At 60.5% G+C, this 56832-nt stretch carries 52 protein-coding genes and 2 tRNA genes (1 of these 54 only partly in view); 23 read left to right on the top strand and 31 right to left on the bottom strand.

Annotated elements, in window-relative coordinates; translation table 11 throughout:
• Positions 1-106, bottom strand: partial view of an NCS2 family permease gene (locus tag PHAMO_RS03160; RefSeq protein ID WP_002726370.1) — the 5' end (the start) only. Its footprint begins 1187 nt before the window's first position; the window shows 106 of its 1293 coding nt (coding positions 1-106); the start codon lies at positions 104-106; its stop codon lies off the left edge, out of view.
• 153 nt (positions 107-259) lie between these two features.
• On the opposite strand from PHAMO_RS03160, the gene radA reads away from it, so the two are divergent.
• The 5 genes from radA to PHAMO_RS03135 all read left to right on the top strand — a co-directional run bounded on the left by radA (position 260) and on the right by PHAMO_RS03135 (position 6052).
• Positions 260-1633, top strand: coding sequence for a DNA repair protein RadA (gene radA, locus PHAMO_RS03155; RefSeq protein ID WP_002726368.1), 1374 nt, complete (start codon positions 260-262; stop codon positions 1631-1633).
• Positions 1605-2357, top strand: coding sequence for a CvpA family protein (locus PHAMO_RS03150; RefSeq protein WP_456085321.1), 753 nt, complete (start codon positions 1605-1607; stop codon positions 2355-2357). Before radA ends, PHAMO_RS03150 begins: the two co-directional genes overlap by 29 nt.
• A 12-nt stretch (positions 2358-2369) precedes the next feature.
• Positions 2370-3830 (top strand): amidophosphoribosyltransferase, encoded by a 1461-nt coding sequence (purF, locus tag PHAMO_RS03145; protein ID WP_002726365.1) that lies wholly within the window; start codon positions 2370-2372, stop codon positions 3828-3830.
• Positions 3830-4558, top strand: coding sequence for an SDR family NAD(P)-dependent oxidoreductase (locus PHAMO_RS03140; RefSeq protein WP_002726363.1), 729 nt, complete (start codon positions 3830-3832; stop codon positions 4556-4558). The genes purF and PHAMO_RS03140 overlap by 1 nt, the downstream gene beginning before the upstream one ends.
• Positions 4559-4750: 192 nt before the next feature.
• Positions 4751-6052, top strand: a complete 1302-nt coding sequence (locus tag PHAMO_RS03135; protein ID WP_002726361.1) for a hypothetical protein — start codon at positions 4751-4753, stop codon at positions 6050-6052.
• A 193-nt stretch (positions 6053-6245) separates the two neighbouring features.
• Here PHAMO_RS03135 and PHAMO_RS03130 read toward each other — a convergent pair whose 3' ends face one another.
• On the bottom strand, positions 6246-8273 hold the full coding sequence (locus tag PHAMO_RS03130) for an elongation factor G (protein WP_002726359.1): 2028 nt from the start codon (positions 8271-8273) through the stop codon (positions 6246-6248).
• A 341-nt stretch (positions 8274-8614) separates the two neighbouring features.
• Between PHAMO_RS03130 and PHAMO_RS03125 the strand changes: the two genes are divergently transcribed.
• From PHAMO_RS03125 to PHAMO_RS03110, 4 genes are all read left to right on the top strand, one after another.
• Positions 8615-8953, top strand: coding sequence for a P-II family nitrogen regulator (locus PHAMO_RS03125; protein ID WP_002726357.1), 339 nt, complete (start codon positions 8615-8617; stop codon positions 8951-8953).
• Positions 8954-9055: 102 nt separating this feature from the next.
• A complete protein-coding gene (glnA, locus tag PHAMO_RS03120) occupies positions 9056-10468 on the top strand; it encodes a type I glutamate--ammonia ligase (RefSeq protein WP_002726355.1) in 1413 nt (470 codons plus the stop codon).
• Between the two features lie 330 nt (positions 10469-10798).
• Positions 10799-11743, top strand: a complete 945-nt coding sequence (dapA, locus tag PHAMO_RS03115; protein ID WP_002726353.1) for a 4-hydroxy-tetrahydrodipicolinate synthase — start codon at positions 10799-10801, stop codon at positions 11741-11743.
• Between the two features lie 4 nt (positions 11744-11747).
• Positions 11748-12425 (top strand): PTS sugar transporter subunit IIA, encoded by a 678-nt coding sequence (locus PHAMO_RS03110; protein WP_002726351.1) that lies wholly within the window; start codon positions 11748-11750, stop codon positions 12423-12425.
• 22 nt (positions 12426-12447) lie between these two features.
• Here PHAMO_RS03110 and PHAMO_RS03105 read toward each other — a convergent pair whose 3' ends face one another.
• The 8 genes from PHAMO_RS03105 to PHAMO_RS03070 form a co-directional block, all read right to left on the bottom strand.
• On the bottom strand, positions 12448-13212 hold the full coding sequence (locus PHAMO_RS03105) for an enoyl-CoA hydratase (RefSeq protein ID WP_002726349.1): 765 nt from the start codon (positions 13210-13212) through the stop codon (positions 12448-12450).
• 252 nt (positions 13213-13464) lie between these two features.
• On the bottom strand, positions 13465-14160 hold the full coding sequence (locus tag PHAMO_RS03100; protein ID WP_002726347.1) for an amino acid ABC transporter permease: 696 nt from the start codon (positions 14158-14160) through the stop codon (positions 13465-13467).
• Positions 14150-14911, bottom strand: coding sequence for an amino acid ABC transporter permease (locus PHAMO_RS19915; protein ID WP_002726345.1), 762 nt, complete (start codon positions 14909-14911; stop codon positions 14150-14152). The genes PHAMO_RS03100 and PHAMO_RS19915 overlap by 11 nt, the downstream gene beginning before the upstream one ends.
• The gene (locus tag PHAMO_RS03090; protein ID WP_002726343.1) at positions 14911-15681 is read right to left on the bottom strand and encodes an amino acid ABC transporter ATP-binding protein; all 771 of its coding nucleotides are present in this window, start codon (positions 15679-15681) and stop codon (positions 14911-14913) included. Before PHAMO_RS03090 ends, PHAMO_RS19915 begins: the two co-directional genes overlap by 1 nt.
• Positions 15682-15793: 112 nt before the next feature.
• Positions 15794-16600 carry an ABC transporter substrate-binding protein gene (locus tag PHAMO_RS03085; RefSeq protein ID WP_002726341.1) on the bottom strand — a complete coding sequence of 269 codons (807 nt, stop codon included), beginning with the start codon at positions 16598-16600 and terminating at the stop codon, positions 15794-15796.
• Between the two features lie 62 nt (positions 16601-16662).
• A complete protein-coding gene (locus tag PHAMO_RS03080) occupies positions 16663-18081 on the bottom strand; it encodes a DcaP family trimeric outer membrane transporter (protein ID WP_002726339.1) in 1419 nt (472 codons plus the stop codon).
• Between the two features lie 336 nt (positions 18082-18417).
• Entirely contained in the window at positions 18418-19227 is an 810-nt protein-coding gene (locus PHAMO_RS03075; RefSeq protein ID WP_002726337.1) for a MetQ/NlpA family ABC transporter substrate-binding protein, read from the bottom strand.
• Between the two features lie 308 nt (positions 19228-19535).
• Positions 19536-21719, bottom strand: coding sequence for a methyl-accepting chemotaxis protein (locus tag PHAMO_RS03070; RefSeq protein WP_051002358.1), 2184 nt, complete (start codon positions 21717-21719; stop codon positions 19536-19538).
• A gap of 395 nt (positions 21720-22114) precedes the next feature.
• On the opposite strand from PHAMO_RS03070, the gene PHAMO_RS03065 reads away from it, so the two are divergent.
• The 4 genes from PHAMO_RS03065 to PHAMO_RS03050 all read left to right on the top strand — a co-directional run bounded on the left by PHAMO_RS03065 (position 22115) and on the right by PHAMO_RS03050 (position 29859).
• Positions 22115-24202 (top strand): PAS domain S-box protein, encoded by a 2088-nt coding sequence (locus PHAMO_RS03065; protein ID WP_002726333.1) that lies wholly within the window; start codon positions 22115-22117, stop codon positions 24200-24202.
• A 1-nt stretch (position 24203) separates the two neighbouring features.
• Positions 24204-24575, top strand: a complete 372-nt coding sequence (locus PHAMO_RS03060) for a response regulator (RefSeq protein WP_002726331.1) — start codon at positions 24204-24206, stop codon at positions 24573-24575.
• 298 nt (positions 24576-24873) lie between these two features.
• Positions 24874-27450, top strand: coding sequence for a chemotaxis protein CheB (locus PHAMO_RS03055; RefSeq protein ID WP_002726329.1), 2577 nt, complete (start codon positions 24874-24876; stop codon positions 27448-27450).
• Positions 27451-27537: 87 nt separating this feature from the next.
• Positions 27538-29859, top strand: a complete 2322-nt coding sequence (locus PHAMO_RS03050) for a response regulator (protein WP_155801518.1) — start codon at positions 27538-27540, stop codon at positions 29857-29859.
• 104 nt (positions 29860-29963) lie between these two features.
• Here the strand turns inward: PHAMO_RS03050 and folB are convergent, their stop codons facing one another.
• From folB to PHAMO_RS03035, 3 genes are read right to left on the bottom strand one after another with little or no spacing between them, the layout of a single operon-like run.
• Positions 29964-30428 (bottom strand): dihydroneopterin aldolase, encoded by a 465-nt coding sequence (gene folB, locus PHAMO_RS03045; protein WP_002726325.1) that lies wholly within the window; start codon positions 30426-30428, stop codon positions 29964-29966.
• Positions 30425-30946 (bottom strand): 2-amino-4-hydroxy-6-hydroxymethyldihydropteridine diphosphokinase, encoded by a 522-nt coding sequence (folK, locus tag PHAMO_RS03040; RefSeq protein WP_002726323.1) that lies wholly within the window; start codon positions 30944-30946, stop codon positions 30425-30427. The genes folB and folK overlap by 4 nt, the downstream gene beginning before the upstream one ends.
• Position 30947: 1 nt before the next feature.
• The gene (locus PHAMO_RS03035; RefSeq protein ID WP_002726321.1) at positions 30948-31154 is read right to left on the bottom strand and encodes a YdcH family protein; all 207 of its coding nucleotides are present in this window, start codon (positions 31152-31154) and stop codon (positions 30948-30950) included.
• Between the two features lie 92 nt (positions 31155-31246).
• Here PHAMO_RS03035 and PHAMO_RS03030 point away from each other — a divergent pair, with 92 nt between their 5' ends.
• Positions 31247-32338, top strand: coding sequence for an ATP-dependent 6-phosphofructokinase (locus PHAMO_RS03030; RefSeq protein ID WP_002726319.1), 1092 nt, complete (start codon positions 31247-31249; stop codon positions 32336-32338).
• A 59-nt stretch (positions 32339-32397) separates the two neighbouring features.
• Here the strand turns inward: PHAMO_RS03030 and PHAMO_RS19265 are convergent, their stop codons facing one another.
• From PHAMO_RS19265 to PHAMO_RS03005, 6 genes are all read right to left on the bottom strand, one after another.
• Positions 32398-33210, bottom strand: coding sequence for a hypothetical protein (locus PHAMO_RS19265; protein WP_155801517.1), 813 nt, complete (start codon positions 33208-33210; stop codon positions 32398-32400).
• A gap of 5 nt (positions 33211-33215) precedes the next feature.
• Positions 33216-33458, bottom strand: a complete 243-nt coding sequence (purS, locus tag PHAMO_RS03025) for a phosphoribosylformylglycinamidine synthase subunit PurS (RefSeq protein WP_002726313.1) — start codon at positions 33456-33458, stop codon at positions 33216-33218.
• A 76-nt stretch (positions 33459-33534) separates the two neighbouring features.
• The gene (gene purC / locus PHAMO_RS03020; protein ID WP_002726308.1) at positions 33535-34299 is read right to left on the bottom strand and encodes a phosphoribosylaminoimidazolesuccinocarboxamide synthase; all 765 of its coding nucleotides are present in this window, start codon (positions 34297-34299) and stop codon (positions 33535-33537) included.
• 233 nt (positions 34300-34532) lie between these two features.
• A complete protein-coding gene (locus tag PHAMO_RS03015) occupies positions 34533-35045 on the bottom strand; it encodes a histidine phosphatase family protein (protein WP_002726306.1) in 513 nt (170 codons plus the stop codon).
• Positions 35042-35842, bottom strand: coding sequence for an adenosylcobinamide-GDP ribazoletransferase (gene cobS / locus PHAMO_RS03010; RefSeq protein WP_202801548.1), 801 nt, complete (start codon positions 35840-35842; stop codon positions 35042-35044). Before cobS ends, PHAMO_RS03015 begins: the two co-directional genes overlap by 4 nt.
• Positions 35803-36321: a bifunctional adenosylcobinamide kinase/adenosylcobinamide-phosphate guanylyltransferase gene (locus tag PHAMO_RS03005; protein ID WP_002726302.1), complete on the bottom strand. Its 519-nt coding sequence runs from the start codon at positions 36319-36321 to the stop codon at positions 35803-35805. The genes cobS and PHAMO_RS03005 overlap by 40 nt, the downstream gene beginning before the upstream one ends.
• A gap of 229 nt (positions 36322-36550) precedes the next feature.
• Between PHAMO_RS03005 and bchE the strand changes: the two genes are divergently transcribed.
• Positions 36551-38269 carry a magnesium-protoporphyrin IX monomethyl ester anaerobic oxidative cyclase gene (gene bchE, locus PHAMO_RS03000; RefSeq protein WP_002726298.1) on the top strand — a complete coding sequence of 573 codons (1719 nt, stop codon included), beginning with the start codon at positions 36551-36553 and terminating at the stop codon, positions 38267-38269.
• A gap of 122 nt (positions 38270-38391) precedes the next feature.
• Positions 38392-39960 (top strand): cobyric acid synthase, encoded by a 1569-nt coding sequence (locus tag PHAMO_RS02995; RefSeq protein ID WP_002726296.1) that lies wholly within the window; start codon positions 38392-38394, stop codon positions 39958-39960.
• A 197-nt stretch (positions 39961-40157) separates the two neighbouring features.
• On the opposite strand, the gene rpsI is transcribed toward PHAMO_RS02995, so the two are convergent.
• Together rpsI and rplM are read right to left on the bottom strand one after the other, a co-directional pair.
• On the bottom strand, positions 40158-40622 hold the full coding sequence (gene rpsI, locus PHAMO_RS02990; RefSeq protein ID WP_002726294.1) for a 30S ribosomal protein S9: 465 nt from the start codon (positions 40620-40622) through the stop codon (positions 40158-40160).
• A gap of 4 nt (positions 40623-40626) precedes the next feature.
• Positions 40627-41085 (bottom strand): 50S ribosomal protein L13, encoded by a 459-nt coding sequence (gene rplM / locus PHAMO_RS02985; RefSeq protein WP_002726293.1) that lies wholly within the window; start codon positions 41083-41085, stop codon positions 40627-40629.
• A 259-nt stretch (positions 41086-41344) separates the two neighbouring features.
• On the opposite strand from rplM, the gene PHAMO_RS02980 reads away from it, so the two are divergent.
• Entirely contained in the window at positions 41345-41833 is a 489-nt protein-coding gene (locus tag PHAMO_RS02980) for a TspO/MBR family protein (RefSeq protein ID WP_002726291.1), read from the top strand.
• Positions 41834-42072: 239 nt separating this feature from the next.
• Positions 42073-42987 (top strand): phosphoserine phosphatase SerB, encoded by a 915-nt coding sequence (gene serB / locus PHAMO_RS02975; protein ID WP_002726289.1) that lies wholly within the window; start codon positions 42073-42075, stop codon positions 42985-42987.
• A gap of 226 nt (positions 42988-43213) precedes the next feature.
• Here the strand turns inward: serB and PHAMO_RS02970 are convergent, their stop codons facing one another.
• The 4 genes from PHAMO_RS02970 to PHAMO_RS02955 all read right to left on the bottom strand — a co-directional run bounded on the left by PHAMO_RS02970 (position 43214) and on the right by PHAMO_RS02955 (position 47162).
• Positions 43214-44599, bottom strand: a complete 1386-nt coding sequence (locus PHAMO_RS02970) for a class II 3-deoxy-7-phosphoheptulonate synthase (protein ID WP_002726283.1) — start codon at positions 44597-44599, stop codon at positions 43214-43216.
• 234 nt (positions 44600-44833) lie between these two features.
• Positions 44834-45232 carry a bacteriohemerythrin gene (locus PHAMO_RS02965; RefSeq protein ID WP_002726282.1) on the bottom strand — a complete coding sequence of 133 codons (399 nt, stop codon included), beginning with the start codon at positions 45230-45232 and terminating at the stop codon, positions 44834-44836.
• Between the two features lie 69 nt (positions 45233-45301).
• Complete coding sequence (locus PHAMO_RS18850; RefSeq protein ID WP_002726280.1) at positions 45302-45712, bottom strand: bacteriohemerythrin; 411 nt, start codon at positions 45710-45712, stop codon at positions 45302-45304.
• 151 nt (positions 45713-45863) lie between these two features.
• Entirely contained in the window at positions 45864-47162 is a 1299-nt protein-coding gene (locus tag PHAMO_RS02955; protein WP_002726278.1) for a DEAD/DEAH box helicase, read from the bottom strand.
• A gap of 389 nt (positions 47163-47551) precedes the next feature.
• Between PHAMO_RS02955 and PHAMO_RS02950 the strand changes: the two genes are divergently transcribed.
• A complete protein-coding gene (locus PHAMO_RS02950) occupies positions 47552-48796 on the top strand; it encodes an MFS transporter (protein ID WP_155801516.1) in 1245 nt (414 codons plus the stop codon).
• Between the two features lie 60 nt (positions 48797-48856).
• On the opposite strand, the gene PHAMO_RS02945 is transcribed toward PHAMO_RS02950, so the two are convergent.
• The gene (locus tag PHAMO_RS02945; protein WP_002726276.1) at positions 48857-49603 is read right to left on the bottom strand and encodes an NRDE family protein; all 747 of its coding nucleotides are present in this window, start codon (positions 49601-49603) and stop codon (positions 48857-48859) included.
• Positions 49604-49731: 128 nt separating this feature from the next.
• On the opposite strand from PHAMO_RS02945, the gene PHAMO_RS02940 reads away from it, so the two are divergent.
• A complete protein-coding gene (locus PHAMO_RS02940) occupies positions 49732-50058 on the top strand; it encodes a DUF1476 domain-containing protein (RefSeq protein ID WP_002726274.1) in 327 nt (108 codons plus the stop codon).
• A 58-nt stretch (positions 50059-50116) separates the two neighbouring features.
• Here PHAMO_RS02940 and PHAMO_RS02935 read toward each other — a convergent pair whose 3' ends face one another.
• Together PHAMO_RS02935 and PHAMO_RS02930 are read right to left on the bottom strand one after the other, a co-directional pair.
• Complete coding sequence (locus tag PHAMO_RS02935; RefSeq protein WP_328285631.1) at positions 50117-51430, bottom strand: diguanylate cyclase domain-containing protein; 1314 nt, start codon at positions 51428-51430, stop codon at positions 50117-50119.
• 109 nt (positions 51431-51539) lie between these two features.
• Positions 51540-51616 (bottom strand) — tRNA-Pro (locus tag PHAMO_RS02930).
• Between the two features lie 83 nt (positions 51617-51699).
• On the opposite strand from PHAMO_RS02930, the gene PHAMO_RS02925 reads away from it, so the two are divergent.
• Positions 51700-52122 (top strand): Hpt domain-containing protein, encoded by a 423-nt coding sequence (locus PHAMO_RS02925; RefSeq protein WP_002726268.1) that lies wholly within the window; start codon positions 51700-51702, stop codon positions 52120-52122.
• Positions 52123-52217: 95 nt separating this feature from the next.
• On the opposite strand, the gene PHAMO_RS02920 is transcribed toward PHAMO_RS02925, so the two are convergent.
• Positions 52218-52400, bottom strand: coding sequence for a DUF4169 family protein (locus tag PHAMO_RS02920; RefSeq protein WP_040566118.1), 183 nt, complete (start codon positions 52398-52400; stop codon positions 52218-52220).
• A gap of 110 nt (positions 52401-52510) precedes the next feature.
• Between PHAMO_RS02920 and PHAMO_RS02915 the strand changes: the two genes are divergently transcribed.
• Both PHAMO_RS02915 and PHAMO_RS02910 read left to right on the top strand, forming a co-directional pair.
• Positions 52511-52587: transfer RNA gene (locus tag PHAMO_RS02915), tRNA-Asp, on the top strand.
• Between the two features lie 294 nt (positions 52588-52881).
• Positions 52882-54156: an ammonium transporter gene (locus PHAMO_RS02910; RefSeq protein ID WP_002726264.1), complete on the top strand. Its 1275-nt coding sequence runs from the start codon at positions 52882-52884 to the stop codon at positions 54154-54156.
• A 60-nt stretch (positions 54157-54216) separates the two neighbouring features.
• Here PHAMO_RS02910 and bchO read toward each other — a convergent pair whose 3' ends face one another.
• Positions 54217-55098 (bottom strand): alpha/beta fold hydrolase BchO, encoded by an 882-nt coding sequence (gene bchO / locus PHAMO_RS02905; RefSeq protein ID WP_002726262.1) that lies wholly within the window; start codon positions 55096-55098, stop codon positions 54217-54219.
• A 2-nt stretch (positions 55099-55100) separates the two neighbouring features.
• The coding region (locus PHAMO_RS02900) for a magnesium chelatase subunit D (RefSeq protein ID WP_040566117.1) at positions 55101-56832 on the bottom strand (1732 nt) is incomplete at its 5' end.

Genomic DNA, 56832 nt, shown 5'->3' with positions numbered 1-56832 from the left:
TGACGATGATGATGTAGGCCATCGTCAGAAAGGTAGTCAGCCCGGCCAGTATCTCGGTCGAAACCGAGCTTCCCTGAGCCTTGATCGCGAACAGACGTTCCAGCACGGTCCCCCCCCATCCCTTGCAAACAGCCGTCGGTCAGGGATAGCGCACCAGGACGTTCCGGCCAAGGCCGATGCAGGACACTTTTCGCATTGTTGCCTCAATGTTCCCATGATACGGTTGCACGCTTCACCTTGACCGGAAAGCCGGATCGTCTTGGCCAAAGCCTCTCCCCGTTTCGTTTGTCAGGAATGCGGTTCCGTCACGACCAAGTGGGCGGGCAAGTGCGAGGCCTGCGGTGCCTGGAATTCGATTCAGGAGGAAGCGGCCCGCGACGAGATCCCCAAGGGACTGACCGCGGGCAAGGGGCGACGGATCGATTTCGTCGCACTTGAGGGCAGTTCTGCCCCATTGCCGCGTCTGATCACTGGTATCGGCGAACTTGACCGTGTTTGCGGTGGCGGGCTGGTTCCCGGTTCGTGTCTGCTGGTCGGCGGCGATCCCGGCATCGGTAAATCGACTTTGCTGCTTCAGGCAAGTGCGGCCCTGTCCGCCGGGGCTCGGGTTGCCTATATATCGGGAGAGGAAGCGGTCGATCAGGTACGGATGCGTGCTCATCGCCTGGGTCATGCTCGGGCGGGGGTGGCACTGGCCTCGGCGACCAGTCTGCGTGATATCATTGCGACGCTTGACGGTCCCGACGCCCCCAACGTGGTCGTGATCGATTCGATTCAGACGGTGTACGCCGATAGCATCGAAGCGGCCCCCGGCACGGTCAGTCAGGTGCGTGCCGCCGCCGCCGAACTGATCCGGCTCGCCAAGCGACGCGGCTTCGTGCTGTTCCTGGTGGGCCATGTCACCAAGGAAGGGACGATTGCCGGTCCTCGCGTGCTGGAACACATGGTCGATACCGTGCTCTATTTCGAAGGGGATCGCGGCCACCAGTTTCGTATCCTGCGCGCCACCAAAAACCGCTTTGGCGCGACCGACGAAATCGGGGTGTTCGAAATGACCGAACAGGGCTTGTCCGAGGTCGCCAATCCCTCGGCCTTGTTTCTGGCCGAACGGCGCGGCAACGTGTCGGGTTCGTGTGTCTATGCCGGGATTGAGGGCAGTCGCCCGATGCTGGTCGAGATTCAGGCGTTGGTGGCACCGTCGTCGCTGTCTTCGCCCCGTCGGGCAGTGGTCGGTTGGGACACGGGCCGTCTGGCGATGGTGATGGCGGTGCTGGACGCCCGTTGTGGGCTTGCTTTGTCGGGGAATGACGTTTATTTGAACGTCGCAGGCGGCTTGCGCATCACCGAGCCGGCGGCAGATTTGGCGGTGGCCGCGGCCTTGGTGTCGTCGTCGTCCGATGTGCCCGTTCCGGCCGATATGGTCGTGTTCGGCGAGGTCGGGCTGTCAGGCGAGATTCGTGCCGTGTCCCAGGCCGACCTTCGTTTGAAGGAGGCCGCCAAGCTGGGTTTTGCTCAGGCGCTGGTGCCATCCAGGCCGCGCCGGGACAAATCGGTCGGTGCGTCGGCCGGGACGTTGACGATACGCACCGTCGGGCATCTTCAGGATGTGTTGGGGCTGTTCCGCCCGGCATAGCCGTCGATTGGAAACAGGGCGAATGGGAAACCTCAATATCACCGTGGTTGACGTTGTCGTGATCGGGGTTCTGCTCGGCTCGGCAGGCTTCGCCTTTCTGCGTGGCTTCGTTCAGGAAGTTCTGTCGATCACCTCGTGGGTCGGAGCGGTGTTCGCCACCCTTTACGGTTTTTCCACATTCCAGCCGTTCTTTCGCTCGCAGATCGGCGTGCCGTGGGCTGCCGATGCCGCCACCGGCGCCTGCCTGTTCCTGGTGACCCTGCTGGTCTTGTCCCTGTTGACCAAACGAGTGTCCGACCGGGTGCGCCAAAGCGCGATGAATAGTGTCGATTCCTCGCTTGGTTTTGTGTTCGGTCTGGCGCGCGGCGCCGTGCTGGTGTCGTTGGCGTTTCTTGCCACCGCCTGGCTGTTCGACCGCCCCGAGCATTATCCGGCCTGGTTGGCCGATGCGCGCAGCCGCCCCTGGCTTGAGCGTGGCGGCAATATGTTGAAATCGATGGCTCCCGAAGGCTTTGGTCAGGCTGAGATCAAGGCCCGTACCGTCTCTTCAGAAACCCGCCAGATGATCGAGGCGGAGCAGACCTTTCAGAAATTTGTTTCCCCCCNGCCGGCCGCACCCTCTACCGTGACCCCAGGGGCCACGTCCGCTCCGACGCGCCCGGCTCCAGTCTACGACAGCGAAAGCCGTGCCCAGATGGAGCGGCTGATCCGCGGCAATCAGTAGGATCTCTTCCCGATGCTGACCACCCATCCTTTCGACGACGATCACCTGCACGAGGAATGCGGGGTGTTCGGCATCTTCGGCCACCCGGAGGCGGCGGCCCACACCGCGCTCGGGTTGCACGCGCTGCAACATCGCGGCCAGGAAGCGGCCGGTGTCGTCACGTTCGACGGACACCAGTTCCACAATCACCGTGGTCTCGGCCATGTCGAAGACAATTTCGGCAACGAATCGGTGATTCGGAAGCTGAAAGGGACGATGGCGGTTGGCCATGTCCGCTATTCCACGACGGGCGAGACCCTGTTGCGCAATGTCCAGCCGCTGTTCGCCGAGATGGAGTTCGGCGGGCTGGCGCTGGGGCATAACGGCAACCTGACCAATGCGATGGCGCTGCGCCGCCAGTTGGTGCGCCGCGGCTGTCTGTTCCAGTCAACCACCGACACCGAAGTTATCATTCACCTGATCGCGATCAGCCTTTATTCGACGGTCGAGGATCGGCTGATCGACGCGCTGCGTCAGGTCGAAGGGGCTTATTCCCTGGTCGCCCTGACGCCGGATTCGGTGATCGGTGTACGCGACCCGCTTGGCATCCGTCCGCTCTGTCTGGGTCGGATGGAAAAGAGCTGGGTGTTGGCCTCGGAATCCTGCGCGCTGGACATCATCGGCGCCGAGTTCGTCCGCGATGTCGAGCCGGGCGAGATCATCATTCTCTCGGCCGAGGGTGTCCGCTCTCTGAAGCCGTTCGCCAAGCAGCCCAGTCGCTTCTGCATCTTCGAATACATTTATTTCGCCCGTCCGGATTCGATGATCGAAGGCATCAGCGTCTATGAAGTGCGCAAGCGCATCGGCGCGGAGCTGGCCCGCGAGAGCGGGGTCGAGGCCGATCTGGTGGTTCCGGTGCCGGATTCCGGCGTTCCAGCGGCGATCGGTTATGCTGCCGAGGCCGGGGTTCCGTTTGAACTGGGCATTATTCGCAACCATTACGTCGGTCGCACCTTCATCCAGCCGACCGACAGCATCCGCCACACCGGCGTCAAGATGAAGCACAACGCCAACCGTGCCTCGCTGGCCGGAAAGCGGGTGGTTCTGGTTGACGATTCGATCGTGCGCGGCACCACCTCGCGTAAGATCGTCGAGATGGTCCGTCAGGCTGGCGCGACCGAAGTACACATGCGTATTTCCAGCCCGCCGACGACCTATTCCTGCTATTTCGGCATCGACACGCCGGAGCGGAGCAAGCTGCTGGCCGCCCGCCACGATGTCGAGGGGATGGCCCGCCTGATCGGTGTCGATTCGCTGGCCTTTATTTCCCTCGACGGTCTGTACCGCGCTGTCGGTGAGCCCAGTCGTAACGCTGCCCAGCCGCATTATTGCGACGCCTGTTTCACCGGCGATTATCCGGTTCGGCCGACCGATTTCATCGATAATGGCGGTGAGATCGAGCAATTGTCCTTGCTGACCGAGGATATTGCCTGATGTCGGGCCAGCTGGAGGGAAAGGTCGCGCTGGTTACCGGCGCATCGCGTGGGATCGGTGCCGCCGTGGTGCGCCGATTCGCTGCCGAGGGGGCAGAGATCATCGCGATTGCCCGGACTCAAGCTTCGCTGGAGGAACTGGACGACGAAATCCGCGCTGTCGGCGGCAAGCCGTTGGTGCTGGTGCCCGAGGATCTGCGGAAGCCTGAGGTCATCGATCGTGTCGCTGCCGCGATCTTCGACCGCTGGGGCCGTCTCGATATCCTGGTCGGGAATGCCGGAGTTGTCGGCGGCGGCCTGCGTCCGGTCGCCCATCTCGAACCTCGCGATTGGGACGAGATGATCGCCGTTAACCTGACCGTCAATTGGCGTCTGATCCGCGCCATGGACCCGCTGCTGCGGATGTCCGAGGCGGGGCGGGCCGTGTTCACCGCCGCCGCCGAGGCCACCCAGGCTCCCGCTTTTTGGGGCGGCTATGCAGCGGGCAAGGCCGGTCTGGAGGCGGTGGTGCGGTGCTGGGCGGCAGAGGTCGCCAATGTCACCCCGTTACGTGTCAATCTGCTCGATCCCGGTCCAGTCGCCACCCGGCTGCGCACGATCGCCTATCCCGGCGAGGATCAGACCCGACTGACCCAGCCCGAGGCGGTCGCCGGAGCGTTTCTGTCCCTCTGTCTGCCTACGTGCGAGAGACACGGTGAAGTTGTTCGGATCGCTGGTCCGGACGCCTGAGCCGACAGGAAACGTCTCGCTGCGCCCCGTCCAGGTTTTGCAGTGGAGGCGTCCACTCGGACGTGTCCGCCGATCTTGATCAGACTTGCGCCTTTGGCTGAGGATGAGTTATCCCCATGGATAGGTCATGTCGGTCGGTGTAAGGTCTTTGGAAAATAAAGGGGGCGGCCTTAGAGGGTCGGCAGCAGCGGAATGAGTCCTTCCGATCCGCACGATGCGATGAAAGCTTTTGAGGCGAAGGCCACCAGCCTGATCGCCGCAACTCGCTCTTTGGATATTCCCCGTATTCTGTTGCTGCGCCGCTTAACTCTGGCCGACGAGGAATCAAGAAAGTGGGCGAGCGAAAAGCAGCTTAACGTTGTTTTTTCTGTGGTGCTGGCCAAGGCGGCAGAGCGGTTAGGTCTGCCCGTCTTGAAGGCTCTGCGTGAGCAGGGGCTGACCGCACTGCTTCCCAACGATACGACCGGGCGGGCCGAGGATCTCCGCGTCCTCTCCGAGGTTGTTACTCAATTGCTGGGGCCGCCGGAAATGAGCGAGGCGGAAGCCGTTCGTTCTGCATTCCGCGCTCTGATCGCCCGCGACTTCGCTCCTTCGCCTGAACGGATTGCTCGGACCCAGACCCCGTTGCGTGAGCCGCCGCCGCTGTTCGCGGCCCAATTAGGCCCCGCCACTGAACGTCGGGTGGCTCGGGTGCTGGCCGTTCCCGTGACCGGCGAGCCTGATCCAGCCTCGGTTCCCGACTTTGATTTCGGTGCCCTGTTCGACGAAACCCTGTGCACCTATGCGCAGAAGACGTTGAGCATGTTCCGCATCGCCGGCCCATCGCATGGGGTCCGGTTGCCCTTTCTGCTCGCGCCCGAATTCGGTCAGGCTTATCGCGAGGTGCTGCAACGCTTCGTTCTGCCGCAGATGCGCGCGACCCGCCATATTCAGACCCTGGCCCAAAGCACCAACTGGGCCGAGGCCGGGCCCGGCCGTCTGACCGAGATTATCCAAGGTAGCGAGGTTAATAATCCGATTCTGCACAATTGGGATTCGCGGTGGGCTTCGTTCCGTGCGGGAAAATCGGCGAAGGGACGTAAGACGACACTGAAGCCCAATGACAATCCGTGGCCTCTGCTGCGCGAGGAAGCGACCCGCTGCAACTTCCTGCCGCCCGGCGAGGATGATCTCGTTCTGCTGAAGGACGTGATTCGCTTCGAAGCCGACGCGATGGCCAAATGCTGGCGCGAGTTGGGGCAGCTTTACACGCAGGAATTCGTTCCCTCTGGCCGCCCGGATCAGGGACGGGAAGGCTCCTTACGTGACGGTATCATTAAGTGGGTCGCCAAACTGCCCGATCATGTCGGCGAGCATCTGGCGATCAAGGCGATGTTCGAGTTCGAGAGGATCGATGCGGCTTGGCTGCGCAAGTTGTTGGTAAGCTTTGGTCGCACTGATTCCGAGCGCCGCCGCGTTGTCCCCTATCTGACCGATTTCCTCGCCCAGCTTTAGGCTATAGCCATCGGGGGATGAAGGGACCGCTCCCGAGAGGGGAAGAAGACGCGCAAAAAGACCTGCGGCTTCCACGTCGCGCCGGTCTTCGCGCCTCATCAACCGGATTGGGGGTCCGGACGGGAGCGGCCTTGCACACAGCCTTAACTCCCGCCGGTTCACCGGTCATTGAAAAAGCATAATCAACCCGCGTCTATTCAGCAGCGAGTGCCTCTCGACGCGCTTCGATCACTTTGTCGGCAACCCGTCCGGTCAGTTCCTGAAGATGATCGAACGTCCAGGCGAAGGTTCCGACCCCCATCGTCAGCGACCGTAATTCGACGATCAAATCGTCCATTTCGGCCTGCGGCAAATAGGCGTTGACGGTATCCCAGCCGGGCCAGCCTTCCCTGGCATCGAAACCAAGGATTTGGCCGCGCCGTCCCGAAACGATCCGCTGCGCCTTGGCGGTGTAATCGCTGGGGACCGAGAGTTCGACCAGCAAGACGGGTTCGAGCAGGATTGGCTCGCATTGCGGCATGCCCTCGGCCATTCCAATCCGGGCGGCAGTTTTAAACGCCATGTCCGAACTATCGACGGCGTGATAGCTGCCCTGGGTCAAGGTGACCGAAAGATCGACGACCGGGAAGCCCAGTGCTCCCTGCGACAGGGATTCCGTGACTCCCTGTTCCACCGCCGGAATGAAGTGGCGCGGAACGACGCCGCCCACCACCGTCTCGCGGAACTGGAACCCGGAGCCGCGGGGCAGGGGGGTGATGTCGAGATAGACGTCGCCGAACTGGCCGTGACCGCCTGACTGTTTCTTGTGCCGTCCATGCACCGAGGTGGCCTTGCGGATCGTCTCCTTATAAGGAACGGTCGGCTTGCGGGTGATCACCTGCATATTGAACCGGCTTTTCAGCCGGTCGATCGCGACGAGGAGGTGGATCTCGCCCTGTCCGCGCAGGACCAGTTCGCCGAATTCGCTGTGATCAAGCACCAGCGAGGGGTCTTCCTCACACAGTTTGGCCAGAACGCCGGTCAGCTTGACGTCATCGCCTTTCTTCTCGGCGGCGACGGCCAGCGCGAATAGCGGCGATAGCGGCTTTGTCCACGGCAAGGCGGCCGAGCTATCGACGCACAGCACCCCGCCGGTTGGAATCGAATCAAGACGGCCGAACGCAGCGACATCGCCGGTGCCGACGCGGGCGGCCTTGGCCGGTCCGGTCGCGGTGGGGAGGTAAAGGCCGGAAATACGGCTGTCGCCGACGGTTTGGTTATCGGCGAATTCGCCGCGCCAGACCCGGCCATAACTCAGCTTTCCGGTATGCTGGGCATGGACCGACTTGAAAATCTGGGCCATCGGCGGGCCATCGGCGGCAATGCCAAGGCGGCTGGCGGTGGTGGCGGGACCGGGAACGTCGTGACGCAAAGCCTTGAGCAGGCGACGGATGCCGCTGTTGTTTTCGGCCGAGCCGAAAAATACCGGGACGATCAGGTTATCGGCCAGATCGCGTGACAGATCCTGATATAACTCGTTGGGCGGGGGCTGGATGTCTTCCAGCAATTCTTCCATCAGGCGGTCATCGAAATCGGCCAGATGTTCCAGTAATTCCTGCCGCGCCTTGGATTCCTCGCTCTGGATTTCATCGGGGATGCGGATCAGGTCCGACGGTTGGCCGGGTCGATAGCGGTACGCCCGCTCGGACACCAGATCGATATAGCCGGTGACGGTCTCGCCCTCGCGGATCGGCACCTCGCGCAGCACCAGCGGACGGTCCGAGACCGCCTGAAGGGCTTCCAGGGTCTCGGTCAGCCGGGTTCCGGCGGTATCGACCTTGTTAATGAACAGTAGATGCGGAATCTTGTTTTCATTCAAGAACTTCAGCATCGGTGCCACCATCACCGCGCGGGCGGGATCAGGCTCGCAGACCACCACGGCGGCATCGATTACGGCCAGCGCGTTCAGAGAATCCTGCTTGAATTCAACCGAGCCGGGGCAATCGATGAAGGTCCAGGTTTCGTCCAGATATTGGGCGGTGGCGATGTTGGGTTCGACGCTCATCTGGCGCGAACGAGCCTCCGGACTGGAATCGCCGACAGTCGATCCATCGCGTGTCCGGCCCTTGCGGGCGATGGTGCCACAGGTAAACAACAGGGATTCAAGCAAACTGGTTTTGCCGCTGGCGTAAGGGCCGACCAAAGCGGCCGCCCGCGGCAAGGATGGGGTTCGTGAGGTCATGGTCCCTCCTGGGGAACTCAAGGTTCAGCGCGGCGCTCTTTGTCCCCTTCGCCGCGTGGCGGCGCCCCCCGCCGCTCAAGAATAACCATTTCAGCAGATGGGGCCGCAGGCAACCGGAAACACGCGAGCCAGCTTGATTGCCAGGTATGACGGGTTTGCCTGAAAAACAGGCTGTCCTGCCCAAGTATCGAGCAGGATTTGCAGCCTGGACCCGCAGATTCGCACGCTTTTCCGGGTGGCCGAAGTGGCACGAGCCGTGCTAAATGATTGGCTCATTCAACGTGGGCTCGTCACTCGTTCAACGCGGGCCCTACGCCATTTCTTCCATAGACGGCGGGTACATGAAGAAGATCGAAGCGATCATAAAGCCCTTCAAACTCGATGAAGTGAAGGAAGCCCTTCACGAAGTCGGGCTTCAGGGCCTTACCGTGACCGAGGCCAAGGGTTTCGGCCGGCAGAAAGGGCATACCGAGCTGTATCGCGGCGCCGAGTACGTGGTGGACTTCCTGCCCAAGGTCAAGATCGAGCTGGTGATCGACGAGTCCCTGGTGGAGCGCGCCGTCGAGGCGATCCAGCAGGCTGCTCATACCGGCCGGATCGGCGATGGCAAGATCTTCATCTCCACGGTCGAGGAAGCGATCCGCATCCGCACCGGCGAACGCGGTAGCGACGCAATCTAAAAAGGGGGGTGGCGGCTCCATTTCGTGATTAACGGCACGGGCCGCCGCACACGTTTTTTGAGCACATCCGTCTTTTTGAATCCAACTGTCAGGAAAGTGGCTATGTCCGACGACGTCCAGAAGGTCCTCGAACTGATCAAGGAAAATGACGTCAAGTACGTCGATTTCCGTTTTACCGATCCCCGCGGCAAGTGGCAGCACACCGCCCAGCACGTTTCCACCGTCGATGCCGACATGCTGAACGAAGGCATCATGTTCGACGGGTCGTCGATCGCTGGCTGGAAGAGCATCAACGAATCCGACATGATTCTGATGCCGGACCCCTCGTCGGCCGTGCTGGACCCGTTTGCCGCCCAGGCGCAGTTGATCATCAACTGTGATATTGTCGAGCCGGCGACCGGCCAGCTCTATGACCGCGATCCGCGCTCCATCGCGAAGCGTGCCGAAGCCTATGTCAAGTCGTCCGGCGTGGGCGATGCGACCTATTTCGGCCCCGAGGCCGAATTCTTCATCTTCGATGACGTCAAGTATTCCGTCGGGATGAACAAGGGCTATTACGAGCTGTTGTCGGAAGACGGCGTTGAATCGCAGGGCAAGGATTTCCCCGAAGGCAACCTGGGCCACCGTCCGGGCGTCAAGGGCGGTTATTTCCCGGTTCCGCCGGTGGATGGCCATGTTGACATCCGCGCCGAGATGCTGACCGTCATGGGCGAAATGGGCCTGCCGATCGAGAAGCATCACCACGAAGTGGCCTCGTCGCAGCACGAACTGGGCATCAAGTTCGGCGGTCTGGTGCAGGCTGCTGACTGGATCCAGATCTACAAGTACGTCGTCCACAACGTCGCCGCGTCCTATGGCAAGACCGCGACCTTCATGCCGAAGCCGATCTATGGCGATAACGGCTCGGGCATGCACGTTCACCAGTCGATCTGGAAGGCTGGCAAGCCGCTGTTCGCTGGCACCGGCTATGCCGACCTGTCGGAAACCGCCCTGTACTATATCGGCGGTATCATCAAGCATGCCAAGGCGATCAACGCCTTCACCAACCCGCTGACCAACAGCTACAAGCGCCTGATCCCCGGCTTCGAGGCTCCGGTTCTGCTGGCCTATTCGTCGCGTAACCGCTCGGCTTCGTGCCGCATTCCCTATTCGGCTTCGCCGAAGGGCAAGCGCGTCGAAATCCGCTTCCCCGATCCGGGTGCCAATCCGTACCTCGCCTTCGCGGCGATGCTGATGGCCGGTCTGGACGGTATCGCCAACAAGATCCACCCCGGCGATCCGATGGATAAGAACCTGTACGATCTGCCGCCGGCTGAATTGGCACAGGTTCCGACCGTGTGCGGTTCGCTGCGCGAAGCTCTGGAGAGCCTGCGGGCCGACCATGACTTCCTCGTCAAGGGTGACGTGTTCTCGAAGGACTTCATCGAGAGCTACATCGACCTGAAGTACGAAGAGGTCTATCGCTTCGAACACACCCCGCATCCGGTCGAGTTCCAGATGTATTACTCGGTTTAATCCGAGGACTGGTTCCCGAACGCTCCACCGGCCCAGATAAGGGCTGGTGGAGCTGTTCAGTGAACCAGTCAAAAAACCCCCGTCAGGAAACTGGCGGGGGTTTTTCTTTGTCCGAAGCCAGGAGACGAGGGTGTTTCGGAGCGGCGCGTTTACGCTATGGCAACGGCTTTCCATATCGAAATTTTGCGTGGTGATGGGGCATCATCCAGCAGCTTTGGGATGAATGTGTCTGTAAGGGTGGTTTTTATTTATTCAGAATTTTTATTTTAAAGGTAGATCCATCCATTTTTCGTTTTTGTCTTCCTATATCAATTCTCTGGGAGAATGATCGTGAAGAAATATGCTGTCGGCAAGTTCAAGGGGTCGATGGTCGCGCTGGTTACTCCGTTCAAGGATGGACGGATTGACGAAGCTGCGTTCATCTCATTGTGCGAGCGGCAGATCCGTTGTGGCAGCGCGGCTTTGGTTCCGTGTGGGACAACGGGGGAGGCTTCGACTCTGACCCATCAGGAACAAAGCCGTCTGATCGAGTTGTCCGTGTGGGCGGCGCGGGGGCGGGTGCCGGTCATTGCCGGAGCCGGGTCGAATTGCACCGTGACCACGATCGGTATGGTTGCCGAAGCAAAACGACTGGGGGCCGACGCGGTTCTGTGCATCGTTCCTTATTATAATCGTCCGTCGCAGGAAGGGCTGTACCAGCATTTTCTGTCGGTTCAGTCCGAGTCGAACCTTCCTGTTATTCTCTACGACGTTCCCAAGCGTACCGGGGTTGCCCTGGAACTGGAGACGATCGTTCGGCTATCGGAATTGCCCAATATTATCGGCATCAAGGATGCTTCTGGCGATTTGGCCCGTGCCGCCAGAATGCGTCATTACGTGGCGCCTGAATTCTTGAGATTGTGTGGCGACGATGCTCTGGTTCCGTCATTCTTGACCTTGGGGAGCCAGGGGGCGATCTCGGTCACTGCGAATGTCGTTCCGGCACTTTGTGCTGCCTTGCATCGTGCCTGGGTAACCTACGATACGGCGAAGTTGCAGCGGATTTCGAGCGATCTCGATCCGTTGAACAAGGCGCTGTTCCTCGAATCCAATCCCGTTCCGGTCAAATGGCTCCTGTCCCGTCTTGGATTGATCCAAGGAGAGCTTCGTCTGCCTTTGGTTTCGCTGAACGAGCGGTTTCATGCCCAGATTCTTGACTCGATCAAGCCGATTCTGCCCGCCGAGGCCGAGGCGATGATCTCTGTCGATCTAAGCCGCAGCATTGCGGCGGAATGATCCTATGCCCGTAATACATCATAGCCCATTGCGGATGGACGCGATCCAAGCGTGGTGTCCGCGCTGTTACCGCGAGACCGAGCAGACGGTGGAATGGGTCGAGGGGGGCGCAACGTCCACTCATTGGTGCAACCGCTGTCTGTCTCCTCGCGAGGTGTCGGTTCAGGTCGTGCGAAAGCCCGCCCCGTCTCCCGTTGCGCTCGCGCCCCGTGCCGTTTCCCCGCTGTGGAACGGGGTTGGGATCATCACGCCACACTGCATCATTTCCAATCTCGGCGCGGGATCGAAGACGGGGGCGCTGTCGCTTCTTGCCAAGCAGGCCGCCGCCCTTAGCGGGCACGATCAAAAGGAAATTTATCGTGTCCTGGAGGCACGGGAACGGCTGGGATCAACCGGCGTAGGAAACGGCGTTGCTATTCCGCATGCGCGCATTGCGGGGCTTCATCATCCCTATATCGTCTTTGCCCGCACGGTCCATCCCATTCATTTCGATTCCGTTGACGAGCAACCCGTCGATCTGATGTTCCTGCTTTTGTCCCCGGAACGGGACCCGGCGCTTCATCTCAAGGCTCTTAGCAGGATCTCGCGTTTATTGCATGATCACGACCTGTGCCAGAAGCTGCGTCAGACGGAGAGTCGCGATGGCCTGTGCGGGCTGTTGATCGACGCCTTTTCCGCCTGACGCATGCCGGACGTCGCGATGACTAGGCGAAGCGGGTGAAGTCGGGTGGACGCTTGGCGAAGAAGGCGTCCACCGCTTCACGCAGTTCTGGAGAGCGCAGCCTGCGCATGAACATTTCCGCTTCCTCGACGATACGGGTATCGACCTCTTCCCTCGGTGATTTCAGCAGGGCTTTGACCTGACGCAACGCCTCGGGAGCCTTGGCGGCGAGGCGGGCGGACAGAGCCACCGCTTCGGGCAGAAGGGTATCGGGTTCCACGACTTGGGCGACCAGACCGATGTCGCGGGCGGTCTCGGCGTCGAAGGTGTCGCCAAGCATTAGAAGCGCAGCGGCACGATGGTAGCCGACAAGGCGGGGCAGCAAAAGCGAGCTTCCCGCTTCGGGGACCAGACCGAGATTGATAAAAGGAAAGGCGAACTGAGCCCCGCGCGCCGCAATCACCACATCACAATGCAGGAGCATGGTCGCGCCGACCCCGATTGCCGGTCCGTCAACCGCTGCAACTAAAACTTTGCTGGCCGCAGCCAAGGTTCGGATGAAGCGGAACGCGGGGTGATCGGGACCATCGGGCGGATTTTCCAGAAAATCGCGCAGATCATTTCCGGCGGTGAAAACGCCGCCATTACCCTGAAAGAGAACGACACGCACCGCCGGATTGGCTTCGGCGGATTCGAGTGCGGTGGCAAGTTCGGCATACATCGCGACTGTGATCGCGTTGCGCTTATCCGGTCGGTCGAAGCCGACGATCATGGTCGCGCCATCGTGCCGGATGGTAATTCCCGTCATGTTTGGTCCTTCCCCGTTATCTGTTGTTTTTTGATTTTTTATTACGTGCGGAGTCGCCGAGTCTGCCGCTAAAAAAATAGATGACGCGACAGCAAGCTCCTCTTCCAGGCATTCCATGATGGAATGCACCAGAAGAGAGTACGTTTGAACTCATGGTGCGATCAAGCGTTCGGAGTCAGGAATTCTCCGGTTTGCACGGCCGCCCGCTCAATGCTCGTCGAAGCAATGTGCGCCGGATCAAACAAAAATGGTTTAGTCCCAGGATGCCGTAACCGGACGCCGCATGAGTCTGCGGACAAGCAGGGATAGCCCCCCGCACAGCACAAAATACATCGCCGCCGTGAACAGAAAGATCGTCGTGGGATAAAGCTGGGTTCTGTTGTTGACCTGACTGGCCACCATCGTCAGTTCTGGCACATTGACGATGAACGCCAGCGACGTGTCCTTAATCAGGGATGCGAACAGGCTGACATAGGACGGGACCAGATTGATCAGGGCTTGGGGGAGCAGCACCCAGACCAGAGTCTGGATTTCGGAAAGCCCGGTGGACAAAGCGGCCTCACGCTGTCCGCCCGACAACGCCTGTAATCCCGACAGGGTGCTGTACATCACCGCCGCCGAGGTGAACCAAGCTAGGGCCAGAATGACCGACACCGTGCCGGGAATGTTGCCGCCAAACAGGGCCGGAACCAGGAAATAGACCCAGAAAATAACGAAAATCAGGGGGATGCCCCGTATCAGATCGGCCCAAAGAAAAAGCACTCGCCGAACCGGCCCGGTCGAGAACCACGCCAAGATCGCCAGGGCGATCCCGACACAAAGGGCAAGCACGCCCGAAGCCAGGGCGATCACCACGCTGAGAAGCAGCCCTCCCAGTTCTCCCTGGGCCAGACGCCCCCACAGCAGATAGTCGATATTGCGCCAGATGATGTCGAGTTCAGGCGGCATTTCCGGCTCCTGTCTCGTTCCGTCCATCCCGCCGTTTGGGAGCGAATGCCAGCATAAGCCGCCCCATCGCCAGCCCAAGCAGAAGGTACAGGCTGGTTCCGACGGCGAACGCCTCGATTGCATGCGAATTATAGCTTTCGATCTGGCGCACTTGATAGGTGATCTCGGCCAGACCAATTGCCGTCGCCAGCGAGGAGAGCTTCATCAAATTCAGGTATTGCCCAACGACCGACTGAAAGGAATTGGTCAGGGCTTGGGGGAGCAGGATAAAGCGAAGGCTGGCCCAATGGCCGAAGCCCTGGCTTTGTGCCGCTTCACTCTGGCCTTTGGGAAGAGCAAGCAACCCGGCGCGAATTTCCTCGGCGATGAACACCGCCGAAAATATTCCCAATCCCCAGGTCGAGGCGATGAATTCCGGGCTGACCAGCGGGATGTTGCCGGGAAAGGTGGCCCAGGAATGTTCGGCGTTGATCCAGTCGCGAATGCCGGTCGGCAACAATCCGAATGCGGCGAAATACCAGAACATCATCTGGACTAGAAAGGGGGTGTTGCGGAACAGTTCGATGAGTCCGGCCGCGCCCACCCTGGCCGCACGGCTTTCCGATATCCGCAGGCCGAGCAGGATTACTGCCAGCAGGCTTGCGACCAGACTAGCGGCGATCGTGACGACAATTGTGGTGAGAAAGCCGGTCAGCAGCCAGTGCAGAGGTGCCCCGCTTAGGACACCCGCGAAATCGACGCTAAATCCCATCAATCCCCCGTCGTGTGCAAAGGAGACAGCAATTGACGCAAAAAGCGCTGGGCACGGGGATGACGGGTCGCGAGAAAGAACTGCTCGGGCGGGGCATCTTCAAGGATTACGCCGCCATCGATGAAGATAACGCGGTCGGCGATCTCACGCGCGAATCCCATCTCGTGGGTCACCACCAGCATCGTTATTCCGGTTTCGGCCAGTTGCCGGATCACGGTGAGGACTTCACCGATCATTTCCGGGTCAAGCGCCGAGGTTGGTTCATCGAACAGCAGAATCTTGGGCTGCATCGCCAGGGCGCGGGCGATGGCCACTCGCTGCTGCTGTCCGCCCGACAATTGTGACGGATAGCTGGCTTCCTTGTCGCTCAGGCCGACTCGCTTCAGTAACTCGCGGGCTCGGGACAGGGCTTCCTCCGCCGATAGTCCAAGAACCTTGCGTGGGGCCAAGGCGATGTTTTCGGCGGCGGTCAGATGGCCGTACAGATTGAATTGTTGAAAGACGAATCCGATGCCGGTGCGCAACCTCTGGAGAGCGGCCCCCCGATAGGATGCCGTGCTGTGCCCGTCGATCAGAATATCGCCCGATGTCAGGCTTTCCAGTCGGTTGACCAAACGGATCAGCGTCGATTTGCCCGAGCCGGATGGGCCACAGACAACGACGACCTCGCCTTGTGCGACCGACAGATCGATCCCCCGGATAACGGGCGTCGTTCCATAGGATTTCGTGACGGATCGGAATTCGATTACCGGGGAGAAACTGTCTGTCATCAACGGACCGATTTGAAGCCAGGAACGGACGAAAAAGGCGCTCCCCCGCCGATGTGGCGGGGGAGCTGTTACCAAGGGTAACGGGGATCGAACCGTTCCCTCAAGAAAGATGTCACGGAGCGCCGATTTTGAAGTTCCGAGCACCAGGAGCCTTGCTCTTCGCCCCGAACCATTGCTCGAAGATCTTCTCGGCCTGGCCGTTGTTTTCGAGATCGGACAGGATCGTGTTGACCTCGGTCAGCAACGCTTTTTCGTCCTTCTTGATTGCGACGCCGATCAACTCACGGCTCAACAATTCAGGCAGGATCTTGTATTTGCTCTTGTCCGGCGCTTCGGCCAGCAGACCGGCCAGGATCTCGGCGTCCTGGGTGATCGCCTGGACACTGCCGTTGCGCAAGGCGGCAAACGCCAGTGGGATGTCGTCATAGGACAGCACCCGCGCCTCGGGGAAACGCGCCTTGGCCGCCTGCTCGCCCGTCGTGCCCTTGACCGCGCCGATGCGTGCCTTGGCGTAGTCTTCCAGTTTGCCCGGCGCGTCGGTCGTGACCAGGAATTGCTGGCCCGTCACGAAATAGGGCGTGCTGAACGCGACCACCTTGCCTCGCTCGGGGGTGATGGTGAGGTCGGCGACAATCAGATCGGCCTTGCCCGACTGAAGAACGGGAATTCGGTTGGCGGGGTTGGTCGGCACCAGTTCCAGCTTTACGCCGATCTTTTCGGCGAATGCCTTGGCGAAGTCGATGTCATAGCCTTCGAGAGCGTGAGTCTTCTCGTCAACGAATCCGAATGGCGGGTTGCTGTCGAAAACGGCGACGCGCAAAACCCCCGCTTTGCGAATGTCGCCAAGCTGGTCGGCCTGAGCTGCGCCGGAGACGAAGAGAAAGGCGGCGGCAATGATGTGAGGTATCTTGCGAAACATCGTATTCCCCCGGTTTGGAGAGCATGCGCGGGGAGGGCGATCCGTCCCCGCGTCGCCTTGCCCTAGAAGCTGTATTTCGCGCTGGCCTGGATGCGGTTCGCGGAACCGGACGAGGCCCACGTCTTGGTGTCGGCGTCGTATTGCGGTCTTTCGAGTTCGATATGACCATAAATGTATTCGAGACCGACATCCGTGGATTCCCACGGACTCCAGATCAGGTTGCCGTGGAACGACGACAGGCTTTTGAGCGGTGGGAGGGTCCCGCCACTGGGCGTGTTGAAGTGGCTATAGCCGTAGGCAACGCTGCTGCGCAGGCTGTCGGTCCAGAAGTGGGTATAGCCGACCGTTCCACCCCACACGTCGATCGGCCGGATTTGATCGTCGGTGACGATCGCGGAAATGTACTGACCGTGTTCGAGGTAGCGCCCAACGCCATTGCCATCGACCGTCTGGAACAGCAACTGGTCCTTGCCGAAGGTCTTGATCCCCACTCCGGCCAGGACGCCATAGACGAACTTGCCGTCATTTTGCCCGGACAAGCCGGAATCGGTCGCCAGATAGCGGCCCAGGGCGGCGAAGCCGACATGGCCCCAGGAGGTGTCGGCCGTGTAGCGGACCACCAGATCCGGTGCTTTGTCGATCTTGCTGTCCTTGGGGAAGCTGCCAACGGCATTGAAGTCGCCTTGCGGGCTTTCAATCGCAAGGTCGAGTTTGCCGAGCGGAAGCGGCTGGGTGTAACGCAAGAGCGGCTGGCGCAAGGCCGCGTAACCGACCGGGCCGTTAAAGTCGAGCGTTTCGGGCTGGGCTGTTTCCAGGTCGGAGAAGGTTGTCCAGGTCTGACCGGCCAGGAAGCGTCCTCCCTGCACATAGGCCTGGCGCAGTCGGAACAAGTTCCCGCCGCCGCCCGAGCCGAAGAAGTCGCCTTCGACATAGGTCTTCACGTCGCCGATTGCCTCAGTTCCCGTTAATGCCGTCAGGCTCAGTCGGGTTTCCTGCGCGCTGAAGGTCACCTGTCCGTCGCGGTTTCCCTTTCGGGAATGGCTGAGTGGGATCGATCCGAAATCGGTGGCGACGCTGTTCCCGATATTGCCGGTGATGTCGTCAACCGCATCCAGCTTGACATAGCCGCCGAATTTCAGCGACGTCCGCGTTCCCGGAATCTTGAAGAAACCGGGCTTGGCGGGGTCTCCGGCCAACAGCGGCGGCGCTTCTGGCGCGGCGGCCTGCTTTTTGGCGATGTCCTGCTGCTGGGCCTCGACCTTCTGCAAAGTGTCGCTTTGGGTGCTGACCTGTTTCTTTTGATCGTTGACCTGATTATTCAGTTCGTTGATCTGAGCCCGTTGCTCAACGACCTGTTTTTTCAGTTCATTAACGAGTGACTTCAATTCGCTAATGTCATCGGCATGGACCGGGCCGGAATAGAGCGCCGCCCCCAACCCCAGGGTGGCAACTGAAATCGTCTTGGCATTTTTTGAAAGCAATTTTCCCTCCTGCGCTGCTAGGCAACATCTGGCGTTTTGATTTATCTATTTGCGGTTGTTGCCTTGCTATTCATTAATGAATGCAAGCTTTTTGTTGAATTCTTTGCTAAAGGCAAGAATTTTATTCATTAAATGACAATTTGATGTCGGTTTATCCTGGATTAATACTGTTCATGACCTTGAAATCAATTTATTGGAAATTAAGAGGGGCTATACCTGTCGCCACGGAAAGACAGCACCGCTCATCCCCGCCATCGCCGTGAAGGAAATGGCGGGGGTTGCCGTCTTTGTTTTCAGGAAAACGCTGTTATCCGAAGGTCCGGGGTAAGGATAGCCTTACCAAGCCGGAAGAATGGCGCCCTTGAAGCGCTGGTCAAGAAAGTCAGATACTTCCTTTGATTGATAGGAGGCGACAAGGGTCTTGAAGACCGGCTTGTCCTTGTCCTGCTCCCGAACGGCGATAAAATTACCATAGGGGTTGTTCTTACGCGGTTCCTGGAGCAAGGCGTCCTTAATCGGATCAAACCCGCCATTCAGTGAATAGTTGGTGTTGATGACGGCAGCATCGAAATCATCGAGCGCGCGCGGAAGCTGTGGCGCTTCCAATTCATAGAATTTGATTTTCTTGGGATTTTTGGTGATGTCGAGGAGGGACGGGCTGTCTTGCTTGTCGTCCTTAAATGCGATTAGGCCGTTGGCGGCCAGGAGGCGAAGCGCCCGCGCTCCATTGCTGGGGTCGTTCGGGATGCCGATTTTTGCCCCGGTGGGCAATTGCTCCAGCTTTTTGACCTTCTTGGAATACAGACCGATCGGCTCGACGATGGTAAATCCGATCGGAACGATCTGGTAGCCATGCGCCTTGATCTGGGCGTCCAGATAGGGCTTGTGCTGGAATGCATTGGCATCGAGATCGCCAGCATTGAGGGCGGCGTTGGGCTGGACGTAATCGGAAAACGTAACCAATTCGACATCCAGTCCTTTGGTCGCGGCGACTTTTTTCGCGACTTCGGCGATTTCCTCTTCGGCGCCGCCGATCACGCCAAGTTTCACTTTTTCTGCGGCTTGAGCTGTGGCGGTAACCAGGGCGGCCACCAGTCCAGTCGTCAGAGCAAGATTCCGCAGCCACTTGTTTTCCATCGTCACCATGGCATTGACCTCCATACCCGCCAGAAACACATTAAATCTATAAAACTAGTATACTAATTTTTTTCACCGGGCAATACCGATATCAGGTCGGTGCACCGGATATGGACCTGGGCCATATCCGCCATGCGGAGCTGCATCTCTCTGCATTCTTTGGATCTTAGGGAGTGGGGCGGGCAGGTTCGTGGCGCACTGCCTTGGCCGCCGCCGCAATAGCGGCTGAGATACCGGCCAACGGGTCAAATCGAGGGTTGGCCGGTATCAGTGGAAGCGTTTGGTACGAACGGTTGGCGCTTGGATGGTTGCGAGGTTCAGGCGGTTGCCCGAGCCTGCCGCGTCTCGAATTTCTTCAGCGCCTGGACCATATAGGACAGGTGTTCGTGGTTGAGCGGTAATTGCAGGGTGTGCAGTCCGTTGCCGCCCTCGACGTAACGGGTGGGAATGGTTCGGTCGAAGCCGTCGATCGTAAGGTCGAAGCGGGCGCCTGTCGCTGCGGTGAGTTGGCCGATGAATTCCGCCGTGCCGATCGACATCGCCTTGACCCGGCCAGAAGTCCTTGTCCCATTTTCCGCGATTGCCGAGGCCGGCAGGTCGATCTTGATACAGGATAGGCTTTGGTCCTCGCTGAGATTTTGCAGCGCGGAGAGAAAGTCTTTGACTTCTTCGCTGAGGGATTTCGCGTCGCTGGACAGCCGGAGCGATGTCTGGTTGACGGCGATGGCGTTGTCACGATTGCTCTGGATCGCGTTGTTGACCCGCGAGATCGACGCGATCACCGTGATCGTGCTGCCCGAGACCTGTTCGACGCTGCGCGCTATTTCCTGGGTGGCGGCGCTTTGCTGGGTTACCGCCGAGGCAATGGCTCCGGCGACGTCATTGACGCTCATCACACTGTCCGAGATGCTGCGAATGGCCTCGGCCGTTCGCGCCGTCGCCGATTGGATGGCAGTGATCTGATTGCCGATATCTCCGGTGGCCCGTGCGGTCTGGTTGGCCAGATTTTTGACTTCGCCAGCGACGACGGCAAAGCCTTTGCCGGACTCGCCCGCCCGTGCCGCTTCAATCGTCGCGTTCAGAGCCAGCAGGTTGGTCTGGCTGGCGATGTTGTTGATCAATTGGACGACGGTGCCGATCTGCTCCGCCGCCAGACTGAGTTCGGAGAAGGACTCGACGACCACTTTCGCCTTCTCCATCGCATCTCCCGACATATTCGAGGATGTCGTGGCCTGGCGTCCGATCTCGTCGATTGATGATGCGAGTTGCTGAGATGCGGCGGCAACGGTCTGGATTGTCGAGGACGTCAGGTCAATTTCGTTTTTGACCAGATCGACCTGACTGCCCGCATCGTTGGAAGACTGTTCCAACTGTGATGAGGTGTCGGCCATTTCGGTTGAAACCGACGATACCGAATTAAAAACACCGCCCAGGCTGACGCCAAATTGCCGCACTAACTGATCGATTTCTTCTTGCCGTCGGGTTCGAGCCGCATTGAGGCGCAGCGCTTCCTGTTCAAGCGACATTTTTTCGATGGCATTGCGGCGGAAGACTTCGACGGCGGCGGCCATGTCGCCCAGTTCGTCCGTCTGTCCCCGGCAGGGAATGTCGATTTGGACCGAACCGGCGGCCAGATGTTTCATTGATGACGTCATTTCGATAATCGGTCCGACAATGACGCGGCCGATGATGATCGCCAATCCGATTCCAAGCAAAATTTCGACGGCGGCCAGGATGCTTTGGACCTGGAGCGACGTCGTTACTTTTTCGATGTTTTCGGCCTGGACCCGATTGAACCTTTCGACGACATTTTTTTCGGCGGTCTCCATTCTGTTTTCGATCGATAGAGCTTGATCGCGCATTTCCACGAACAATTTGTCCATCGTTTCGACATCAGCCGCGACGAGTTCAAATGTGGCCGCGTATTCTTTAATGCTGGCGGCGACCGGGTCGGCAAGGGGGCGTAGCGCCCCATTCGAAATTTTTGTCAGCGCGGTGAGGTTGGCCAAGGCTTTCTCGACATTATCCTTGAACCCGATGGTGTCGTCGGTTTCCTTGGTGGCCAGAAAGCGCCACGCTCCCATCCGTACCAGGATAATGCTGCTGTCGAATGTCACTGCTGCTTGGGTCACGGCCGGATCGTGGATCGCGATGGCAGCCGCCGTTAGTTTTGCGGTGGACAGGGTCATCGTTTCCCCGCGCTTTCGAAGTTCGCCGCGGTGGGTGTTCTCGGCGGTGACTGCCATGATCACATGGCGGAATTTCTCACCATGGTCGAGAAGATCTCGCCTCGCCTGGAGGTAACTCTCCCGTCTACCTGCGTCGATGGTGTTCTCGGCCAGTGCGCCGAGAGCTTTGCTCGCTTCGGCGATTGCGTCGGTAAAGTCTCCCGCAGCGCCCTCCATCCCCTCGCTGACGTAAAGAATGCGCGAGATACGCGATCTTTCAATCAGGTGGCTGATCCGCGCCGCCGTCTGGGCGTTTGTGCTTGTTCGCCCCATTATCGATGTATTTTCACGTATGGCGTTTAGTTCCCAAAGTGAAAAAACGGTAACTGCTGCCGATACTAAAACAATGATGCCAAATCCAAATAAAATTCTGCTCTGTAATTTGAATGAGCTGAGGAACATTTTGGCACCTTTGTTCTATTCAAGGCCGCATGGTCGATTTTTGCTCTCTTTTTATTTGTATTGCAAGAATCTGTTTTTAGTATTATTAAACAGATTGCATGGTTCGAACGGCATTAAGCGATCTTGTCGCGTTTAGGGGGCGGTGTCTGAACGGCATTTGGGTTCCGCCTCGGTTGATAACAAGACGTATTTTATCTATTTAAGGGAAAAATTGTCTGACCTGTCATTCTTCAGGTGATTCCTGTCGTAGCTCAAGGAGAGTGCCCTTGTCTGGAGACATCGCCATCGATGACAACGACATTCCGGTATCGCCTCAAGGAGAAGCCGAGCGTATCGCCGCGCTGCGCCGCTATCGAATTCTCGATACAGATGCCGAGCCCGCGTTCGATCGCATCGTAAAAATGGTTGCTCTTTTACTCGACGTTCCCATTGCATTGATTTCTCTTGTCGATACGGATCGTCAGTGGTTCAAGGCGGCGCAGGGACTGAAAGTCCGAGAGACGCCGCGCTGTATTGCGTTTTGCGATCACGCCATCCGTGGCCAAGAGATCTTCGTGGTTCCTGACGCGAAGGCAGACCCGCGCTTCGCTGACAATCCCCTGGTGACCGGCGAGCCGTTCTTGCGCTTTTACGCAGGGGTTCCACTGGTTACCGCGGATGGTCATGCCCTTGGCACCTTGTGCGCTCTCGATCAGGCGCCGCAGCACCTTGATGCGCGTGGCGAGACGATCCTGAACGAGCTTGCCGCGCAGGCGATGCACGAGCTGGATGTCAGGGCCGCGCTGGGTGATCTCTATGATCAGGTCGATCGCGGGTACCATGCCCAGCGCGCATTGCGCAGCACCAACCTTCAACTGGCGGCGCTGTTGAACGCCACCGCCAATGCCGTGGTCGCAGCCGACAGCGAGACCCATATCATCGCGTGGAACCGCGCCGCCGAAGAGATGTTCGGCTATACGCCGGAGGACGTTGCCGGTCGGCCGATGGCGTACTTGTTGTCGGAGCGTTACCGCGCTGCCGAAGCGGGGGAATTGTCCCAGTGCGGGGCGATTGGGGACGGTACGCCGCGCCTGCTGCACGGGCAGCGCAAGAACGGGCAAGAATTCCCGATGGAGGTGTTTCTCGCCTGCTGGGACGATCCGCTGGCGGCGGCATCGTTCGGAATCATTGTCCGTGATGTGACCTTGCGCAGCCAACGCCTGGATGAAATCAGCCGCAGCCGTGTTCATCTGGCCGAAGCCCAACGAATTGCCGCCCTGGGCAGTTGGGATTGGACCGTTGATGACGACCTCATCACTCTATCCGAGCAGATGACTCATTTGCTGGGGCTGTCGGCGGAGCGGTCGGTGACGAAGGAGGCGTTTCTCGACCGTGTGCACGCCGATGATCGTATTGCTTTCCGGGCCGAGGTGGCGCGGGTTCTGACCGGCGATCCGTCGTCGAGCTTTACCTTCCGGGTGCGGGGCGAAAAAGACGGGTTACGGATCTTGCGTGGCTCATGCCGCTTGGTGGAAGGGTGGGACGGTCGGGTCAATCGGGTGATTGGGGTGGCTCAGGACGTTACCGACCTTTCGCGGCGCGAGGCGGTCGAGCGCGAACGAGAAAAGCTTGTGGCGCTTGGCGAATTGGCCGGAGGTGTCGCGCATGAGCTGAACAATCTGCTTCAGCCGATTTTGAGTTTGGTCGAACTATCGCTCGGCTTTATCCGTCGCGGTTCGCTGTCAGCAGATGATCGGGCCGAGATGGGCGACTATTTCGTTTGCGTGCTCGACTACACCCGACAGGGGCGCGAAATCGTCCGCCAGATTCTCCGCTTTGCCCGCAAGGAAGGCGCGATCCTGAGTGATGTCGATTTTGTTGCTGAGGTGCGCGGTACGCTAGGGTTCTTGCACGGTGTACTCCCATCGGGGATCAGGTTGGTTACCGTGATCGAGCCGAATATCGTCGGGACCGCCCGCGTCAATTCAGTCGAATTGACCCAAATCATGACCAATTTGGCGGTGAACGCAGCCTATGCGATGGACGGGCAGGGGCGACTGACGGTTTCGCTGTTCGAGGTCGCGTTTTCCGGTGCGGCGTGCGACTCGCTTGGCCTTCAGCCCGGAGACTATTTCAGGCTGTCTATCGCCGATACCGGCCAAGGCATGCCAGAGGCGATTCGGTCTCGGATCTTTGAGCCATTCTTTACGACCAAACCGATTGGCGAGGGAACCGGACTCGGCCTGTCGGTGGTGCATGGCATCGTGCATAGTTGGGGCGGAGCGATTGAGGTCGAGAGCACCGTCGGCCAGGGAACCACCTTTATTCTCTACATTCCAAAGCTCCGCGACATTGTCAGCCATGAGGAGATGTGACGTGGCAAACATCTTGTTGATCGAAGACATGAAGGGTGTGCGGTTGGCGCTGTGTGCCGTGCTGAGACATGGCGGTCACACCGTGACCGAAGCAGACGATGGCGCATCCGGTCTGGAGATTCTTCGCAGCGGACGTCGCTTCGATCTGGTCATCACCGATATCCTGATGCCGACGATCGATGGCATCGAAGTGATTATGTTTCTCGAAGCCCAGTCCAACCACCCTCCCATTATCGCCATTTCGGGCGGCGGCAGCCAAATGCCGTCGGATAAGGCTTTGATGTTGGCCAAGACCAAAGCCGATGCGGTCCTTTCGAAACCGTTCGACAATGCCGATTTGCTGGCGACAATAGACCGATTGCTGCACAAATAGGTCACAGGGTATAGGCTATTCTGTTAGGGTGTCACCCGATCCATTCCCGATGAGGCGCCGGAATTGGGAAATTGATCTGACTTGGGATTTTTTCATCTCTTTTATCCTATTTTACTTATCAGGAGATGATTCCCTCTATTCTTTTTTGACCGACAAGATCTGGTCGTTTTTCTGTTGTCCACTCCTTCGCGGAATGAAATACCTTGAAGCGGTTGTTTGATTAAGATCATCACGGCCTGCCGGTGCTTTCAGTGCACCGCTGCCGTGTGAGCCGCCTCGAGTTCTCGGAGGAGCCGAAATGAACGATCCCGCTTCCAAGTCAAAGGGCGATATTTCCAGTTCAATCGCCGCTTTCGCGGTTGTTGGCATTGGCGCTTCCGCCGGAGGCTTGGAGGCACTGGAACGAGTTCTCGGTTCGGTTCCGTCCGATAGCGGGATGGCTTTCGTTGTCGTGCAACATCTCGATCCCGATCAGCCCAGCGCTATTGTCTCGCTGCTGCAACGGGTGACGCCGATGATGGTGTTTGAGGCCCGAGACGGCATGGCGGTGCGTCCCAACGTGGTTTACGTGATCCCCCCCAATCGCGACTTGTCGATCGAGAACGGTCTTCTCCTGTTGTTGCCACTAGCGACGCCGCATGCCCCCCGCCTGCCTATCGATCATTTCTTCCGTGCCCTGGCGAATGACCGGCGTGAGAACGCGGTCGGAATCGTCTTGTCCGGGATGGGAGCGGACGGCACCCTGGGTCTGCGTTCGATCAAGGAGAATGGCGGTTTCACCCTGGCCCAGAGTCCAATCGAGGCTGCTTTCGACAGCATGCCGCGGTCAGCGATCACGGCTGGTGTCGTCGATATCGTCGTTCCGGCCGATAAAATGGTTGGCGAAATCCTTGCCTGCCGCAGTCACGTCCCGTTAGTCGATTCGGGGAAGGTACTCAAGGCACTGGAAACCCGCGAAAGCCTGGGCGCGATTATTGCTCTGCTGAGCCAGCGTTCTCGCAATGATTTTACCTTGTATAAAACGACCACTCTCTACCGTCGGATCGAGCGTCGGGTAGCTCTTCACCGGATGAATTCTTTGGGGGACTATGTTAGTTACCTCCGGGATAATCCGATTGAAATCGATCTTCTCTTCAAAGAACTGCTAATCGGCGTCACCAATTTCTTTCGCGATGCGACGGTATGGGAGGCGTTTAAGCTCAAGGTTCTTATTCCCCTGCTGACGAACTGGTCGTCCGACCACCCGGTGCGGGCGTGGGTTCCGGCTTGTTCGACCGGAGAAGAAGCGTATTCGCTGGCGATGCTCTTCCGCGAGGCGCTTGACGCCGTTATGCCGAAAGTGCGGATCGGGTTGCAGATCTATGCGACCGATATCGATCCCGATGCAATCGTCCGCGCCCGTCAGGGTATCTTCCCCGATACCATCGCGACCGATGTCTCGCCCGAACGGCTGGCCCGTTTTTTTGTCGCGGAAGAGAATGGCTTTCGGATCGCGACCGAGATCCGCGAAATGGTGACCTTCGCCGAGCAGAACATCATCTCCGACCCGCCTTTTACAAAGATCGATATTCTGAGCTGTCGTAATCTGCTGATCTATTTCAGTAACGAGCTACAGAAAACCCTGCTGCCGCTGTTTCATTTTGCCCTCAACCCCGATGGTACCCTGATCCTGGGAAGTGCCGAGGCGATCGGTGGCTTTGCCAGCCTGTTTGTTCCGGTGGACCAGAAGGCGCGCCTGTTCCGACGGGTTGATCACCCGGTGCTGCGGAGCCAGATCGGCTTTCCGGTGCGGGCCTTTCCGGCTCGCCTTCTCCAGCCCGAGGATCCAGCCGGGAAACATGGGCCAGAACCGCTTCAGGTTCTGATGGAGCGGCTTCTGCTCAACAATTATTGCCCGGCGGCGGTCCTGGTCGATGGCGACGGCGATATCCTCTATATCAGCGGGCGAACCGGTAAGTATCTCGAACCGGCGGCGGGGAAGGCCAATCTCAACATCCATGCGATGGCTCGTGACGGGCTTCATCAGCCATTGATCTCTGCGATCAAGCGGGCTTTGCGCCAGGAAAGCCCGGTCATCCTGAGCGGTCTCACGATCGCGTCGGACAAGGGTACCCAGACGATTACCGTTACGATCCAAAGGGTTGATCGGCACGAAGCTACTTTTGACATGGCGTTGATCGTGTTCACCGATGTCGAACATGTATCGTTGCCGCCCAAGACATCGCGTAAGGCGGCTCGGGTCCAGGCAAAGGATGCCTTGGTCGCGGAACTAACCCGGACACGGGCCGATCTGGAGGTCACCCGTGCCGAGATGCAGTCTTCCCTAGAAGACTTGAAGTCGGCGAATGAAGAGCAGCAGGCCACAAATGAAGAACTGCAATCGGCCAACGAGGAGCTGACCACCTCGAAGGAAGAAATGCAGTCGATGAACGAAGAGCTTCACAGTATCAATGCAGAGCTTCAGTCAAAGGTTAGCGATCTGCTGTCGGTCAATAACGACATGAACAACCTGCTTAACAGCACCGAGATCGCCACGGTATTCCTGGATAACGACATGCGGGTGCGTCGTTTTACCCCTCATGCCACCCAGTTGTTTAAACTGATCCCTGGCGATGTCGGGCGGCCTTTGTCCGACATTACGACCGATCTGCACTATAAGACTCTGACTGAGGATGCGCGCGAGGTGTTGCGCACTTTGATTTTTATCGAAAGGCGGATTTCAACTTTTGGCGGAGCCTGGATCAAGGCGCGGATCATGCCCTATCGAACTCATGACAATGTGATCGATGGCGTGGTGATCACCTTTGTCGATATTTCAGAAATAAAGCGGCTGGAGGACGAATTAAGAGAAATCAAGGGGGAGGTGTCTGGGTAGATTCCGACCCTCCCTTTAGGTCCCGTAACGAGTGTAGATTAACCAGTTGCCTGGGGGGCACGGGCCGTACATGGCGAGGGGGCGGCCATGAAGACTGGGTCGAAATCGTCGCGGGAGGAGAGGGAGTTCCACCACTTGGCCGAACCGGGGCTGAAGGGGAGTGGGATTGAGGCCGATTTGGCCATCGACGATCTGTTGCGGGTGATTCACGAACTTAGAGTTCGTCAGATTGAACTTGAAATGCAGAACGAATCGCTGCGCGAGGCGCATCGATTGTCTGAAAGTAAGCTGGCGGACTATATCGATCTTTACGACGCTTCCCCAATCGCATGCCTCACTCTGGACAACGCCGGTTTTATTGGCCGGATCAATGCCCCCGCCATCGCATTGTTACATTCGGTTTCCGGTCGGGCAGGTACGCAACGGTTGGCGAACTTCGTCGCTGACGAATCCTTACTCGTTTTGGCTTCATTTATTGACAATATTGTTATCGATTCCGGGATTCACTCTTGCGAAGTCGCGCTGAGGCCAGGCGACGTCTGTCACGAGGAACGCTTTGTCCAACTGTCGGGACGAGCCTGCGCGACCGGCCAATCCTGCATCATCGCGCTTGTCGATATCACAGAATATAAACGCATAACCGACGCGTTGCTGCGTGCGGTCGAAGAAGCCGAGCGAGCGAGCGCTGCCAAATCACGCTTTCTTACCGTCGCCAGTCACGATCTGCGTCAGCCGTTGCAAAGTCTGTGTCTCATCAGTTGGGTGATGGCGCGTAAGGCGGATGACGTTCAGATCCGTGCTCTGCTTGCCGAGCAGGAACAGGCATTGGGAACGATGTCCGCGATGCTTAACACGTTGCTCGACATCAATCTTCTTGACGCAGGCATCATCTCTTACAATCCGATTGGCCTTGCCGTTGCTCCATTGCTGAGTCGGCTAGGGCGGGACTTCGCGTTCCAGGCCGGGGCCGCCAACGATGTCCTGCATCTGGTGGACAGTTCGCTGATCGTTCAAAGCGATCCCAAGTTGCTGGAACAGATTCTGCGGAATCTGCTGTCGAATGCCTTTAAATATACCCATGACGGTCGGGTTCTGCTCGGTTGTCGCCGTCGGGGCGGCCATGTCAGAATCGAGGTGTGGGACAATGGTATCGGTATCCCCGAGGATCAGATCGACTCGATCTTCGAGGAATTCCATCAGATCGATAATCCTCATCGTCAGCACAGACATGGTTTTGGCTTGGGGCTGGCGATCGTCAAGCGTCAGGCGGCGCTGTTGGGCCATTCAATCGGGGTGAGGTCGCGACCGGGGAAGGGTTCGGTGTTCTGGGTCGAACTTCCCATGGGCGACGTTGTGACGGCACCTTCTGCCCCCCTTTCTTCCCAGGATAATGATCTGGTAACCCCGTTTCATCACCGTTCCGTCCTGGTGGTGGAGGACGACCCATCGGTTGGGGCGATGCTGGAGCAATTGTTCATCGCCGAAGGCTGCACCGTAATCTGGGCGCGGACGGGGAATGAAGCCCTTACGTTTGCCGACAAGGCGTTCGATCTGGTCGTCACCGATTATATCTTGCCGGACGGTATGACCGGCCTGGACGTTCTTTCCTGCTTGCGGACGGTGATCGTGACGTTGCCCGCTATCCTGCTGGCCGATGATATCGCTACCGATTCTTTGCGCCAGATCGTGATGGAACCGGACTGCACCCACCTTTCCAAATCGGCAAAAATGACGGAGATCCTTAGTGCGGCGGGGGGGCTGCTGGCACGCTCTGTTTGCTGTTCTTCATCAGCAGTTGGGCGCGCGGTGGCTTCGACGGTGTATGTGATCGATGATGACCCGCACGTGCGCAAGGCAATAGCGGCCTTGCTGCATGAGGAAGGGCACGAGGTCTACCTCTATCCTGATGCCGAAACATTTCTGCGCACACATGAGCTCGGTCGCGAGGGGTGTCTTCTGGTCGATGCCGTGATGCCCGGCATGGGGGGACTCGAATTGCTCGATCATCTTCGGAAGCAGAGTGATTCGATTCCTGCCATCGTGATGACCGGACATGGCGATGTGCCGATGGCTGTCGCGGCAATGAAGGCCGGTGCCGGGGACTTCATCGCGAAGCCGATCAATCCCGAGGAAATGCGGGCCGCCGTTGCCAGCGCTCTGGAACTAGGCCGCGACGTTGCCGCCGAAAGCGCCCGACGTGCCGACGCCATCCGGTGCTTTGCTAGTCTGACCCCGCGCGAGCATCAGGTGTTCGAGCGGATTCTGACCGGCATGTCCAATAAGGTTATCGCCTACGAAATGGGGATCAGCCGTCGTACGGTCGAAAACCATCGTGCCGCGATCATGAGCAAGACCGCTTCGAAATCCCTGCTCGATCTGTATCGGATCGCCCGTCTGTTCGGGGCGTGACGTTCGGCTTTATCGGTGCGTCCTTGGCCGTGTCATCGACAGCTCAAGGACGCACCACCACGCTCCAGGATTGAGAGCTACCGAAGGGTGCGGCAGGACAGGGATCAGCGGGCGCGGTAGCGTTCGATCTCGATGCCGACCGAAGCCGCTTCGGCATAGACGTCAGGCTTTTCAACTCGGACACGGGCCATTTCAACCCGCTCATCCTCAAGACACAGGCTGGCGATCTTCTCTGCCAGGGTCTCGACCAGATTGATGTGCCCCTCTGCCAACAGGCGGCGGATTCCTTCGATCACGTCCTCATAAGACAGGACGTTGGCAATGTCGTCGTTAGCCGGTCCAGCGGCTTGTTCCAGCACGCTCATATCGACATTGATCCGCACACGCTGCGGTGCCAACCGCTCATGTTCGTAGATACCGATCGAACATTTCAGCATCAGGTCACGCACAAGAATGCGGTACAGGCATCGCGCCGGGGTCGTGGCGGGATGGGACTCAACAGGGCTGCACTGGAAGGTCACGTTAGGCCGGTCCTCTCCTCGGCCGGGATGGCCGGGACGCGAGGTCATAGCGCGTCGGCCAAGTTCGGCGCAAGCGAATCCAGCGTTCCCACGCAGCGAGCCGTGTCGCCTTCGGCGGGCAGGCGGGTTAGCAGCGCTGCGACGGTACGGCCGGAGACGACTAGGCCGAGGGCGATTTCGGCCAGCGGCGCCAAAACGAACCGTCGTTCACACAAGCGAGGGTGGGGAAGGGTGAGGATCTCGCTTTCGATGGTTTCCTCCCCCAACGCCAGGATGTCGATATCGATCAGGCGCGGCCCGAACCGAACCGAGGCGACCCGACCCAGCCGGGTCTCGATCGCCTTGATCCGGGTCAGGAGTTCGAGAGGCTCCAAATCCGTCGTGGCCGCGACCGCCATGTTGAGAAAGGCCGGCTGGTCGAGGACGTGCATCGGTGCCGTTTCCCACACCGATGATTGGTCGCCAAGCGTGACGATACCCGCCAGTGCGCCCAGCGCCGCGCTAAGATTGGCGGCCCGGTCGCCGAGATTGGTTCCCAGGCCAAGATGGACGGTACGAAAAATCATATCAGGCAATGATATCCGGGATCAGAGAGTTTTCCAGTCCGGCGATTTCGTCCTTCAACGCCAGTTTGCGTTTCTTGAGCCGTTGCAACCGCAACTGATCGAACGGCAATTCCTCCGCCGCCTGCGCGATTAGATCGTCGAAGCGTCGATGTTCGGATTTTAATTCGGCAAGCCGTCGCCGCACGTCTTCGAGAATGTCGTCGTTCATGACAGGATGACACCGTTAAAACCAGCCTAGACGGTAGCAGAACTTGGTTGGAAACGGTATGGGTAAGGTCAAGCCTTTAGGGAGCGAGCGGAATGGCGACCAAACGAATTGGCATCCTGACCAGCGGCGGTGATTGCGCCGGTCTCAACGCCGCGTTGCGAGCAGTTGTGCATCGTGCGATTCGAAATTACGGCTGGCGAGTTTTTGGTATCCGTGACGGCAGTATGGGCCTGATGGAGCGCCCGTTGGATTTTGTCGAGTTTGATCTTTCCCTTGTCACGGGCGATATGTTGCGGCTGGGTGGAACGATCCTGGGAACCATCAACAAAGGCGACCCGTTTCACTATCCGATGCCCGATGGAACCTTTCGCGACCGCTCATCCGAGTTTGTCGAGGGCTACCGCGAACTGGGGATCGAGGCGCTGGTTGTGATTGGCGGCGACGGCTCGATGCGTATCCTCAACCAACTGTGCCGCCAGGGCGGTATCCCGATGGTCGGGATTCCCAAGACGATCGACAATGATGTCGCCCAGACCGATTACGCGATCGGCTTTTCCACCGCGCTCGACGTCGCGGGCGAGGCGATCGACCGTCTTGCCCCCACCGCCGCCAGTCATCATCGCGTGATGATTTTGGAGGTGATGGGCCGTGACGTCGGCCATATCGCCATCAATGCCGGTGTCGCCGGGGGTGCCGATGTGATCCTGATCCCTGAACTGCCCTATACGCTGGAGGGGATCGCCAACAAGATCGATGACGTTCGCGCCGAGGGCCGCAACCACGCTCTGATGGTGGTGGCCGAGGGCTGCCGAACTGAAACCGGAGAATCGATTACCAAGGTTCAGAGCGGCGGCGAAGCCCGCTATGGCGGCATTGGCCAATATTTGGGGGCACGTCTGGCCGATCTGGTTGATGCCGAAACTCGTGTCACCGTTCTCGGTCACGTTCAACGCGGTGGCGTGCCGTCGATGCGCGACCGCGTTATCGCCTCGGCCTTCGGTGTCCATGCCGTCGATCTTATCTCGTCGGGACGCCTGGGGCGGGTCGTGGCGTGGCAACATGGGCAAGTGGTCGATGTGCCGATCACCGATGTCGCCAATATTACCCGTGCCGTCGATCCGTTCGGCACTCTGGCGCAGACCGCGCGTGGTTTGGGTATCTATATCGGAGAAATGCCGGCCTAAGATCCGGTCTGCTCGGTTCGGCGTGGGGCTTGTGCGCCCCACGCCTTAACGAGGTTCTTTTACCGGCAGCGGGACAGACGGTTCATCTGTTCGACGGTGGCGGTCGCGGCGGCACGCGCGCCGCATCCGGGCGTCGGCGTGGTAGGCCGGGTGGTCGGCGGTGGTGCTGATTCGGTCGTCGCGGCGGCGGGAGGTGTTTGCGGCGACAGAACCACCGGGGCCGGGGCCACAGGCGGCGTCTGAACTACTGGAGCCGGGGCCACAGGCGGAGTCTGAACTACTGGAGCCGGGGCCGCAGGTGGAGTCTGAACCACCGGAGCCGGAGCGACAGGCGGAGTCTGAACTACTGGAGCCGGAGCCACGGGCGCAGTCTGAACCACCGGAGCAGGAGCCGCAGGCGGAGCGACGAGGGGGAGAGGCGCGCGCGGGGGAGGCGGTGGCACGGGAAGGGGGGGAGCAGCCGGTCTTGCCACGGGTAGCGGCGGCGGCGGTAAAGACGGTTTGGGCGCGGCCGCAGGTGGCTTCATCAGCGGCGTCGGAGCCATCGGAACGGCTTGGTGCGTCGGCTCCACGACCGTCGGAACGGCATTGGGCGGTGCGATCACGGCTTCGGCGGGAGCTGGCTGCGGCGTTGCGGCAACCGGAGGCGGGGCCGGTCGTGTCGGCTCGGGCGGTGTCGGCAGATTAAGCAGTGGATCGGGGCTTGAAAGCGGCGGTCCAGCAAGCACGTTTAAAAAATCACCGACGCCACCAACAACGTCGTCAACGAGCTTTTCGACACTGGATGGCTGCGATGCGGGATGCTGCTCCCCCGCCAAAGCGGCGGTTGGGAGCAGCAAAAGGCATAGCAACGGAAGCGCTTTCAGCGCCATGTCCCTTAGTCCGCCAGATCGATAGTGTAATTCTCGATCACTGTGTTGGCGAGCAGGCTGCGGCACATGGTCTCGACCGATTCGCGGGCTTTGGCGGGATCGGTTTCATCGATGTCGAGTTCGATCAACTTGCCTTGGCGGACGTCGTTGACGCCGAAAAAGCCGAGCGCGGCCAGCGCGTGCTGGACGGCCTTGCCCTGGGGATCGAGGACACCGGTCTTGAGGGTTACGAGGACTTTGGCTTTCACGTCTGGGTCATCCGCTTGCTGGAACAGGGAGGGAAGGAGGGGCGGGGAGCTATCGGGAGCCCCCCGCTCGCTCCGGTCACTGCATTGTCTGGGGGCCCTTGAGATCGCGAGGACCGCCTTCGGGCAGGATGCCGAGACGGCGCGCCACTTCCTGATAGGCTTCCTCGACCCCGCCGAGATCGCGGCGGAAGCGGTCTTTATCCATCTTGTCGCCGGTGTGGATGTCCCACAGGCGGCAGGAATCGGGGCTGATCTCATCGGCCAGAACGATCTGCATGTCGTCGCCGTTGTAGAGACGGCCGAACTCGATCTTGAAATCGACCAGACGGATGCCGACGCCCAGGAGAAGCCCGGACAAGAAGTCGTTGATGCGCAGCGCCAGCGACATGATCTCGTCGAGATCCTGGGTGTTGGCCCAGCCGAACGCGGTGATGTGTTCCTCGGAGACCATCGGGTCGCCCAGCGCGTCGGACTTAAAGTAGTACTCGACGATCGAGCGCGGCAGGGGCGTGCCTTCGGTCAAGCCGAAGCGGGTGGCCAGAGAACCGGCGGCGACGTTGCGGATTACCACCTCAAGCGGGATGATCTCGACTTCGCGGACCAACTGCTCGCGCATGTTGAGGCGGCGGACGAAGTGGGTGGGAATCCCGATTTCGCCCAGGCGCAGCATCAGATATTCGGAAATGCGGTTGTTCAGAACACCCTTGCCGGTGATGGTTCCCCGCTTCTGATTATTGAAGGCGGTGGCATCGTCCTTGAAGTACTGAACCAGGGTTCCGGGCTCGGGTCCTTCGAACAGGACCTTGGCCTTGCCCTCGTAAATCTGTCTGCGTCTGGCCATGAAAAGATATCCGGGTGTGGGTGCGCCCTTGGCGCGTGGCGACGGGGAAAGGGATCGGTCAACCTCTCCGTCGATCAATCGAGGCTTGGTATAGCAGGGACCGCCCGACGAAACAACGCCATGTCGCCCTCATCAGGATGGGGACGGGTCTCCATTTTCGCAAGGGGCCGGGTCAAAAACCGGGCGAAGCGAATAAAGCGGACAGAGTGAACGTCCGATGGGACTGGCGGCGTTTAAATTCGGTGGATGCTGCCGAATGGAACCTCAAGGGTGAAGGCCTCGGCCAGACTCATGCCTCTCGCTGCCGTCAGCAGGGCGCGGATCACCCCGGAATGGGTCACCGCCACCGTTTCCACGGTGTCGGGCTGGGCGACGATTTCGGCTGCGAAGGCGCGAGCGCGGGCGGCCAGTTCGGTAAAGCTCTCACCGCCGGGTGGGGGGGCGGTAACGAAGTTCTTGCCCCACGGCTCCATCTGTTCTGGCGGAATGTCGTCCCAGCGCAGCCCCTCCCACGCACCGAAATCCAGTTCGGAGAGCCGTTCGTCAATAGTCACCGCCGGCCCCAGTCGTTCGGCCAGACGGCGGCAGCGGGTCGCCGGGCTGGAGAACAACCGCCAAGGTCCGGGCGGCAAGGCGGCGGCGATGGCTTCGGCTTCGGCCTCAAAGCTCTCGGCCAGGGCAAGATCAAGCCGTCCATAGCACACACCGGCGGCTCCGGCCGGTGTGGTGTGTCGAATCAGGATCATAGGGAGGCCACCAGGGTTAGCAGGAGAGCGACTTCGGCGATTTGTTGCGTCGCTCCCAGGCAATCGCCGGTATAGCCGCCCAGGCGGCGCGACAGCCACGCCGCCGCGACCGCCCATACCGTTATTGCCACGCCCGCGCAGGCGAAGGCAGGCCCGGCGGGCAGGGCAAGCAACGGCAGGAGACCGAGCAGCAACGGCAGAGCCAGTCGTCCGCCACGCAAACGGCTGGTGACCGGCGCGGCTCGGCTTGGCTCTGTCCTGGCATAGGACAATACCGCCATTAGGGCGGCGGCGGCGGCGCGTGACAATGCGGCGGCGGCGATTGGAGCCGCCAGCAGCCAGGGGGCGTGCATCTCGCCTAGCGCCAGCCATTTGAGGCCAAGCAGTACGATCAGCCCGACCACGGCAAACGCGCCGACGCGGGAATCGCGCATGATCTCCAATACCCGCGCCCGGTCTGGACCGCCGCCTCCGAAGCCGTCACAGGAATCGGCAAAGCCGTCCTCGTGTTGCGCTCCGGTCAGTAAAAGCCCTAATCCGAGAGACAGTCCGGCGGCGATGGTGGGGGGGAGGGCCGCTCCGGCCAGGATCAGGACGCCTCCGGTTGCCGCCCCCACACCGATGCCGACCAGCGGCCACCAACTGGTTGCGCGCCGCCAGTCATCCGCCTCCAGCGGGGTGCGGATCGGCAGCGGCAGACGGGTGAAATAGAGCAGCGCGGCGAGCAGTGCGCGCCACTCGCGCATCGCGGCGGTGCTCATTTCAGCCGTAGCGGCAGACCGGCGACCATCAGCCATGCCTCGGTGGCGAGGGCGCCGGTGCGCTGGCCCAGCCAGCCGCACAAATCGCGAAAGCGGCGCAGGTCGGCATCCATCGGGACCGGACTCCAACCGATTTCATCGGCAACGATCAGGGTCGGCCAGGGCGCGGCGCGGGCGGATTCGAGCAGGCGGTCCCACTCGGCCAGAATCGATTCGTCGTCGCGGTCGAAGCGGGCGGCGGCCCAGGTCACCACGCTGTCGAGCAGTACTCCCGAGGGTCGAGGAGACAGCGCCGCCAGTGCGGTCGGGACATCGGCGGGGGCTTCCAGGGTTCGCCAACTGGCAGGACGTTCGGCACGGTGACGCGAGACCCGCGCCGCCATTTCGGCATCGTTGGGGTCTGCGGCGTAACAGGCGATGAAGGCCACGGCCTCGCCCCAGGATCGGGCGACATCGACCGCTCGGGCGCTCTTGCCGCTGCGGACCGGACCGGTGAGAAAAATGAGATCGCTCATGGTCGTCGAACTCTGGAACGAGGAAGTCGAAAAAGTCCAGCCTAAACTGTGCGGTTTCCCTCCATTTTCTGCGGGTTTGCCGCGAGTGCGTCTCCCCCGTGTCCAGGGTAGTTTGATATTGACAGAATATGGCCGGACACAGTACGCACCACCCAAGGTGGGATTGTTTCCCGCCTTATAAGCAGCCCTCGCCGAGGGGGGCGATGGCACTGTCCCACGGAGGTTGTCAATGCGGATCGTACTGGTCCATCCCAACTACCATTCTGGTGGAGCCGAGATCGCCGGCAAGTGGTCGCCGGCTTGGGTCGCCTACCTGGCTGGCTATCTGAAAGCCAACGGGTACAGCGACATCCGCTTCATCGACGCGATGACCGACGATCTGAGCGAGAAGCAACTCCGTGCCCAGTTGACCGCCCTGAAGCCCGATGTCGTCGGCTGCACCGCGATCACGCCTTCGATTTACAAGGCCGAGCGCGTTCTCGAGATCGCCAAGGAAATCAATCCGAATATCGTCACTGTCCTGGGCGGTATTCACAGCACCTTCATGTACCAGCAGATCCTGTTCGAGGCTCCCTGGATCGACGCGATCATCCGCGGTGAAGGTGAGGCGGTGTTCCTCAATCTGGTCCGTGCCATCGATCAGGGACGTTGGCCTGATTCGCGCGGCCAGATCAACGGTATCGCCTTCATTCAGGATACCAAGGTCATTGCCACCCCGGCCGAACCGCCGATCAAGGACGTCGATTCGATCGTCGCCGATTGGAGTATCCTCGACTGGGATAAGTACAATTACATCCCGCTCGGCACCCGCGTGGCCAGCCCGAATATGGCGCGTGGCTGCCCCTTCACCTGCTCGTTCTGCTCGCAGTGGAAGTTCTGGCGCGATTATCGCGTCCGCGACCCCAAGAAAGTGGTCGATGAGATCGAAATCCTGGTGCGCGAGCACAAGGTGGGCTTCTTCATCCTTGCCGACGAAGAGCCGACGATCAACAAGAAGAAGTTCATCGAGTTCTGTGAGGAGATGATCGCCCGCAATCTGCCGGTTCTGTGGGGTATCAACACCCGCGTTACCGACATCCTGCGCGACGAAGATCTGCTCCCGATGTATCGCAAGGCCGGTCTGATCCACATCTCGCTCGGGACCGAAGCGGCGGCGCAGCTCAACCTCGATCTGTTCAACAAGGAAACCACGGTCGCCGAGAACAAGCGCGCGATCCAGCTTCTGCGTCAGAACGGCATCGTCGCCGAGGCCCAGTTCATCGTCGGTCTCGACAACGAGACCCCCGAGACGCTGGAAGAGACCTACCGGATGGCGATGGATTGGCAGCCGGACATGGCCAACTGGTCGATGTTCACGCCGTGGCCGTTCTCGGACCTCTATCGCGAGATGGGCGACAAGGTCGAAGTGTTCGACTTTGAGAAGTACAATTTCGTTACCCCGATCATGAAGCCCGCCGCGATGGAACGCGCCGAGCTGCTTGACCGTGTGATGGCGAACTATCGTCGCTTCTACATGTACAAGTCGTTCTTCAGCTATCCCTTCGCCAAGGGCGATCCCGTCCGTCGCCGTTACCTGTGGGGCTGCCTCAAGGCGTTCCTCAAGAGCGCGTTCGAGCGTAAGTTCTACGATCTCGGCAAGGCTGGGTATTGGGGCCCGCAATCGAAGAAGAACGTCGATTTCCACTTCGATACGTCGCGCAAGCGTGGCGAGGATGCGATGGAAGCGTCCGCCGAGTGGAAGAGCATGCCGAAGAACAAGCAGGATTTGTTCGACGCAGCCCTGGCGGCTCGTGCCTGCGGTGGCAGCACCGAGCAGATGGACGAGCATGACGAGTTCAATCGTCCGACGGGTCACGTCGATGTCGACTCGCCCGAAGCTGCGGCGATGATGGCTTGCGGCGGTGGCAAGCAGCAGATGGAAGACGCTACCCAGGTCGCCAAGATCTAACTGGGTGGTCTGAGTACAAAAGAGTCCCCGCCGAACTCCGGTTATTCCGGGGGTCGGCGGGGTTTTGCTTTTCAGCCCCTCTATATCCTGTCCTTTTGAGACCGCTAGCGGAGAACCCGACCGTGACCGAGTCCCCCGATCCGATTCTTGCCCCCGTCGAATACACCGCCGCGCCGGATCTTCCGCGCCGTGCCCGTGCCTTGATGATCCAGGGAACCGCGTCCGACGTCGGTAAAAGCATGGTGGTGGCAGGGTTATGCCGGGCTTTTACCCGGCGAGGATTGGTGGTGCGCCCGTTCAAGGCGCAGAACATGAGCAACAATGCCGCCGTTGCCAGCGATAGCGATCTGCCGCCCGGACCCGACGGGTTCGCTCCTCCGGGAGAAATCGGTCGTGCTCAGGCCGTGCAGGCCCGTGCCTGCAAGGTGCCTCCCTCGATCCACATGAATCCGGTCCTGCTGAAGCCGCAGACCGATATTGGCTCGCAGGTGGTTTTGCGCGGTCGGGTGTTGGGCAATTGCCCGGCGCGGTTCTATCACAAGATGCGTCACCAGCTGATTCCCGCAGTGCTCGATAGCTTCCGTCGTTTGGCTGCCGAGGCCGATCTGGTCCTGGTGGAAGGGGCGGGGAGCGGTGCCGAGATCTATCTGCGCGATTCCGACATTACCAATATGCGCTTCGCCGAGGCAGCCGACCTTCCGGTGGTGATTCTGGGTGATATCGACCGGGGTGGCCTGATGGCCGCGATCGTTGGATCCTACGATCTGTTGAGCGAGTCCGATCGCTCCCGTGTTGTCGGCTATCTCATCAACAAGTTCCGCGGCGATTTCTCGCTGTTCGAACCCGCCTGTAAAATCATGACCGAGCGCACCGGATGGCCGATGCTGGGCGTGCTGCGCTGGTTCGACAAAGCCGATCGCCTGCCGGCCGAGGATTCCCTGGCGCTGGAACGGCCTGCCGAGACCGGGGGCAAAGGGCTGAAGATCGCCGTGCCGCACTTGTCGCGGATCGCGAATTTCGACGATCTCGACCCGCTTGCCGCCGAACCTGGGGTAAGCGTGGTGTGGGTCCATCCCGGTCATCCCATTCCGGCCGATACCGACGTGGTGGTGTTGCCCGGATCGAAGGCGACCCGAACCGATCTTGCCGTGTTACGTCGTAATGGTTGGGACATCGATATCCTGGCCCATGTCCGTCATGGGGGGCGCGTCGTCGGCCTGTGCGCAGGCTTCCAGATGCTGGGGACGATGGTGCGCGATCCCGATGGAATCGAAGGAGCGCCGGGCGAGACTCCAGGTCTCGGCCTGCTCGACATCGAGACGGTGATCGGCGGAGCCAAGCGTCTGGTCGATCTCGACGTTACCGATCACGTCAGCGGCTGTCGCGTTACCGGCTATGAGATGCATATGGGCGTTACGTCCGGCCCTGGATTGGAGCGGCCCTGGTTGAGCTTCGATCATGGCAACGGCCCCCGTCCCGAAGGCGCTGTTTCCGCCGATGGTCGGGTGATGGGGTCTTACGTCCATGGTCTGTTCGGTTCGGATTCCTTCCGTGGCCATTGGTTGGGCCAGGTCGGCGCTCAGGCCGCCGGGCTTGATTTCGAGGCCAGGATTGAAGCCGCTCTCGATGCGCTCGCCGATCATTGCGAAGCCAATCTCGACCTTGACGCTCTGCTCGCCCTGGCGCGCTAAAGTTTGCGTTTGATCTGATCCCCGGCCAACCCCGGATTTGACCTGTTGGCCGGTATCGAGCCGCCATTGCCGATGCGCCCGCCCCCTTTTCCGTAAGGAGAAGGGGGCGTTTTTTGTTCCGGCGTCGGCTTTCGCATAGAAAAAGGGCCTGGATTGCTCCAGGCCCTTGATCCATCGTGCCTTGCGGCGATCCGAGATCAGCGCTTGCTGAACTGGGTCGACCGGCGGGCCTTGTGCTTGCCGTACTTCTTACGCTCGACGACGCGGGGATCGCGGGTAAGGAAGCCGCCAGCCTTCAGGGCCGGGCGCAGGGCCGGGTCGAAGAAGGTCAGCGCACGGCTGATGCCGTGACGAACCGCACCGGCCTGACCCGACAGGCCGCCACCGGTGACGGTGCAGACCACATCGAACTGGCCTTCGACCTGAGCGGTCTGGAACGGCTGGTTGATGATCATGCGCAGGACCGGGCGGGCGAAATACACCGGAAGCTCGCGTCCGTTGACGGTGATCTTGCCCGAGCCGGGCTTCAACCACACACGGGCAATCGCGTTCTTGCGCTTGCCGGTGGCGTAAGCGCGACCGAAAGAATCGACCTTGCGCTCATGGACGGGGCCGGCCGGAATCGTGGCCTGAAGATCGGCCAAGCTGGAGAGATCGGCCATGGGATTACCTCTTGTTCTTCGGATTCATCGCGCCGACATCCAGCACTTCGGGCTGCTGAGCCTCGTGCGGATGGGTGTCGCCGGCATAGACGCGCAGGTTCTTCATCTGCTGACGGCCAAGCGGACCACGCGTGATCATGCGCTCGACGGCCTTGACGATGACCCGCTCGGGGTAGCGTCCGCCGAGCAACTGGCCGATCGTGCGGTCCTTGATGCCGCCCGGATGGCCGGTATGCCAATAGAACCGCTTGGCGGCAAGCTTGTTGCCGGTCAGACGGACCTTCTCGGCGTTGACGACGACGACGTTGTCGCCCATGTCAACATTCGGGGTGTAGGTCGGGAGATGCTTGCCGCGCAGCCGCATCGAAATGATGCTAGCCAAACGGCCGAGCACGACGCCGTCCGCGTCGATCACAACCCACTTCTTTTCTACTTCGGACGGTTTGGCGTTATAGGTCTTCATGGCACCCACGGCAAAACCAGTTGACGTCACCGTGGCAAACACGGCGTCGAGGGCGCGGAGTATGCCACACGGGGGATATGAGTCAATCCATTTCTTTTCCTTTTAAATCAATGACTTAGCTTTGCGGTATTATGATACCTCCTTGAAGGGGCGCGGAAAGCCTGGGGTTTTGGCGAGTCGTCGCTGCCCGTTTCATTGACTTGTCCCTGGGGGCGTGCCACACCATCTTAACGGGAAGCTTATCCGGAGTATTCGCAAGATGACCCTTACCATTATCGTAGCCTTGCTGTGCGCCGTCGCCATCGCCGGCATCGGCGGCGCCCTGACCGTGATCGGGCCGTGGTATCAGGCCTTGCGCAAGCCGAGCTGGCAGCCGCCGGATTGGGCGTTTGGTCCCGCCTGGGCGGTCATCCTGGGGCTGGCGGCCTGGGCTGGCGTTCTGGCGTGGGAAGCAGCTCCCGACGATGCCGCCCGCACCCGCGTCATCGCGCTGTTTGCGATCAACGGTGTCTTTCATATCTTGTGGAACCCACTGTTCTTTCGCTGGCGTCGTCCCGATTGGGCGTTGATCGAAGTCGTGTTTTTGTGGCTGTCGGTGCTGGCCCTGATCATCGGTGTCGCGCCGTTTGCGCCGGATGCGGCGTGGTTTTTGTCTCCCTATTTGGCGTGGGTGGCGTTCGCGGCGTTTCTTAACCTCGCGGTGGTCCGTCTCAACCGTCCGTTCGGTATCCGCGTCGAAACGGTCTGATCTCTATCGGCGGGAGCCGGTTCCGGCTCCCGCTTGCGGCTTGTCGCAGAGGTTTCGCACGCCGCTTTTTGTCCTTTGATCTTGCCAGCCGACATCGATCATGTCCTTTCCGACCTGTTTTTCGCGGGGAGGGAGGATTGTCACAATCGGAAACTGGCTTCAGGCTTGCCAAGGCGGCTCGGTGCGCAGTAAAGGGTGGCCTTTCTCCCCACCTGCCTTTCGTTCCAAGGACCCCCCCGATGGAAAACGTGCTGACACTGATCGCCGGACATGGCTTGTCCGGTCTCGATGGTTCGTTGGTGTCTGAGGTGCGAGGGGGATTGCGGGCGTTGGGGGCCGAGGTCGGCCAGCCCGACTGGTTGTCTCCCGATCGGGCCTGCGATCTGAGCTTTTCCGGCCTGTCGCCTCGTGATGCCGATGCAATGTCGTTGCGAATTCTCGAAGGTTGGGGTGTCGATGTCGTCGCCCAGCCCGCCGAAGGGCGGCGCAAGCGCCTGCTGGTCGCCGATATGGATTCAACGATGGTCACCGGCGAGACCCTGGACGAACTGGCTGATTTCGCCGGTCTGAAAGATCGTATCGCTGGAATCACCGCTCGGGCGATGAATGGCGAGATCGGGTTCGAGGCGGCGCTGCGCGAGCGGGTCGGGCTGCTGGCCGGGCTGCCGGAAAAATGCCTGGAAGCGACCTGGGAGCGGATCGATTTCACCCCCGGTGCCCATTCCCTGGTCGCGACGATGAAGGCGAACGGGGCGATGGCCGTACTGGTCTCAGGTGGCTTCCGTTTTTTCACCGCAAGGGTGCGGGTGTCTTGTGGCTTCGATCGCGACATCGCCAACGAACTGATTGTTGCTGATCAGCGGCTGACCGGGCAGGTTGGAACCCCGATTGTCGGGCGCGAGACCAAACTGGCGACCCTGATTGCCACGGCGGCCGAACTGGGGATTTCGACCGGACTGGCGGTGGCGGTGGGCGACGGTGCCAACGATCTCGATATGCTGCGCGAAGCCGGGCTGGGGGTGGCCTTCCACGCCAAGCCCGTCGTTGCCGCCGAGGCTCGCGCCCGGATCGATCATGGCGACCTGACCGCTTTGCTTTATGCTCAAGGCTATCGTGACGAGGATATTGTCACCTCTTTTGGCAGTCTGAGCTGACAAGCCAATCTGGCCGTACCGATGGACGGTAAGACGATCGGTTGGCGCGATGGTGTCCGCGTTTCGGACTGCATCCTGCGCGACAACATCATGCGGTAAGTGATTGTTTTTAAAGAAAGGGGGGCAGGGAAGGGCGCTCCGAGCCTTGAAGACCCCCATGTCACCCGATCAGACAGAAAAAAGGCGGTGAAGCGAATATGCTTCACCGCCTTTTTCATACTTTGGATTAGCGCGCCCGAGCGTGGGCGAGGACACGGGCGGTGGCCCGGTCGTCCTTAAGCTGTTCGGCGATCAGGAAAGCCAGTTCCAGTGCCTGGGTGGCATTGAGACGGGGGTCACAGTGGGTGTGATAGCGGTCGCCCAACCGTGCCTCGGTGATCGCGGTCATGCCGCCGACACATTCGGTGACATCTTGTCCGGTCATCTCGAAATGGACGCCACCCGCGTGCGAGCCTTCGGACTTGTGGACAGCGAAGAAGGCGCGGACCTCGGCCAGGATCGAGTCGAACAGCCGGGTCTTGAAGCCGGTGGCCGCCTTCACGGTGTTGGCGTGCATGGGATCGCACGACCACACCACTTTGCGGCCTTCGCGTTGGACGGCGCGGATCAGGGCGGGCAGCTTGGCTTCGACCTGGGCGGCTCCCATGCGGACGATCAGGGTCAGACGGCCGGGTTCGTTGGCCGGGTCCAGTCGCTCGATCAGGGCCAGGAGATCGTCCGGGGCGATGCCGGGGCCAATCTTGAAGCCAATCGGGTTCCGCACGCCGCGCAGGAACTCGACATGGGCGGCGTCAATCTGGCGGGTCCGCTCACCGATCCACAGCATGTGAGCCGAGCAATCATACCAATCGCCTGAAGTCGAATCGACGCGGGTCAATGCCTCTTCATAGGGGAGAAGCAGCGCTTCATGCGAGGTGAAGAAGTCGGTCTCTCGGATTTGCGGGGCTGAGTCCGAGGTCAACCCGCAAGCTTCCATGAAGTCGAGCGTTTCGCCCAAGCGGGTGCACAAATCCTGATAGCGTGCCGCTTGTAGCGTTCCGGCAACACAATCCAGTGTCCATTGGTGCACCGTGTGCAGGTCGGCATAGCCGCCCTGGGCGAAGGCGCGCAACAGGTTCAGCGTCGAGGCCGATTGGTTATAGGCCCGCACCATCCGTTGCGGATCGGGGATCCGCGATTCGGGGGTGAAGTCGATACCGTTGATGTTGTCGCCGCGATAGCTGGGGAGGGTGACGCCATCGATGGTCTCGGTGTCGGCCGAACGCGGCTTGGCGAACTGCCCGGCCATGCGCCCCACCTTCACCACCGGCATGGCGGCGCCATAGGTCAGCACCACCGCCATCTGCAACAGCACCCGGAAGGTGTCGCGGATGGTATTGGCGCGGAACTCGACAAAGCTCTCGGCGCAATCGCCGCCCTGGAGCAAGAATGCGCGCCCCTCGGCGACCTGGGCCAACGTCGCTTTCAGTCGTCTGGCTTCTCCGGCAAACACCAACGGCGGATAATCGGCCAGCGTCCGCTCGACTTCGGCCAGTGCCACAGAGTCGGGATAGGTGGGAACCTGATGGATCGGCTTTGCCCGCCAACTGCCGGGCGACCAACGTTCGGCCATGGAAGCTTTGTCTCCTGCTTTTCGCGACCGCGAAACGGAAAGCATCCTCTATACGACGTGAGGAATAACTTTTCCAGTCTGCCGTCTTCGTTTTCGATCACAGTTCAGTAGTGAATGCATCGCGCCACAACCCCGGCACGTTGACAACTTATTTTTTTATTACCAAGTCAATTTTCTATTAAAGATAGAAAATTGACGGTCGGCCGTGATGATACGGGGAGATTTTCTCTGCCCTCAGCCCCTGGAGCGGACGAGGTTGGCGATCTTGATGTCTTCGCGAGTCGTGTGGTGAGCGAACCAATCGACCAGGAAGCGGATCAGATCGGCCTGGCGGATCAGGTCGATCGACATCGAGAGCATAAATCGTCTTAAATCTTCAAGCAGGGCGATGTGAAGCTTTCGGTGTAATTCATATTCTGGAAAGGATAGCTCTATCATGATGCTTTCTTCACTGTAAAAGTGAAAATCAGCATACTTATACAACTCGGTGAGCCTGCGACCGATTGTTTCAATCGGTGCTTCGGCCATCAGCTCTGCTTCGATCTGGATGATCAGGCCGAGAAAAATTCGGTGTTCGAAATCGATTCTTTGATGGCCCGTTTCATAGTCGGTCTTCCATTCCGCGCGAAACATCAAGCCGCTCCCTGACCGATCGTCCTCTATCATCCAAGTTTGGTCCGAATCGTCGCTTCAGACCAGCCTTCACGTCTTCATTGCCGCATCATCGCGGACATAGGCGGCCAGCCTGATATCCTCGCCTGCGGTGTGGAACGAGAACCATTCGATCAGGAAGCCGACGATATCCTTCTTACGGATTGTTTCGATCGAGATCGATCCGGTAAAGCCCCGTAATTCGGCCAGAAGCAGTTCGTGATTGCGCCGATGTGTTTCCAGGTCGGGGAAAGCCACATCGATCATGATGCTTTCCTCGCTGAAGAAGTGAAAGTCTGTGTATTTGTACAATTCAACTATATGGCGTTCAACTTGATCGAGTGGGGCGTTTTCAAAGAGGTCCGTTTCAATCTGAAGGATCAGGTCGAGAAAGATTTTATGTTCAAAATCAATCCGGGGGTGCCCCGTCTCATACGCTGACTTCCATACTGAACGAAACATGACCCGCCTCTGACCTTTGATTCTCGCCGTATACTGTGATCGCAATCGCAGCAACGGACCAGCCATATCCTATGGCTGGTATAACGAAACAGGGGAAGCGGTTGCCCGCTTCCCCTGAGATCGTCACCCGATTGTATTCGGATGCGGGAGATTAGCCCCGGTGGCCACCGCCAGCGCGAGCCGCAGCGGGCTTGCCGCTGTTGCCATGGCTGGAGGAGCGGGCCGCAGGACGGCTCTGTCCCTGGCTGGGGCGGCGGCCTGGAGCCTGCGGACGACCGCGCCCGCTACCACCGGCACCGCGCTGGGCGATGTGGGCGGCATGATAGGCGTGGGCTTCGTCAACCGGCACGGACTGACGGATCGTCTTTTCGATCGCGCGCAGATAGGCGACTTCATCGGCATCGCACAGCGACACGGCGATGCCGCTCGCACCGGCGCGGGCGGTGCGGCCGATACGGTGGACATAGCTCTCCGGCTCGTTCGGAAGCTCGTAATTCAGCACATGGGTGATGCCATCGACATCAATGCCGCGTGCGGCAATGTCGGTGGCGACCAGCGCCTTGATCTTGCCGTCGCGGAAATCGGCCAGAGCCTTCTGACGGGCGCCTTGCGACTTGTTGCCGTGAATCGCATCGGCGCTGATCCCGGCTTTGTCCAGCATTTCGGCGACGCGGTTGGCGCCGTGCTTGGTGCGGGTGAAGACCAGGGCGCGGCCGACATCCTTGCCAGCCAGAATTTCGGTCAACAGGGTGCGCTTGTTCTCGCGATCAACAAACATCACCTTCTGGTCGATCTTCTCGGCGGTCGAGGAGACCGGAGCAACTTCGACCCGAACCGGGCGGTGGAGCACGCTTTCGGCCAAGCCGACGATGCTGTCGGGCATGGTGGCCGAGAACAAGACGGTCTGGCGCGATTTCGGCATCGCCGCGACAATCTTACGGATCGGCTGAATGAAGCCCATGTCGAGCATCCGGTCGGCTTCGTCCAGCACCAGGGCCTCGACCGAGTCGAGGCGGATAGCGTCCTGGCTCATCAGGTCGAGCAGTCGGCCGGGGGTGGCGACCAGGATATCGACGCCGCCCGCCATCGTCTTGATCTGCGGAACCATGCCGACGCCGCCGAATACCAGGGCGTGGCGCAGGCGATACTGGCTGCCATAAGTGCGGAAGCTCTGGCCGACCTGAACCGCCAATTCGCGGGTGGGGGTCAGCACCAGCACCCGAGTGCTCTTGGGCATCGCGCGCTTCTTGAATTGTTCAAGGCGCTGCAACAGCGGCAAGGCGAAGGATGCGGTCTTGCCGGTACCGGTCTGGGCCAGGCCCAGAACGTCATGACCGGCGAGGAGGTGAGGAATCGACTGTTCTTGGATCGGAGTGGGGGACGTATACCCCTCGGTCGCCAGAGCCTTCAACAGGGGTTCGGCAAGACCGAGATCGGAAAAAAGGGTCATGAACTCTCTTTCTTTGCAGACGAACCGTCGGCATCGCCCAGGAGCCAATCTGGCCCGGCGAAAGACGGCGAGATAGGTCACGCGGAAAAGCGTGGCCCGATCGGGGCACCTTCCGGACGCGCGACCGGACGGTCATCATGGCAAGGGAAAAATGGCTCGGGACGATTGGGTCGGCCGGATAAGGCCGTAACCGTAGCGCGCTGTCGCGAGCGGTCTGAACGCGGATCGTCCAGGCAGAGGGCACCGTGCGCTATTCCCGTGCCAATGTCAAGCATCTGAGGCGACATGCGATTTACCCAACCCTGGTCATCCGTCAAGGCCGGGTGGTGGGCACTTGGAAAGTATCGCGCGCCCGCGTTAGATGGAATGCCAGAGAAAGGCCTTCAGTGATGACACAGCCCCCCGCACCGGTTCTTCCTGCCGCCGATGGCGTCTCGCCACCGTCGCCGCGCGGCATCCCTTTGGGCAGCCCAGACTACCGGCGGGTCACCCTCGCCTTGTTTCTGGCCGGGTTCGCGACGTTTTCCCTGCTCTATTGCGTTCAGCCGCTTTTGCCTGATTTTACGGCGGAATTCGGCGTCAGTCCGGCGCACAGTTCGCTCGCTCTGTCGCTTTCGACCAGTCTGCTGGCCGTAGCAATTTTATGCGCGGCCGCTCTGTCCGAAGGATTGGGGCGGCGCGGGCTGATGTTCGGCTCACTGGTGGCGGCCTCCGCCCTCAACATCGCCGCCGCCCTGGTGCCGGACTGGACATTGCTGCTGGTCATGCGGGCGCTGGAGGGCCTAGCGTTAGGCGGTGTGCCTGCGGTGGCGATGGCTTACCTTGCCGAAGAGATCGAGCCGCGCGGGTTGGGGCGGGCGATGGGACTCTACATCGCCGGAACCGCATTGGGCGGCATGTTGGGGCGTGTCATCACCGGGCATCTGGTCGAGGCGTTTTCCTGGAGAATCGCCCTGTGCGGCATTGGGGTTGCCGGTCTGATCGCCGCGATCGGTTTTCTGCTGCTGCTGCCGCGGTCTCGCAACTTCTCTCCACGTCCCGGCTTCGACGTCCAATACCATCTGTCGGCCTGGAGGCGGCATTTGGCCGTTCCGTCGATGCGCTGGTTGTTTGCGATGAGCTTTCTGTCGATGGGCTGTTTCGTCGCGGTGTTCAATTATATCGGCTTCCGCCTGACCGCGCCGCCGTATGGCCTGGGACAGGCCGCGCTTGGAATGCTCTTTTTCGTCTATATCTTCGGGATCGTAAGTTCCTCTGCCGCCGGGGGGCTGACCGAGCGCTTTGGCCGTCGTGCCGTGCTGCCGGTCGGGGTGCTGGTCACGGCGGTCGGAGTCGGTCTGACCTTGCCCGATGGAATGGAGACGATGGTCGCGGGTCTCATCTTGCTGACGGTTGGGTTCTTTTTTACCCATGCCGTCGCCAGCGGTTGGGTTGGCCGCATCGCCGTCGGGGCGAAGGGGCACGCCTCGTCATTGTATCTGCTTGCTTATTATGTGGGGTCCAGCATCGTCGGGTCTGCGGGCGGATGGTTCTGGGCCGAAGGCGGCTGGAGCGCGGTGGCTTGGTTTCTGCTGACGCTGCACGGCGTTGCACTGGTCGCGGCATTGCGGTTGCGGGCGCTGTCGCGGGTTTAGGGGAGGATACCGGCCAACCCTGGATTTTTGACCCGTTGGCCGGTTGTCTTTCCTCCCAGATCAAAGCTCCAGAGATTCGAACGGGGTACGATCGGGCCGTCCGGGGGCAAAGCGCCATACCGGGGGGGCTTCGCTGCCGGGGGCGGGCAGGGCGATCAGCGAACTGGATACGGTGCCGAATCCGCTGGGGCGGGTGAAGCACATCGCGGCACTGTCGTGGCTGTCATCGCCGTCTTCGGCGGAATCGCAGAGCATCGTCGTCCAGTCCTCCCATGTACCCGCACCGGGATCGGGCGGCGGCGCGGCGCGGAATCGGTCGAGATGGGCCGCGATGCGCGGACTGGCGCGGTCGTCGAGATCAAGTTCTGTCAGCATGTGCAAGCCGGGCGGAATGACATGCGATTCGACCCGGTACCCATCGTTTCGTAGCCAAAAAGCGGTGCAATTGTCGGCGATGACCAGATTGAACGGTCGGTACGCTTCTCCCGCCAGCTCCGACAGTGCACGGGCCGCCTGATCGGCGTCGGCATGGTCGAGCGCTTCCAGCACCAGTTCTCCGCGCGAGCGCTTTGACGCCAACGGTCCCAGCGTTCCGGCTCGGTTCAGAACCGCCGCCATCACCCCAAAGTCGTTGATTCCTAGCCACGATCCCCCCGCCAGGATATCCTGACCCGCCACCGTCTCCGGGCGGTCGTCCCACCACCGTCCCGGCCCCTGCCAGGGCCGGTTCCACAACTCATCGCGGTTCGAAGCGGCGATCAAAGGCCACGCCTGACCGGGGCGATGAAGCAGAACCAAGGTGCACATGTGAAAAATCCGTTTCTGGAGAGGCTATAGGCGATTATAACACGCCCGCCGGAAGCGTTGCCGGGTCGGCTTGGCGTTGCGCGTATTCCGGTTCGAGAACGACAGATTTCAAGGAGCCGCCGTCCGTCATGACCACTTTCGATGACCGTGAAAAAGCCTTTGAGGCCAAGTACCGCCTGGACCAGGACATGGATTTCAAGACTCTGATGCGGCGCGACAAGCTGGTCGGGCTGTGGGCGGCTGACCTGATGGGGTTGACTGGCGACGCGGCGAAAGCGTATGCGCTGACCGTCGTCGAGGCGGCTATTGATACGCCTGATCAGGATGTTGCCGACAAGGTGGCTAACGATCTTGCCGCCCGCAGCGTCAAGGTTCCGGTGTCCGAAATTCGGACCCAGGTGACGTTGCTGCTGGACAAAGCCCGCGCCGAGCTTAATGAAGAGCTGTCGCGTTAATTCCTAATCCGAAAAAAGGGAACCGTTGAGGGCGCATTGACCTGGCGGTCAACGCGCCCTAGGGAAAGTCGATTTCCTCAAGCGGTATGTCCTCGGAATAAAAGCAAAATCCGTTGCGGCCGGTGTTTTTGACCCGGTACATCGCGATGTCTGCCGCCTTGCAGACATCTTCCATGTTGGTGCCGTCCAAGGGATAGACTGCGATGCCGATCGATGCCCCGACATGACAGAAATGGCCTTCATGCACGATTGGTGGGGTCAGGACGTCAAGGATTTTGCGCGCCACCATTGCCGCTTCGCCTGGACGGGAAATTTCCTCCACGACCACAACGAATTCGTCACCCCCGATCCGCGAAACGGTGTCCGACCCGCGAATGCACAGCGACAAACGGACGGCCACTTCGCGAAGCACGGCATCGCCCGCTTCGTGGCCCAGATTGTCGTTGATCGGCTTGAAGCGGTCGAGATCGACAAAAAGCACCGCGACATGTCCGCCGTGGCGGCGCATCCGGGCCAGGGCATGATTGATCCTGTCCTTGAGCAGGTTGCGGTTCGGCAATCCGGTCAGGGTGTCGTGATGGGCCAGACGGTTAATCCGGTCTTCGTTTTCCTTGCGCTCCGAGATGTCGCGGACGATGCCGGTAAACAGACGCCCTTTGCCGTGACGCAGTTCGCTCAAGGATAGTTCCAGCGGGAACAGGCTGCCGTCGGTGCGTCGGCCCTGTGCCTCGACGGTGCGGCCGGTCGGGGCGAGCGGCAGACGGGGCAGAGTTGTTTCGATCTCCTCACCGGTCTCATCGTCGATCTCGAAATCCGGGTCGATCAGCAGATGGCCAAGCGGCTGCCCGATCAGGGTCGGCGGTGTGGCGCGGAAGATCCGGCCGAAGGCAGGGTTGGCGGCGATGATCGCGCCATGTTCATCTACGGTGACGATGCCTTCGGCCACCGAATGCAGCACTCCCTGCAACCGCTCCTCGCGCTCTCGCAGCGCCTCGGCCGAACGAACGAAGCGTGAGATGTCGCGTGCTTCGATCAGAAACGTCTCCGCTTCGTCGGGCAACTGGCGGACTCGCATTTCGGCTTCGAACAGAACCGCGCCGGACCGTTTCATCCGAAGCGGCAGGAAGTCCTCCTCGGCCAGCAATGCCCAGCCCGAAGTCTCGGCGAGGTCGCGGTAATCGTCTTCGAGGAAACCGACGAATGCGGTTCCCTCTGCCGCTTCGGCCGAAGGCAGCCCCAGCATCCGCACTCCGGCACGGTTGATGAACTCGATCTCTCCGCCCCGGATGATGCAGACCAGCACCGAAACAAGATCAAGAAGATCTGAATCTGCGCGCGGGCGTGGATTGGTGGTCGTGGGGGAGGAACACAAGGGCTTCACCAGGACAACCGGGAAGAGGGGGACTGTCGGGCCGATCCATGCGTGTCAGTGACCGCGGGGCAGCGATAATCCCGCGCCATGCCTGGGGCGGCAATTGAATTGGTCGGGGAGACAAGATTCGAACTTGCGGCCCTGGCGTCCCAAACGCCATGCTCTACCAGGCTGAGCTACTCCCCGATCCTTCTCAGTGGTTCTAAGGTGTTTGACAGCCGATGGCAAGAGCCCCGCCATGGGTCAGGGGGGGAGAAAGTGGATAAATCGTGATATCGGCAGTCGATCCCGAGGCATTGAAACGGGCCGAGGCCGCACTCGCGGCGCTCGAACACATATATATAGAGTGGGCAGAGGCCGACTGTGCCCGCCTGGATGCCGCCTGGACGGCCTGGGTCAGCGGCACGGACCATGACGATTCGGGTCTCCGCCGCCTCTTTTCGGTCGCGCACGACATGAAAGGTCAGGCGGCGACCTTTGGTTATCCGCTGATCGGCGAACTGGGCAACCGTCTGTGCCGTTTGATCGAAGCTGTGGAGGCGGGCGAGGGCGGTCTGGACGAACGCACCCGGCTTGCTGCTCTGGTCGCAGCAACCGGACGGGTCATCCGCGAGCGGATATCCGGTGACGGTGGGGCGGTAGGGGCGGCCTTGCTGGCCGGGATTGATGATCCTGGGCCTGACGATCGATGATACGTCTGAGGTGTGAAGCGCCCCCTCTCACCCCTCAGATATCCCGGCTGTCCGTCTTCCTTTTTGCGATCCACCGGAGACGGTTGCGACGGCGGTCAGGTTGGCGTGTCGAGCTTCTTACCGTCTAGATCTTCGGTCTGGCGTTCGCGCTCACGGCGGACAGCCTGCTTCTCAGCTTTCGATAAACCGAATTTAACCCGATTGGCTTCGGCCTTGGTTTCCTTCTCGGCGCGGGCCTTGCTCTTGCGCACCCGGTTCAGGTTGACGATCTCGCCCATGGTTTTCCCCTGTCCGATCCCCGAATGGGACAATCTTACACTTTTTTTCGGGGATAGTGAGATTTGGGCTTGCGTCCGGCCGATCCCCTGGGTATACACACCCACCTCGCGCGGGTGTAGCTCAGTTGGTTAGAGCGCCGGCCTGTCACGCCGGAGGTCGCGGGTTCGAGCCCCGTCACTCGCGCCATTTACTTTATATCTCGGTCACGCCGGACATCTTCTCCCTCTAGGGAGGAAGAAGTCCGGCTTGTCCCGTTTTATGGCTTGGTTCTTCGCCTTGGCCGTAACCAGCATGCCCGCTAAATGGGCATCTGCCTCCCCTCGTTTGCTTATTATCACGTCATTTAGCCTGTGCCCATTTTGTGGGCGCATACTAATGCTTTGATAAAAAAGAATTTATTAGCCGAATCTGGATGGCGCAGGGATTGCTTGCCCAGTGACACCGCCGACGCGGCGGGTGGATCACTGAACGAGGACGATAATGGAGACGGCGAAAACGGGTGTGGATGTCTTGTTTGTCCTGTTGGGGGCAGTGATGGTTTTGGCGATGCATGCGGGCTTCGCCTTTTTGGAAGTAGGGACGGTACGGCGGAAGAATCAGGTCAATGCCCTGGTGAAAATTCTGTCTGATTTTGCGGTCTCGACCCTGGCCTATTTCTTCGTCGGCTATGCGGTGGCCTATGGGACGACCTTCATGGTCAGTGCCGAGACCCTGGTGGGCAAGAGCGGGGGCGTCTTTGCCGCGCAGGGCTTCGATCTGGTCAAGTTCTTCTTTCTCGCCACCTTCGCCGCCGCGATTCCGGCGATCGTTTCGGGTGGCATCGCCGAACGAGCCAAGTTCACCACCCAGCTGATGGCGACCGCTCTTCTGGTCGGTCTGGTCTATCCCCTGTTCGAAGGAATGGTGTGGGGGACGCGCCTTGGCTATCAGGACATGCTGCAAAACCTGTTCGGCGCGCCGTTCCACGATTTTGCCGGATCGGTGGTGGTTCATGCTGTCGGCGGCTGGATCGGGTTGGCTGCTGTTCTGATGCTGGGGGCGCGGCTTGGTCGCTATCGTCCTGATGGGCGGTTGGTCGCAGTCCCGCCGTCGAACATCCCGTTCCTGGCCTTGGGCGCGTGGATTTTGTCGGTGGGCTGGTTCGGCTTTAATGTGATGAGTGCTCAGACCGTCGCGCAGATTTCCGGGCTGGTCGCGCTGAATTCATTGATGGCAATGATCGGCGGCATCCTGGCTGCGCTGCTGGTTGGCCGTAACGATCCGGGTTTCGTTCATAATGGCGCGTTGGCCGGGCTGGTTGCGGTCTGTGCCGGGTCCGACGTGATGCACCCTGTCGGCGCCCTGATCACCGGCGGCATCGCTGGAGCGGCCTTCGTGTGGCTGTTCACCCTCTGCCAGGTCAAATGGAAGATAGACGACGTTCTGGGTGTCTGGGCGCTGCATGGGATGTGCGGTGCGATNGGGGGGATTGCCTGTGGCGTGTTCGGGTCCGAAATGTTGGGGGGAATGGGCGGCGTCAGCCTGATATCGCAGTGTGTTGGCACCGTGACGGGTATCGCCGTTGGCCTTTTGGGCGGGCTTGCCGTCTATGGTGGGCTGAAGGCGGCATTTGGGATACGGCTTGATCCCGAGCAGGAGTTTTCCGGGGCCGATCTGGCCATCCATCAGATTGGCGCGTATCCAGAAGAAACGATGTCGGTTCACGACGACGCGCTGGCGATGTCTGTGCATGCCGGCAACGCCGGACGGCGATAAGAAATTAGAGGCTCTTACCCCGACCTCTCCTACGTGATGGGAGAGGTCGGGCAAGGGGCTTTAGTTTCGTTCGGGGAGTCCGGCGGCTCGGCGGATCATCGCGGCGACCACGTCCGGCTGTTCCTCGTGGGCGAGGTGGCCCAGCCCTTCGAACGTCACCACTTCCGAGCCGGGAACCAGGGCATTGACCTTCTTTGCCATCACGGGCGGAATGGTATGATCGTTCGAGCCGGTGGCCAGGATCAGATGTGGCTTCAGGCGCGGCAGATCGCGGCGCAGTGGTTTAAGATCCCAATTGGCCATCATTGCGATGGCGGCACCGACATGGCCGGGCGACATGCCAAGGCGACGATATAACTCGATGGTTTCCGGCTTCAGGACGGAGCCGGTACCTTTCATCAGGTCATCGACCATCGAGGTATAGCGGGCGCGCAGGGCGAACAGATAAGGCGGATGGGGCAGGGCTGCCATCAGCTTGGCCAGCGGCGAGAAAATCCGCGCTGGCAATCCATCCAGCGGCAAAAGGGCACCGCCCAGACTGATCACGGTTTGGGGATGGATCATTCCGTCCAGGCACATCCGCGCCAGGATGGCGGCCCCGGCCGAGTGGCCGACCACCAGGGACGGTTCGACTCCAAGTGCGCGCAGCAAAGCGTGGTGCGACCGTGCCATTCCGGGCAGGGACATGTGCGACGGTGCCGGTCGGGTGGTGAAGCCGTGGCCGGGCATATCGGCGGCGATAACGGTGAAGTCGCGGGCCAGCAGCGGGAACAGATCAGCCCAGGAATGCGTGGTGGCTCCGGTGCCGTGAATGAGAAACAGCACCGGGCCGCTTCCGGCCTGTTGGACGTGCCAGATCACACCACCAGCGGGGACAAACCGGCTGTCCTGGCGGTTGGGCCAGTTTTGCCCGTCCGTATCCCAGATCAGCCGGCTTCGCATGATTATCCCCTTATCCTTCCTTCGGCGGCGACCGAATCCGCAGCGGTGGCCTTTACCGCTTTCGACATCGCATTGGCGTCGGCATAAGGGAGCAGCAGATATTTCGCTCCCATCTCCGCCGCCAGCTTTTGTGCCATCGGCTGCGGCCGCCTAGCCGTATCGATCAGCATCGCCGAGAAGCCGGAAACCCGCAAGGCCTGAGCCGATGCGATGGCGTCAGCTTCGGCCATCGGGCGTCCCGGCGTGCCGTCGCGGGCGATATTCCCCTGGCCGTCGGTGAGGAACACCAACACCGGAGTCTGCCCCTTGTCGCGGCAGCCGGTTGCAACCATCCAGGCGGTATCGATCGCCGAGGCCAGCGGCGTTCCGCCGCCGCCGGGCAAGCCGGCGAGCGAGCGTTTGGCCCGGACCAGCGAACGGGTCGGCGGCAGCAGAACCTCGGCGGCCTTGCCCCGGAAGGCGATCAGGGCAACGTTGTCGCGGCGGACGTAGCAATCGGCGAGCAGCAGTTCGACCGCTCCCTTGGCTTCGGCCAGACGCTGCAACGCTGACGATCCCGAGGCATCGACGATGAAGATGGTGGTGGTTTCAGACCGCTGCTTGAAGTGGGTGCAGCGGAAATCGCTGCGCCGGACTTCGACCAGGGTGGCTGTGCGGCCTTCCTTGGCCGCTTCCTGACGGCGGAGCGGCTGCCACGGTGCGGCGGCGCGCAGGGTTTCGATCAGATTCAGCCGGGTATTGGGGGTCGGCTCGCCCGCCCGCACCGCCGAGGGGCGGCCGCGCCGTCCCTTCTTCTTTGCGGCTCCGGCCCGGCTGCCGCCCGAGGACTGGGCGCGCGACCGCACGTCCTTGCCCTCGCGCAATTGCGCCAGCAGCTTGTCGGGAATCGCCGCCTGTGCGACGGCGATCATCATCTCTTCGAGTTCCTGCGGGTCGAGGGCGTCGCTATCGTCCTCGTCCTGCTGATCCTCGGGTTGATCGGGGTCCGACGGCTCTTCCGGCGGTGGCGGTTCGTCGGGCGGCGGCTCGTCTTCCTGCGGTTCCCCGGTAGGAATGACGGTAGCCCGCGGCGCGAACACCAGCGACGCGGCGGTGGCAGCGTCTTCCTGAGTCACCGCATCGTGTCCGGCAAGGGCGGCGGCGGCGCGGGCAACCTTGACCGCAAGCAGAGACGCCCGCACCGAGGCGATGCCGAGCGCGACCGAGGCCGAACAGAGCGCCACCATGATATCGTCGGGGAAGGTGATCGAATCGAGACGGGCGCGGGCCTCGGCAACCTGGGCTGGCAGGGTCACCGGGGCCGACAGGTCGCTTTCGGTCACATTGTCGAGGTTAAGGAGGAACGCCAGCCGTTCGGTCAAGACCGTCGGCGGACGTTCATCGTCGGCCAGCCCCTCGTCCAGCGCGACGACGCCGATTCGGGCGGTCGAGCGCAGGCCGAGGCCGTCGCGTTCAAGTTGGACCTCGCCGCGATCAAGCACGCCGCCGATCCGTCCGGCGGTGCCGACGGACAGGCGTTCGGCCATCGCCAGAACGACGATTCCACCGTCGGCTTCGACCAGAACGCCACGCTCGGCGATCGGTCTTCCCATCCGAAGGGTCGAGGCAAGATCGAGACCGCCCAGCAGGCGGCTGTCGGTGATGTGGGTCGGGATACGCCGCATCGGCGCGTCCTCGGGCAAATAATCCCTCAGCAGGCCGAGGCCGACCTGGGGCAAGCCATAGATATCGTGA

The sequence above is a fragment of the Magnetospirillum molischianum DSM 120 genome (assembly GCF_000294655.1).
In the GTDB taxonomy this organism is placed as follows: Bacteria; Pseudomonadota; Alphaproteobacteria; order Rhodospirillales; family Magnetospirillaceae; genus Phaeospirillum; species Phaeospirillum molischianum.
Note: the sequence above shows the minus strand (reverse complement) of the source record. Positions and strands in the feature narration are given on the sequence as shown.

Excerpts from the sequence above, each read along its gene's own strand:
- cobS (WP_202801548.1), bottom strand. The coding sequence starts at position 35,842 with ATGGCTGATGGTCGCCGGTCTGCCGCTACGGCTGAAATGAGCACCGCC.
- PHAMO_RS03100 (WP_002726347.1), bottom strand. The coding sequence starts at position 14,160 with ATGCCGCCTGAACTCGACATCATCTGGCGCAATATCGACTATCTGCTG.
- PHAMO_RS02955 (WP_002726278.1), bottom strand. The coding sequence starts at position 47,162 with ATGACCCTTTTTTCCGATCTCGGTCTTGCCGAACCCCTGTTGAAGGCT.
- bchE (WP_002726298.1), top strand. The coding sequence starts at position 36,551 with ATGCGGATCGTACTGGTCCATCCCAACTACCATTCTGGTGGAGCCGAG.
- PHAMO_RS03105 (WP_002726349.1), bottom strand. The coding sequence starts at position 13,212 with ATGACGGGAATTACCATCCGGCACGATGGCGCGACCATGATCGTCGGC.
- PHAMO_RS19915 (WP_002726345.1), bottom strand. The coding sequence starts at position 14,911 with ATGGGATTTAGCGTCGATTTCGCGGGTGTCCTAAGCGGGGCACCTCTG.
- PHAMO_RS02970 (WP_002726283.1), bottom strand. The coding sequence starts at position 44,599 with ATGGCCGAACGTTGGTCGCCCGGCAGTTGGCGGGCAAAGCCGATCCAT.
- PHAMO_RS03125 (WP_002726357.1), top strand. The coding sequence starts at position 8,615 with ATGAAGAAGATCGAAGCGATCATAAAGCCCTTCAAACTCGATGAAGTG.
- PHAMO_RS03050 (WP_155801518.1), top strand. The coding sequence starts at position 27,538 with ATGAAGACTGGGTCGAAATCGTCGCGGGAGGAGAGGGAGTTCCACCAC.
- PHAMO_RS03055 (WP_002726329.1), top strand. The coding sequence starts at position 24,874 with ATGAACGATCCCGCTTCCAAGTCAAAGGGCGATATTTCCAGTTCAATC.
- PHAMO_RS03140 (WP_002726363.1), top strand. The coding sequence starts at position 3,830 with ATGTCGGGCCAGCTGGAGGGAAAGGTCGCGCTGGTTACCGGCGCATCG.
- PHAMO_RS18850 (WP_002726280.1), bottom strand. The coding sequence starts at position 45,712 with ATGTTTCGTTCAGTATGGAAGTCAGCGTATGAGACGGGGCACCCCCGG.
- PHAMO_RS03070 (WP_051002358.1), bottom strand. The coding sequence starts at position 21,719 with ATGGGGCGAACAAGCACAAACGCCCAGACGGCGGCGCGGATCAGCCAC.
- glnA (WP_002726355.1), top strand. The coding sequence starts at position 9,056 with ATGTCCGACGACGTCCAGAAGGTCCTCGAACTGATCAAGGAAAATGAC.
- rplM (WP_002726293.1), bottom strand. The coding sequence starts at position 41,085 with ATGAAGACCTATAACGCCAAACCGTCCGAAGTAGAAAAGAAGTGGGTT.
- purF (WP_002726365.1), top strand. The coding sequence starts at position 2,370 with ATGCTGACCACCCATCCTTTCGACGACGATCACCTGCACGAGGAATGC.
- PHAMO_RS03075 (WP_002726337.1), bottom strand. The coding sequence starts at position 19,227 with ATGGTGACGATGGAAAACAAGTGGCTGCGGAATCTTGCTCTGACGACT.
- PHAMO_RS03090 (WP_002726343.1), bottom strand. The coding sequence starts at position 15,681 with ATGACAGACAGTTTCTCCCCGGTAATCGAATTCCGATCCGTCACGAAA.
- PHAMO_RS03110 (WP_002726351.1), top strand. The coding sequence starts at position 11,748 with ATGCCCGTAATACATCATAGCCCATTGCGGATGGACGCGATCCAAGCG.
- bchO (WP_002726262.1), bottom strand. The coding sequence starts at position 55,098 with ATGCGAAGCCGGCTGATCTGGGATACGGACGGGCAAAACTGGCCCAAC.
- PHAMO_RS02980 (WP_002726291.1), top strand. The coding sequence starts at position 41,345 with ATGACCCTTACCATTATCGTAGCCTTGCTGTGCGCCGTCGCCATCGCC.
- PHAMO_RS19265 (WP_155801517.1), bottom strand. The coding sequence starts at position 33,210 with ATGGCGCTGAAAGCGCTTCCGTTGCTATGCCTTTTGCTGCTCCCAACC.
- PHAMO_RS02945 (WP_002726276.1), bottom strand. The coding sequence starts at position 49,603 with ATGTGCACCTTGGTTCTGCTTCATCGCCCCGGTCAGGCGTGGCCTTTG.
- serB (WP_002726289.1), top strand. The coding sequence starts at position 42,073 with ATGGAAAACGTGCTGACACTGATCGCCGGACATGGCTTGTCCGGTCTC.
- PHAMO_RS03035 (WP_002726321.1), bottom strand. The coding sequence starts at position 31,154 with ATGAACGACGACATTCTCGAAGACGTGCGGCGACGGCTTGCCGAATTA.
- purC (WP_002726308.1), bottom strand. The coding sequence starts at position 34,299 with ATGGCCAGACGCAGACAGATTTACGAGGGCAAGGCCAAGGTCCTGTTC.
- PHAMO_RS03130 (WP_002726359.1), bottom strand. The coding sequence starts at position 8,273 with ATGACCTCACGAACCCCATCCTTGCCGCGGGCGGCCGCTTTGGTCGGC.
- PHAMO_RS02920 (WP_040566118.1), bottom strand. The coding sequence starts at position 52,400 with ATGGGCGAGATCGTCAACCTGAACCGGGTGCGCAAGAGCAAGGCCCGC.
- PHAMO_RS02950 (WP_155801516.1), top strand. The coding sequence starts at position 47,552 with ATGACACAGCCCCCCGCACCGGTTCTTCCTGCCGCCGATGGCGTCTCG.
- PHAMO_RS03085 (WP_002726341.1), bottom strand. The coding sequence starts at position 16,600 with ATGTTTCGCAAGATACCTCACATCATTGCCGCCGCCTTTCTCTTCGTC.
- folB (WP_002726325.1), bottom strand. The coding sequence starts at position 30,428 with ATGACCTCGCGTCCCGGCCATCCCGGCCGAGGAGAGGACCGGCCTAAC.
- PHAMO_RS03015 (WP_002726306.1), bottom strand. The coding sequence starts at position 35,045 with ATGATCCTGATTCGACACACCACACCGGCCGGAGCCGCCGGTGTGTGC.
- PHAMO_RS02940 (WP_002726274.1), top strand. The coding sequence starts at position 49,732 with ATGACCACTTTCGATGACCGTGAAAAAGCCTTTGAGGCCAAGTACCGC.
- PHAMO_RS03030 (WP_002726319.1), top strand. The coding sequence starts at position 31,247 with ATGGCGACCAAACGAATTGGCATCCTGACCAGCGGCGGTGATTGCGCC.
- rpsI (WP_002726294.1), bottom strand. The coding sequence starts at position 40,622 with ATGGCCGATCTCTCCAGCTTGGCCGATCTTCAGGCCACGATTCCGGCC.
- PHAMO_RS02965 (WP_002726282.1), bottom strand. The coding sequence starts at position 45,232 with ATGTTTCGCGCGGAATGGAAGACCGACTATGAAACGGGCCATCAAAGA.
- PHAMO_RS03135 (WP_002726361.1), top strand. The coding sequence starts at position 4,751 with ATGAGTCCTTCCGATCCGCACGATGCGATGAAAGCTTTTGAGGCGAAG.
- PHAMO_RS03005 (WP_002726302.1), bottom strand. The coding sequence starts at position 36,321 with ATGAGCGATCTCATTTTTCTCACCGGTCCGGTCCGCAGCGGCAAGAGC.
- folK (WP_002726323.1), bottom strand. The coding sequence starts at position 30,946 with ATGATTTTTCGTACCGTCCATCTTGGCCTGGGAACCAATCTCGGCGAC.